Raw genomic sequence first — 55,080 nt, 5'->3', positions numbered from 1 at the left:
GACCACTGGCATATGCGGCAGCGGGTAGATTTTGACGTCGCCCTTCACCTCATCCAGCCCGTAAATACAGGCCAGCGTGTTGATGCCGCCGATATTCATCGCACAGGACCCGCAAATCCCCTCGCGGCAAGACCGACGGAAGGTCAGCGTCGGATCGATCTCGTTCTTGATCTTGATCAGCGCGTCCAGAACCATCGGACCGCATTTGTCCATGTCTAGGAAATAGGTATCCAGACGCGGGTTTTCCCCGGTATCGGGGTCCCAGCGATAAATCTGGAATTTGCGGATAGTCTTGCCATCCGGCTTCGGCCAAGTCTTGCCGACGCGGATTTTAGAATTCTTCGGAAGCGTGAACTGAACCATTTCGGTCCCCCTTTTTCCGTCAATACGAATAGAGCGGCCGCGTGGGCATACGGCCGGATTTGCGATAGACACAGGCGTCATAGGCGGCCGAGGCATCGCCCTGAACCGTCGCGCCAAGATTGAGCTGAAGTTTCATCTTCGTGTAGGCACCGTCAGTGGTGGCCCCCATGCGCCCCTCGCCGCTGATCGGCGCCGAAGAAGCATATTGCGTATAGCACTGGCGTTCTGCGGTCTCGACGGTGACAGGGGCGCAGGCCGAAACAGCCAGCGGCAAGGCCAGCACAGCCATCGCGCGCCCCAAAGGCGCCGCCGATCCGTTCTGCTGACCTGTCCACCCCATGCGCATCCCCTAGTTCAGCCCGAGCTTGTTCTTGGCGATGCAAGTCACGGTATCGGGGCGTTTGGCGACATCCATCACGGTGGACACCGTGCTGTCGTCAATTCCCGTCACCGCAGCCTTGGCGATCGTAAAGACCTCGTTCATCGAGGCATTGTCGATGATGCAATCGGTCACCGGGGCGGCATTCAGCCCCGGCATTTTGCTTTCGACAACCGTGTTGACCACCGTCTTGGCCTGCCCGCGTGCAACCTCTTCAGCAGATTGCTGAAGCGGCGCGCTCATCTGGCAGGCGCAAAGCCCGGTCAGGGCCCCGAGGAACGCAAGCGAGCGCATCAATAGACCCGCTTCTTGGGCGCGATCTTTTTGAGATTGATGCCGCCCTGATCTTCGGGCGTCAGCGGGTCCATATGGACGGGGCGGAAGGTCAGATCGACCTTGTTGCCATCCACATGCATGATCGAGTGCTTGCGCCAAGTCGTATCGTCGCGATCGGGATAGTCCTCATGGGCATGTGCCCCGCGGGATTCCTTGCGCGCCTCGGCCCCGACGATGGTCGCCAGAGCGTTGGGCATCAGGTTCTCCAGCTCGAGCGTTTCCATCAGGTCCGAGTTCCAGACCAGCGAGCGGTCGGTGACCTTGATATCGTCAAGCTTGGCCGCCACGGCCGTCATCTTCTCGACGCCTTCGGCCAGCGTCTTGTCGGTGCGGAAGACGGCGGCATCCGATTGCATCGTCCGTTGCATCTCAAGGCGCAACTCGGCGGTGGGGGTGCCACCATCGGCGTAGCGGATCTTGTCGAACCGCTCGAACACGGCGTCGATCTTGGCTTTCGGGATCGCACGGTTCTCGGTCTCGGGGTCAATGATCTGACCGGCGCGGATAGCGGCGGCACGACCAAACACCACAAGGTCGATCAGCGAGTTCGAGCCCAGACGGTTCGCCCCATGCACCGAGGCAGAGCCGGCCTCACCCACGGCCATCAGGCCGGGAACGATCGCATCCGGGTTATCAGCGGCGGGGTTAATCACCTCGCCATGATAGTTCGTCGGGATACCGCCCATGTTGTAGTGCACCGTCGGCAGCACCGGGATCGGTTCTTTGGTGACGTCAACGCCTGCAAAAATCTTGGCGCTTTCCGAGATACCGGGCAGGCGCTCGTGCAGCGCTTCGGGCGGCAGGTGGCTGAGGTTGAGGAAGATGTGATCTTTGTGCTCACCCACACCGCGGCCTTCGCGGATTTCCATCGTCATGCAACGCGACACGACATCGCGCGAGGCTAGGTCTTTGTAGGTCGGTGCGTAACGCTCCATGAAACGCTCGCCTTCGGAGTTGGTCAGATAGCCCCCCTCGCCGCGCGCGCCTTCGGTGATCAGGCAGCCCGACCCGTAGATGCCGGTGGGGTGGAACTGCACGAACTCCATATCCTGCAGCGCAAGACCCGCCCGCGCCACCATGCCACCGCCATCGCCGGTGCAGGTATGCGCCGAGGTGGCCGAGAAGAACGCACGCCCGTAGCCACCCGTGGCCAGAACGACCATCTTGGCGTTGAAGACATGCATCGTGCCATCGTCGAGCTTCCAGCAAACGACGCCCTGGCATTGCCCGTCATCGGACATGATCAGGTCGATCGCAAAATACTCGATGTAAAATTCGGCATTATGCTTGAGCGATTGACCATAAAGCGTGTGCAAGATCGCGTGGCCGGTGCGGTCAGCCGCCGCACAGGTGCGCTGCACGGGCGGGCCTTCGCCGTATTCGGTGGTGTGGCCGCCGAAGGGACGCTGGTAGATTTTGCCCTCTTCGGTGCGCGAGAACGGCACGCCGTAATGCTCCAACTCGTAAACCGCTTTGGGGGCTTCCCGCGCGAGATATTCCATCGCGTCGTTATCGCCCAGCCAGTCAGAGCCCTTGATCGTGTCATACATATGCCACTGCCAGCTATCGGGGCCCATATTGCCCAGAGAAGCGGCGATGCCCCCCTGCGCGGCCACGGTATGCGAGCGCGTCGGGAACACTTTGGTCACGCAGGCTGTGCGCAGGCCTTGTTCGGCCATGCCGAGGGTCGCACGCAGGCCAGAGCCACCAGCGCCCACCACAACGACATCGTAATTATGCGTTTCGTATTCGTAAGCTGCCATTGTCTCGTCCTGACTTATCCGTTCGCGCCCAGCAGAAGGCCGATGAAGACCATCTTGCCGAGGGCATAGAGTGCTGTCGCCATGATGACATAGGCCAGCGAATGCATTGCGATCTTGAGCGCCTTGCCCGTGGTGCCGCGCGCGTAATCTTCGATCCAGATTTCGGTGCCCTTAGCGAAGTGGCGCATGCCGACGATCACGACCAGCGCGGTCAGAATTGCCGGGAAGGGCTGCGAGAAGGTGGCGATCACCGCTTGCTGGGGCAACCCAAGGGTCGTGCCCACGATATACAGCCAGGTCGGGATCATGAAGGCCAGCGCCACGGCAGAGGCCGACATCCACCAGTGATGCTCAGTCCCGGTGCCCGAAGCGCCTTTGCCAACGGCGCGTTTGCGATCAGTGAGGTAACGCATCTCGAGCCTCCGTTACAGATGAATGATGATAAGGGTCAGCGCGGTCAGCACGACCGAACCGATGATGCAGATCCAGCCAAGCAGTTCGGCTGTTTTGATATCCATCATCTTGGCACTGTCCCAGATGAGGTGCCGGATGCCCGCAAGGTAGTGATACCACACCCCCAGCAGCGACAACGTAAACACCAGATCGCCGAACCATGAGGTCGCAATCGCGTTCACGAAGTTAAAATAGCCCGGGCTCGTCGCAGCGGCGAGCAGCCACCAGACAAGCAGCAGCACCCCGACGATAATCCCGTTACCCGTGATCCGCGTCAGGATCGAGGACATCGAGGTCATTTGCGGGCGATAGATTTGGAGGTGGGGGGAAAGCGGGCGTTCAACCGGTTTCGCTTCAGCCATGTTCGGTCCCTTCGTGCTATGCCAATGAGCCGCGTGCGAGGGCACAAATGCGGCGAGGCTGGCCGGAATTGACTTTGGTGTAGCGTAATTTTCGCCGGAGTCACGAGGGCAGAGACAGGAATCCGACGGAAATTCGTCAAACAAGGGCGAAAAATCCGCTTTGTGATCACAAATTTTCAGAGCGTGATCACATGTTACCGCTCGAAGTCCTGCGCGCGGTCTCAGTCAGCACAAACTGCGGATCAAACCGGCATCAAGGCCCAATAGTCGAGATCAAGCAGCACTTCGGGGGCGTATTTCCCGTCTTCACCCTTATAGGTGAACTCTATCGCGCCCTGCTTGGTGGCCACCAAGCGCAGCCGGATCGCACCGACGCCGGGCGCAACTGTCTCGACCTTATCGAGCACCTCGGACCATGCCTTGACGGTGTCGCCCGCGAAACACGGGTTGGCATGGGCGCCGCCGTTCAGCGCCACAATCATCTGCGCATTGGCCAGCCCGTTGAAGGACAGCGCGCGCGCCATGCTGATGATATGCCCGCCATAGATCAGCCGCTTGCCATCCTCGCGGAAAGTTGCATCGAAATGCACCTTGGCGGTGTTCTGCCACAGTCGCGTGGCGATCATATGCTCGGCTTCTTCGATCGTGACGCCATCCACATGGTCGATCTTTTCGCCGATCTCGTAATCGCCCAGCCGATGCGGCTCGCCTGCCAGCTCGAAATCGTAATCGTCGAAACTTAACCCCTCGGGGATCACCAGATCAGCCGGGTCCACAACGCTCGCAAGATCGGGGATCACCGTTTCGGGCGCAGGCGCGTCAAAGTCGCGTTTGCGCACCATCACCCAGCGCACATATTCCAGAACGATCTCATTCACCTGATTGAATCCGCGCGTGCGCACATAGACCACGCCCGATTTTCCATTCGAGTTCTGTTTGACGCCGATCACCTGCGATTCCGAGCGCAGCGTATCGCCGGGATAGACCGGTTTGAGCCAGCGCCCCTGCGCATAGCCCAAATTCGCCACGGCATTGAGCGAAACATCCGGCACCGTTTTGCCAAACACGACGTGAAAGGCGATCAGATCATCCAGCGGCGACCCTTCCAGCCCGCAATTGGCAGCAAACTCGTCACTGGAATACAGCGCATGGCGCGCCGGATAGAGCGCATGATAAAGTGCGCGCTCGCCCTCTGCCACGGTGCGCGGCACGGCATGACGGATCACATCACCGACCGCGTAGTCCTCAAAGAAGCGACCCGGATTGGTTTTGCCCATCATTGCTCTCCCAGCTTCATGTCGGGGTGATAGTCCCCGTCGATTTCCTTGGTCACCGCCTGCGCGCAACGCATCACGCCGCGCGCGCCGTCAAAGGCATATTGCGGATCGCCATAAATCTCCCAGCCCTTCGACAGCGCCAGCGAGATCTTGTGACAAAAGGCAGACGTGTCGTCTTCGGTGAGCAGACGGTAGATTTTCATGTCAGGCCCCGAACGGGTTGTAGCCAAACCAGATATGGATCGCAGCGATCAGCCCATAAAGCACCAGCGTGCCCACGATCCCACCGATTTCCTTGCCGATATTGACCTGCGGATGGGGTATGGCCGGTTTGCTCTGCTTGTTGATCAAGATCACCTCGATCACCGCCCAAGCCAGCAGCCCGCCAAACAGGATAATGCCCGGCAGCGTCGGATTGACGAGCAGGTGGGCCAGCGCCCAGGTCTTCACGCCGGTCAGTTGCGGATGGCGGATCTTGCCGCTCAGCCACAGTTTCATGCCCGAAACCGCGAACAGATACACCGCGAACAGCATCAGCAGGTTGTTGATGCCCTTCAGCGCGGCATTGGGCGTCCAGAGGTAAAAGACCGGATCGCTCATCCGCCAGCCAAGGAACATCAGCACAAGGCTCAGCAGCACCAGCGCGGTCACCATCGGGCGCTCGGCCCCTTTCATCGCGCGCCGGAACCCCGGAAACAGCCGTTTCGCGAGATGTGCAAGCGACCACATGAGGACGCCGAGAATAAGTAATGCCATTGCGTAAGTCCCTTAGCTGCCAAGCGCGGCAATCGCCTGCGCTTTCGCCAAGACCTGCCGCGCGGTCACGATATGCAGATTTTCTACGATCTTACCATCCACAACCGCCACGCCCTGCCCTGCGGCCTTGGCCGCCTCAAAGGCAGTGATCTGGCGCTCGGCAAGGTTAATCTCGGCCTCGGACGGTGCGAAGGCGGCGTTGCAAACCTCAAGCTGCGCGGGATGGATCAGCGTTTTGCCATCAAAGCCCATGTCGCGGCCCTGATCGCATTCAAACTTGAGCCCCTCGTCATCCTTGAACGCATTATAAACGCCATCGACGATAATCTTACCATGCGCCTTGGCGGCCAGAAGACATAGGCCCAGCCCGGCTTGCATCGGCAAACGGTCAGCGCGGAAACGGCTACCCAGTTCCTTGGCCAGATCGTTGGTGCCCATCACCATACCCTCAAGACGCGGATAGGCGGCGATTGCGCCCGCATTGAGCATGCCCAGCGCCGTTTCCATCATCGCCCAAAGCGGCACGCCTTGGATGAGATCGGCCACGGCATCCAGATCCGCAGGGGTCGAGACCTTGGGGATCAGGATCGCATCAACCTTGGCGCCCGCGCGGATCGCATCGGCAAAAGCCAGCACATCTTCGCGCCCCCATTCGGTATCCAGCCCGTTCACGCGCACGATTTTCAGCCGCGCGCCGTAATCGGCCTCGCTCAGGGTTTTCGCCAAAAGCGTACGCGCATTGGCTTTCTCATCAATCGCCACCGCGTCTTCGAGGTCAAAGATAATCGCATCGCAGGCCAGCCCGGTCGCCTTTTCCAGCGCACGCTCCTTGGAGCCGGGAATGTAAAGGACGGAACGCGTCGGGTGAGCCATTTGATTCTCCATGTCGTAATTTTCTTTCGCCAGATCGCACATTTCGGACAGAATCGGCAAGGGTAGATTTGCCGCATCGCAGAAATGCGCTGCGTCGCGTCATCGTGGCGCGCTCGGTTAACCGTATTTTCGGACCTTCGCAGCAGGCTGGTGCCATTGTGTTCCGAGAGGGTTCGCCATGCTGCACAAGATGATCGCCTTGTCCTTTGGCTTTGTCGCGCTGATTCTACTCAGCGGGCGCAGCTTTGCCCAAGAGGCCACCTGCGCCCCACGCGATGATCTTATCGCACAGCTGCAATCGCGCTATCTGGAAACCCGGCGCGCCGTTGCGCTGGCGGCGAACAATTCGGTGGTTGAGGTGTTCGCCGCAGAGTCGGGCAGTTGGACGATTCTTGTGACCCAAGCTTCGGGGATGAGCTGTCTGATCGCCTCAGGCGAGGCGTTTGAGGCGGTGCGTGATCGCCTCCCGACGGCGGGCGCGCCGCTTTAAGGGAAGAGAGATTGCTGCACCAGCTTGAGAGAAATCAGCAAAAGCGCCCAGATCACGATCTTGTAAAAAATTGCGGTTGGCATCCGCTTCACCAGCCACACCCCCAGAAACACCGAGGCCGAGGCCGGAACCGCCAAGATCAGCGCCGTGCCAAGACTGTGCCAGTTCACCTCGCCCAGCGCGATATAGGGCCCAAGCTTGGCGAGGTTCACATAGGAAAACAGCACCGTCGCCGTGCCGGCAAAAACCTGTTTTGGCAGGTTCAGCGGGATCGTATAAGTTTGAAATGGCGGCGCGCCGGAATGGCTGACAAAGCTGGTGAACCCCGCGATTGTGCCCCAAAACAGACCCGGTGCGACCTTGGCCTCTTGCCGCGCGCCCATCTTGTGGCGCAACAACGCGTTCAGCGAGAACGCCACGCCAATCACCCCCACCATCAACGTCACCCAGCGCTCGGGCACAATTTCGGCAGTAGCCCAACCAATGCCGATGCCAATCGTTGTGGCGGGAATCATGATCAGCAAAACGCGCTTGTCGAATTCCTTGCGATAGGCCCAAAGCCCGAACATATCCGCGATGATATAGACTGGTAGCAGCAGCCCCGCCGCCTCGACCGGGTTCATCACCACCGCCAGCACCGGCACCGAGATCGAGGCCGCCATCGGGATGCCGCCCTTGGACAGGCCAACCATCACCGCCGCCAACAGCGCAATCGCCCAACCCGATGTCGTCAGTTCCAACATTGCGCCCAAACCTTGCTAGAATCGCCGCCCCTGTGCGCGCCCACAGTGCATGCCACGCAGTTAACCGTTTGGAAACCGTGCGCTTCGCAAAGGTAATGTGCATACGTCCGCCAAACCGCAAGCCCCCGCTATTTTTGCATACAATCGCATACATCCCAGCCCCGGAGGCGATGCCGCGCCGCAGAACCCTTGCCCTCGGGCTGGCAAAGCGCTAGGTGAACGGCGTCATATTTTCCCAATCCATCCACTCGGAGGACCAAATGGCCAGACCTAAAATCGCGCTTATCGGCGCAGGCCAGATCGGCGGCACGCTCGCCCATCTCGCAGCCATCAAGGAACTCGGTGACGTCGTTCTGTTCGACATCGCCGAAGGCACACCGCAGGGCAAAGCGCTCGACATCGCGGAATCCGGTCCTGCTGAGGGCTTCGACGCCTCGCTCAAGGGCACGACCGATTACGCTGATATCGCGGGCGCAGATGTGTGCATCGTGACTGCTGGCGTGCCGCGCAAGCCGGGCATGAGCCGCGATGACCTGCTGGGCATCAACCTCAAGGTGATGAAATCGGTCGGCGAAGGCATTGGGGCACATGCGCCCAACGCATTTGTGATCTGCATCACCAACCCGCTGGACGCGATGGTCTGGGCGCTGCAGCAATTCTCGGGCCTGCCGAAAGAGAAAGTCGTCGGCATGGCTGGCGTGCTCGATTCGGCGCGGTTCCGCCACTTCCTGAGCCTCGAATTCGGCGTCTCGATGCGCGATGTCACCGCATTCGTTCTTGGCGGTCACGGCGATACGATGGTGCCGCTGGCACGCTACTCGACCGTCGGTGGCGTCCCGCTGCCCGACCTGATCGAGATGGGCTGGACCACGCAAGAAAAGCTCGACGCGATCATCCAGCGCACCCGTGACGGTGGCGCCGAGATCGTTGGCCTGCTGAAAACCGGCTCGGCCTTCTACGCGCCCGCCACTTCGGCAATCGAGATGGCAGAAGCCTATCTCAAAGATCAAAAGCGCGTTCTGCCCTGCGCCGCCTATGTCAAAGGCGCGCTCGGCCTTGACGGCATGTATGTCGGCGTGCCGACCGTGATCGGCGCCGCTGGCATCGAGAAGATCATCGACATCAAGCTCAACAAAGACGAGCAGGCGATGTTTGACAAATCGGTAGGCGCCGTCAAAGGCTTGGTCGAGGCTTGCAAAGCGATCGACGGTTCGCTGGTCTGATCGATACCTGACTGTTTCGACATTAGGGCGCGCCGGATGGTGCGCCCTTTTTCATGCGCTCATCAAGGGCGCCGGATCAAAGCCGAGCATGTCATGCAACCGCGCAATCAGATCTGCCTCATGCGCGATCAACGCGCGGTCAAACGCGGCGGGGCTAAGATCGACCTTGCTGCCAAACAGCGCGTCAACCTCGGCGGCGATCGGCACATCGGGGCGCGTCAGCAACCCATGTTCTTCAAGTTCCACAGCCTCATAATCACGCAGGCCCTGCACCTGCCACCACAGATCGCGAAGCCCCTCGGGGTCGTCGGCGAAATCCGATGCGGCGGCAAACTGCGCCGTGCGCGGGGCGACATAGGGCACGGGTTGCCCCTGCACCTTCGTGGTGGCACGTCGCAGCATCTTGAGAATGTAATGCAGCGGCGTCAGCCCATCGAAATGCAGCAGGCGGGCGTTATAGCTGGGGCGATAGGGCAGATCGTTGACCTTGCTATCCCAATGCGACAGCGGGAAATGCACGCCAATTGCATAGCCATGCCCCGAGCGCACAATCGGCTTGCCCGCGATATGCCCGCCCACACCCCTGTTTAAAAATCGCTTGCGCGTGCCGTAAAACAGCAGGCCCTCTTTTTCGAACCCATCCCATTTGCGCCGAAATGCGCCCTCGAAAATTGTCGCCCCCGGTCCCTCGTCAAGATAGCAGCGCTCATCGACCTCAAAGCGAATCCAGGCTTTTTGCGGGCCGGTTTTTTCCAGCTCCCACTCCAAGGGGCGCTCAACGCGGACATATTCATCGGCATCGCAATGCACGAGCCAATCCAGCTTGGTCTCATTGAGAATACGGGTCGCGTTGTATTTCTGGCGCCCCTGATGGCGCGCGGGGCGTTTCTTGCGCCATCCCTGTTGCCAACCATCCTCGCCACTCTGATGCACATGCGCGCCCGCGACATCGGCCAAAAGCGTCTCGGCCTCGGCATTGGGGCGGTCCAGAAAGACATGCACTTCGCGCGCGCCCGCTGCCAGGTGATGGGCCACGAACGCCGCGACAAGTGGCGCAGGTTCGTCCACGGTGGAAACCACGCCCCAACTGGGCATTTGCGGGTCTTGCGTCATACGGCCGTCATACTCCGTTCGATAGATACGCGCGCAGGTGACTCGATTTTGACGAGTCGCGCCAGTGCAAGCAGGTCACAGCCGACAAATTTGCTTTTGTGATCACACCCTGATGGCGCGTGATCACAAAAGCAAGATTTTCACACGACTCTGAGCAAAGACAACCGATTTAGGTTTTTTAAACGGCGCAAACGCCCTAGAAGCCCTGCCAATCGCACCAGCAACCAGCATGGGGTATCTGAGGATGAACATCCACGAGTATCAGGCCAAACAGCTTCTCAAGAGCTATGGCGCACCGGTCTCTGACGGCCGCGTTGTGCTTCGGGCCGAAGACGCCAAAACCGCCGCCGGAGAGCTTGACGGCCCGCTTTGGGTCGTGAAGGCGCAAATCCACGCCGGCGGACGTGGCAAAGGCCATTTCAAAGAGCCCGAAGCGGGCGAAAAAGGCGGCGTGCGCCTTGCGAAATCGGTCGAAGAGGCCGAAACGCTGGCCAAGCAGATGCTTGGCAAAACACTGGTGACGCACCAGACTGGCCCGGCGGGCAAGCAGGTCAACCGTATCTATATCGAAGACGGTTCGGACATCACGCGCGAGCTGTATCTTGCACTTCTCGTGGATCGCGTGTCCTCGCGCGTTTCGATCGTGTCCTCGACCGAAGGCGGCATGGACATCGAAGAAGTCGCAGCCTCCACCCCGGAAAAAATCCTGAGCTTCTCGATTGATCCCGCCACGGGTTATCAAGCGTTCCACGGCCGTCGCGTCGCGTTCTCGCTGGGTCTGCAAGGTGTGCAGGTCAAGCAGATGGTCGCGCTGTTGGGCAATCTCTACAAAGCCTTCATCGAGAAAGACATGGAGCAGCTTGAGATCAACCCGCTGATCGTGATGACCGACGGCAATCTCAAAGTTCTCGACGCGAAAGTCGGCTTTGACGGCAACGCGATGTATCGCCAGCCCGATATCGCCAATCTGCGCGACGAAAGCGAAGAAGATTCCAAAGAGCTTGAAGCGTCGAAATACGACCTGAACTACATCGCGCTTGACGGTGAGATCGGCTGCATGGTGAACGGCGCAGGTCTGGCGATGGCCACGATGGACATCATCAAACTTTACGGCGCGGAACCGGCCAACTTCTTGGATGTCGGCGGTGGCGCGACCAAGGAAAAAGTGACCGAAGCGTTCAAAATCATCACCTCGGACAAGAACGTCAAAGGCATTCTCGTCAACATCTTCGGCGGCATCATGCGCTGCGACATCATCGCCGAGGGCGTAATTGCCGCGGTGAAAGAGGTCGGTCTGCAAGTGCCGCTCGTTGTGCGCCTTGAAGGCACCAACGTGGAACTCGGCAAAGACATCATCAAGAACTCCGGTTTGAACGTGATCGCGGCCGACAACCTGTCGGACGGTGCCGAGAAAATCGTCAAAGCGGTGAAAGGTTAATCCCATGGCAGTCCTCGTTAACGAAAACACCAAAGTCATCTGCCAGGGCTTCACCGGCTCGCAGGGCACGTTCCACTCGGAACAGGCGATTGCCTATGGCACGAAAATGGTTGGCGGCGTGACGCCGGGCAAAGGTGGTCAAGACCATCTCGGCCTGCCGGTCTTCAACTCGGTCCACGAAGCGAAAGCCAAGACCGAAGCCAACGCGACCGTGATCTACGTGCCGCCGCCCTTCGCAGCGGATTCCATCCTTGAGGCGATCGACGCCGAGATGGAGCTGATCGTGTGCATCACCGAGGGTATCCCGGTGCTCGACATGATGAAGGTCAAGCGCGCGCTGATCGATTCCAAATCGCGCCTGATCGGCCCGAACTGCCCCGGTGTCATCACGCCCGACGCCTGCAAGATCGGCATCATGCCCGGCCACATCCACAAGCGTGGCTCGGTCGGTGTTGTCTCGCGCTCGGGCACGCTGACCTATGAAGCTGTGAAACAGACCACCGATATGGGTCTGGGCCAGTCCACCGCAGTGGGCATCGGCGGCGACCCGATCAAAGGGACCGAGCATATCGACGTGCTCAACATGTTCCTCGATGATCCGGAAACCACCTCGATGATCATGATCGGTGAAATCGGCGGTTCGGCCGAAGAAGAAGCCGCCGAATTCCTCGCCGAGCAGCGCAAAAAAGGCCGCTGGAAACCCACCGCGGGCTTCATCGCGGGCCGTACGGCTCCTCCCGGCCGTCGCATGGGCCATGCCGGTGCGATCGTCGCAGGCGGCAAAGGCGATGCCGAATCCAAGATCGAAGCGATGAAATCGGCCGGTATCGTGGTTGCTGACAGCCCCGCGACGCTGGGCGAAGCGGTCATGAAGGCGATCAAAGGCTAAGGCCAATCGCGCCGCGCCTTTCGGGGCGCGGCGCGGCGAAACGGAGGGCGACCCGATGCTGCTGCACACAGCCATGCGCGCGCGCCACCCCTTTGCGGGGCTGGTGTTTTGCGCGCTGCTTGCGGGATGTGTAACGCAGCGCGACCCCTCAGTCGGGCCGGGCGGCGATCTGGCACCGGCGCGCGCAAGCTCCTCCAATCTCCCGCTTGGTCCGGCTGTCCCGGTTGATGACCGCTCACATGCGATGTTTCAGGCGCTGACCGGGATCAATGGCGACGCGGTCGCAAGCGTTCAAATTGGCACACCACTAAGTTACGTCTGGTTCGATGGGGCCGCCGCAAACCCGCAACGGGTCGCTGAGGCACCGGTTCGGATGTGCACCGCGCGTGGAAGCCTCGTGAAAAGCACCTATATCACACAGCCTAAGGACAATACGCCCGGGGTTAAGGTTTTGGTTATAGAGTGTCTGACATGAAGTTGCTTTCAAAGCCAAGGGTCGCTTCCACCACCACAGGAGCCATCGCATGACGAAACCGTTTTTCCTGCCCGTCACCGTCATTTCCGGCGCCTCTTTAGCAGCAGGATGCACCGCACCGGGTCATCGCGACCGCGCCTTTGACGCTTATGCTGCGCCTTCGGCCGTCTCGCCTGAAGACTATGTCAGCCACTATGCGATCCAGTCGGGCAAAGATGTCGTGCGCCCCTCAACTGCCGCAACCGATACCAACCTGATCAATGCCCCCACACGGCTGCGCGTGGCCGCGACAAACCCCGCAACGGGACAAAGCGCGATGATCACAAACCGACCTTTGACGCTGGGCGAGCGCGAGCGCATCAGCGCAGATAAATGCCGCTCTGTCGGCAAGATACTCGTTTCAACACGGCATGTCGGCACTTCGACTATCGCTGACTGCCGCTGATCCATCTTACCCTCCGAGGTTACAAAAATGACCGAACAATCCCCTAATGATCAGTTCAACGCCTCACAATTTCTGCAAGGCGCCAACGCGGAATATGTCGAGCAGCTTTATGCGCGCTTCGCCGAAGACCCGTCTTCTGTGGACACGGCTTGGGCTGCGTTTTTTGCCTCGCTGGGTGATCCCGAGCAAGACGTCAAGAAATCGGCCGCCGGTGCAAGCTGGGAGCGCAGCGATTGGCCGCCGGTCTCGTCAGACGATCTGACGGCGGCACTCACGGGCGAATGGCCCGCGACCGAGGGCAAGGCCGTTGCCGAGAAGATCAAGAAAAAAGCCGCTGATGCGGGCGTTGCCATTGATGAGGGCGCGATCAAACGCGCCGTGCTGGATTCGATCCGCGCGCTGATGATCATCCGCGCGTTCCGGATCCGGGGGCACCTTGCCGCTGATCTTGACCCGCTGGGGATGCGCGAAGAATTGCCCCATCCCGAACTGGACCCGAAAAGCTACGGCTTTACCGATGCCGATATGGATCGCCCGATCTTCATCGACAACGTTCTGGGGCTGGAAGTCGCCTCGATGCGTCAGATCATGGATCTTGTGAAACGCACCTATTGCGGCACCTTCGCGCTGCAATACATGCATATTTCCGACCCCGTGCAATCGTCCTGGCTCAAAGAGCGGATCGAGGGTTACGGCAAGGAAATCACCTTTACCAAGACCGGACGCCGCGCGATCCTCAACAAGCTGGTTGAGGCTGAGGGGTTCGAGAAATTCCTGCACGTCAAATACATGGGCACCAAGCGTTTCGGCCTTGATGGCGGCGAGGCGCTGATCCCCGCGATGGAGCAGATCATCAAACGCGGCGGTCAGTTGGGCCTGCAAGAGGTCGTGATCGGCATGCCCCACCGGGGCCGTCTGTCGGTGCTGGCCAATGTGCTGAGCAAACCGTTCCGCGCGATCTTCCACGAATTCCAAGGCGGCTCGTTCAAGCCCGAAGACGTGGATGGCTCGGGCGATGTGAAATATCACCTCGGCGCTTCGGCGGATCGTGAGTTTGACGGCAACAAGGTTCACCTGTCGCTGACCGCCAACCCCAGCCACCTTGAGGCCGTGAACCCGGTCGCCTTGGGCAAAGTGCGCGCCAAGCAGGACCAGCTGAACGATCAGGCCGACCGCACCAAGGTGATGTCGATCTTGCTGCATGGCGATGCGGCCTTTGCCGGTCAGGGTGTGGTTGCGGAATGTTTCCAGCTTTCGGGCATTCGCGGTCACCGCACAGGCGGCACGATCCACCTTGTCGTGAACAACCAGATCGGCTTTACCACCGCGCCGCACTTCTCGCGCACCTCGCCCTATCCGACCGATCTGGCCCTGATGGTCGAGGCCCCGATCTTCCACGTCAACGGCGATGACCCCGAGGCCGTGGTGCACGCCGCACGCGTCGCCATCGAGTTCCGCCAGAAATTCCACAAAGACGTGGTGATCGACATCTTCTGCTACCGCCGCTTTGGTCACAACGAAGGCGACGAGCCGATGTTCACCAACCCGGTGATGTACAAGGCGATCAAGACCCACAAGACCACCTTGCAGCTTTATACCGAACGTCTGATCGCAGACGGGCTGATGCCCGAAGGCGAGATCGAGGATATGAAAGCCGCGTTCCAAGCCCATCTCAACGAAGAATTCGAGGCCGGGAAGGTGTTCAAACCGAACAAGGCCGACTGGCTCGACGGTCGCTGGTCCGGCTTTGAGCAGGAAAAAAGCGAGTATGAACCCGGCTCAACCGCGATTTCTCCCGATACATTCGCTGACGTCGGCAAAGCATTGGTCACGCCGCCCGACGGGTTTGCGCTGCACAAGACCGTTGCGCGCCTGCTGGAAAACAAAAAGCAGATGTTTGAAACGGGCACCGGCTTTGACTGGGCCACTGCCGAGGCCTTGGCGTTCGGCTCGCTCGTCACTGAAGGGGTGCCGGTGCGCCTGTCAGGGCAGGACGCCACGCGCGGCACCTTCTCGCAGCGCCATTCGGCCTTTGTCAGCCAGACCGACGAGGACCGCTATTACCCGCTGAACCACATCCGCGAGGGCCAAGCCCGGTTCGAGGTCATCGACTCGATGCTTTCGGAATACGCGGTGCTAGGTTTCGAATATGGCTACTCGCTGGCTGAACCCAGCACGCTGACCCTGTGGGAGGCGCAATTCGGTGACTTCGCCAATGGCGCGCAGATCATGTTCGACCAGTTCATCAACTCGGGCGAGCGCAAATGGCTGCGCATGTCGGGGCTCGTCTGCCTGCTGCCGCACGGCTTTGAGGGTCAAGGCCCCGAGCACAGCTCGGCCCGTCTTGAGCGTTACCTGCAGAACTCGGCGGAAGATAACTGGATCGTGGCGAACTGCTCGACCCCGGCGAACTACTTCCACATTCTGCGCCGCCAAATCCATCGCGACTTCCGCAAGCCGCTGATCCTGATGACGCCGAAATCGCTGCTGCGTCACCCGAAATGCGTCTCCAAAGCCGATGAATTCACCACCGGCTCCACGTTCCACCGCGTATTGTGGGATGATGCGGAAATGGGCAATTCGGATCTCAAGCTGAAATCCGACGACAAGATCAAGCGCGTCGTGATCTCCTCGGGCAAGGTCTATTATGACCTGCTCGCTCAGCGTGATGAACGCGGCCTTGATGATGTCTACCTGCTGCGTCTCGAACAGTTCTACCCGTTCCCCGCGCAGGCGATGACCAAGGAACTCACCCGGTTCAAGAATGCCCAGATCGTCTGGTGTCAGGAAGAGCCGAAAAACCAAGGCGCGTGGAGCTTTGTCGAGCCCTATATCGAATGGGTTCTCGCCAAGATCGACGCCAAACATGCCCGTGCGCGCTATGCCGGTCGCGGTGCCTCGGCCTCGCCCGCAACGGGTCTGGCGAGCCGCCACAAAGCCGAGCAGGAAGCGCTCGTCAACGATGCATTGGAGGGTTGATTGATGTCCACTGAAGTCCGCGTCCCGACGCTTGGAGAAAGCGTCACAGAGGCCACCGTCGCCACCTGGTTCAAGAAGCCGGGCGATCCGGTCGCCGCCGATGAGATGCTGTGCGAATTGGAAACCGATAAGGTGACCGTCGAGGTGCCCGCGCCCGCCGCTGGCACTTTGGGCGAGATCGTCGCCGCCGAGGGTGAAACCGTTGGTGTCGACGCCTTGCTGGCAACAATCGAAGCCGCCGGGGCTGGCACCGCCGCTCCGAAACAACAAGATAAACCGGCGGAGAAGCCCGCTGCAGCCCAATCGAATGAGGGAAAAATGGTCGACGTAATGGTGCCCAGCCTTGGTGAATCTGTCACTGAGGCCACAGTTTCGACGTGGTTCAAAAAGGTTGGCGATGTGGTCGCGGCCGATGAGATGCTCTGCGAGCTGGAAACCGATAAGGTCTCCGTCGAAGTGCCCGCCCCTGCGGCTGGTGTGTTGCAGGAAATCGTCGCCGAAGAAGGCGCGACCGTGGATGCCTCCGCCAAACTGGCCGTGATCGCCGAGGGCGCAAGCGCCGGTGCAGCACCTGCCGCTCCCGCCGCGAAATCCGACGCCCCCGCCACGGGTGGCAAGGATGTCGAAGACGCCCCTTCGGCCAAAAAACTGATGGCTGAAAAGAACATCGACCCGTCCTCGGTTCAGGGCTCGGGCAAAGATGGCCGGATCATGAAGGAAGACGTGACCAAGGCCGCATCGGCCCCCAAAGCGGCCTCTGTTTCGGTCGCCCCTGCCCCCGCCGCCACCCCGCGCGGCCCGATCAACGCCGATGACGGCGCACGCGAAGAACGGGTGAAAATGACCCGCCTGCGCGCCACCATCGCCAAGCGCCTGAAAGACAGCCAGAACACCGCCGCGATGCTAACCACCTATAACGAGGTGGACATGTCGGGCGTCATGGACCTGCGTAACGAGTACAAGGACCTGTTCCTGAAAAAGCACGGCGTGAAACTGGGCTTCATGTCCTTCTTCGTCAAAGCCTGCTGCCATGCGCTGAAAGAAGTCCCCGAGGTCAATGCCGAGATCGACGGCAACGAAGTGGTCTACAAGAACTACGTCCATATGGGCGTGGCGGTCGGCACGCCGTCGGGTCTCGTGGTGCCGGTGGTGCGCGATGCCGATAAGATGGGCTTTGCCTCGATCGAGAAAACCATCGCCGAAATGGGCACCCGTGCGCGTGACGGCAAACTCTCGATGGCCGACATGCAGGGCGGCTCGTTCACCATCTCGAACGGTGGCGTTTACGGCTCGCTGATGTCCTCGCCGATCCTCAACCCGCCGCAATCGGGTATCCTCGGCATGCACAAGATTCAGGACCGCCCGATGGTCGTGAACGGTGAAATCGTGATCCGCCCGATGATGTATCTCGCACTCAGCTACGATCACCGCATCGTCGACGGCAAAGGCGCCGTGACCTTCCTCGTGCGTGTCAAAGAAGCACTCGAAGACCCGCGCCGGTTGCTGATGGATCTGTGATCCCTCTGGAAGGTGCCGCCCTCAGCCCTTCCTCTTGATCGAAATATCCCCGGGGGGTCCGGGGGGCAGGCAGCCCCCCGGTCCGCCCTCTCAACCGGGAGCGACCCATGACCCCCGAACTCACCACCCTTGCACTCGCAATTCTGCTGCATATGGCCCTGATGGCTGCCTATTCAGTGAAGGCCAATCGCGAGCTGGGCCCGAAATACCCGCTCTCTCCGCGTGATGCTGCGCCGCCCAAGCCACTTTCGCCCGGCTGCGCGCGGATGCAGCGTTCGGTGAACAATTCCTTTGAAAGTCTGATCCTGTTTGCGCCCGTCGCGCTGATGGTGGGGCTGACGGGGCAATCCACCGAGGCCACGGCCACGTTTTCCGCGATCTTCCTGATCGCGCGCCTGCTGTATATCCCGGCCTATGTGGCGGGACTGGTGCCTTGGCGCTCGCTGATCTGGGGCGTTGGATTTTTCGCAACTCTGGCGCTGGCGATTGCCGCGCTGATCTGAACACCGGCGCGCCCTTTGTGCGCCCTCGAATGAACCGTAAGGAGCAAGAAAATGGCTGATTATGATGTGATCGTTATCGGCGCTGGCCCGGGCGGCTATGTCTGCGCCATCCGCTGCGCCCAGTTGGGGCTGAAAACCGCTGTGGTCGAAGGCCGTGAGACGCTGGGTGGCACCTGCCTGAATGTCGGCTGTATCCCCTCCAAGGCGCTTTTGCACGCCACCCACCAGCTGCACGAAGCCGAGCATAACTTCGCCAAGATGGGCCTGAAGGGCAAATCCCCTTCGGTCGACTGGAAACAGATGCAGGCCTATAAGCAAGACGTGATTGACGGCAACACCAAGGGCATCGAGTTCCTGTTCAAGAAGAACAAAGTCGACTGGCTCAAGGGGTGGGGCTCGATCCCCGAGGCGGGCAAGGTCAAGGTCGGCGATGAGGTTCACACCGCCAAATCCATCGTGGTTGCGACCGGCTCCGAGCCCTCCTCGCTGCCCGGTATCGAGATCGACGAGAAGACCGTTGTGACCTCGACTGGCGCGCTGTCGCTTGGCAAGATCCCGAAATCGATGGTCGTGATCGGCGCAGGCGTGATCGGGCTTGAGATGGGTTCGGTCTATGCGCGTCTGGGCGCCGAGGTGACGGTGGTCGAATATCTCGACGCGATCACGCCCGGCATGGATGGTGAAGTGGCGCGCTCCTTCCAAAAGATCCTGACCAAGCAGGGGCTGAAATTCGTCCTTGGCGCGGCGGTTCAGGCTGTGGATGTAAAGAACGGCAAGGCCACGGTGAAATACCAGCTGCGCAAGGATGATAGCCAAGCCACGATCGACGCAGAGACCGTACTTGTCGCCACCGGGCGCAAACCCTACACGGATGGTTTGGGTCTTGAGGGTGCGGGCGTCGAACTGCTGCCGCGCGGTCAGATCAAGATCGACGATCATTGGAAAACCTCGATCCCCGGCATCTACGCCATCGGCGATGCGGTTGTTGGCCCGATGCTGGCCCACAAGGCCGAAGACGAGGGCATGGCTGTCGCCGAGGTCATCGCAGGCAAGCATGGCCATGTGAATTACGCCGTGATCCCCGGCGTGATCTACACCACCCCCGAGGTCGCCTCCGTGGGCCTGACCGAAGAGGCGCTCAAGCAAGAGGGGCGCGCCTATAAGGTCGGCAAGTTCTCGTTCATGGGCAATGCGCGCGCCAAGGCAGTGTTTCAGGGCGAAGGCTTTGTAAAGCTGATCGCTGACAAGGAAACCGACCGCGTGCTCGGCTGCCACATCATCGGCCCCGGCGCGGGCGATTTGATCCACGAGATCTGCGTCGCGATGGAATTCGGCGCCTCGGCACAGGATGTAGCGCTGACCTGCCACGCCCACCCGACCTTCTCGGAAGCCGTGCGCGAGGCCGCGCTGGCCTGCGGCGACGGCGCGATTCACGCGTAAGCAGCACGGCTCCAGCGATGACAAAGGGCGGCCCAGTGGCCGCCCTTTTTTTATTCCGGCACTGATGCTAGCATCAAAGCGAAACAGATCGGACCAATTTCCAAAGATGCATTTCAGACGCCTCGCCTATCTGGCGCTGACAATTGCCCTAGGCTTGCCAGCGGGGTATCTGCTGCACGAAAGCTATCACCATAGCCGCCGCGATCCAGCTCGCGAGATATTTTCGATGTTCGAAGAGCGCTGTCTGCCAAAGCTGTATGGTGCCCCCGAAGACCACCAAGGTTTGATCGAAGCACCGATGTCGCTCCACTATACGGATTTCATCGACCCGCTCAGCCGCTTCTCATTGGCAGAAAATAGCAATGACTACAGCGTGGAAGACCTCTTTTCCCCGATCGACGCCAAGCAGGCGCGGGAACTGGCGGCCCTTGCTAGAGCGCGTATCCCTGAACTCATTGGACTTGCTGAAAGCCACGACATCGACCCCATCGGCGACATGGCGATTGGCTGGATGCAGGGTGAACCTGGATCGCCTGAACGCTGGGGCGTCACCTTGTTTCGCTTCGGACCTGGGATGCTTTCACTGTCGTTGCACCTACCCGCAGAGTTGCGCCCTCAATCCTCACTATGATCCGCTGCAGCCTGCATTTTATCGGCGAATTCCCGGCGCAATTCGCGGCGTAGTTCCGCCGCGCGCCAGCGGTGTTTTTCCTCGCGCGTCTCGGGAGCCAGCTTGGGCACGGCGACGGGCTTGCCGTTCGCATCCACCGCGACCATCGTGAAATAGCAGCTATTGGTGTGGCGGCGCGTGCCTGCGGTGATATTCTCGGCCTCAACGCGAATGCCGATCTCCATCGAGGTGCGCCCCGTATGGTTGACGCTGGCGCGAAACGTCACCAGTTCGCCCACGTTGATCGGTTGCTGAAAGGTCACCTGATCAACGCTCAGCGTCACCGCATATTGGCGCGAGTAGCGCGAGGCGAGCGAGAAGGCCACGCGATCAAGCCATGCCAGCAACGCCCCGCCATGCACTTTGCCCGAAAAATTCGCCTGATCGGGCGTCATCAGCACCGACATTTCCAGCTGTTTGCGTTCTTCCGGGCTTAGCGGGGTCGTCATGGCATTCCTTTCAGATCAAACCGCGATATTGTCGATCAAGCGCACATCGGCCAGCCAAAGCGCAACCAGCATGCGCACGGGCTGTGACAAATCGGACGCGGGGCGAAGGCCATCCACGGTGCGCAATTCCAGATATTCGATATCGCGAAACCCGGCCTCAAGCAGCGCGGCCTGCGCATCCATCAGCGCCGCTTGCACCGCCTTGCCCTCGCGCATGTCACTCGCGGCCGCTTGCATCACCGCATGCAAAACGGGTGCGACGGCACGCTCCGCCGCGCTGAGGCGCACATTGCGCGACGACATCGCCAGCCCGTCTTCCTCGCGGATTGTGGGGCAGCCGATGATGCGCACGGGAATGTTAAGATCGCGCACGAAACGCTGCACGACCTGCAATTGCTGCCAGTCCTTTTCGCCAAAAAACGCGCGCCCTGCCTGCGTCATGCCAAACAGTTTTGAACAGACCGTGGCGACCCCGTCGAAGTGACCGGGGCGAAACGTGCCCTCCAGCGGTTCGGTGATGCCGCTGACCGTGACGGTGGTGGCGAAGCCGTCCGGGTAAACCTCATCAACGCCGGGCGCGAACAGCACATCGACGCCCTCGCTATCGAGCAGCGCCAGATCATGCGCCTCATCGCGGGGGTATTTTTCCAGATCCGAGGCATTGTTGAACTGCATCGGATTGACGAAAACCGTCACGATCACGCGGTCGGACTGTTCGCGTGCGGCCCGTGCAAGGCTTAGGTGCCCCTCATGCAGCGCGCCCATCGTCGGCACCACGCCCACCAGCATCCCCGAGCGTTTCCACCCCGCCACCTTCTCGCGCAGCTCATCGGCACTGCGGATGACTTCGGTCATTTTTTCACCTCATCGGCAAAGACATGTTCCGGACCGGGGAAGCTGCGCGCACGCACCTCGGCGGCATAATCAGAAACGGCCTGATCGGCAGCCTCGCCCAGCGCGCCAAAGCGTTTGACGAATTTCGGTTTGAACTCGGTGAACAGCCCCAGCATGTCGTCAACCACAAGCACCTGTCCGTCACAGCCTGCCCCAGCACCGATGCCCACGGTGGGAATGGCAATCTCGGCAGTGATCTGATCGGCCAAGCCTTGGGGCACCTTTTCCAGCACGACCGAGAACGCCCCGGCATCCGCCACCGCGCGCGCATCTGCGATCAGGCGCGCACGATCTTCGCCCCGCCCCTGCACCTTGTAGCCGCCCAGCGTGTTCACCGATTGCGGCGTCAGCCCGATATGCGCCATCACCGGAATGCCACGCGCGACCAGAAAGGCGATGGTTTCGGCCATATGCTGACCGCCTTCCAGCTTGACCGCGCCGGCCCCAGTCTCGGCCATCAGGATTGCGGCATTGGCGAAGGCCTGCTGCGGGCTTTCCTCGTAGCTGCCAAAGGGCATGTCGATCACCATCAGCGCGTTTTGCAGACCTCGCGCCACTGCCTGCCCGTGCATCACCATCATCTCCATCGTGACGCCAAGGGTCGAGGGCAGCCCGTGCAGCACCATGCCCACGGAATCGCCCACCAGCACCAGATCGCAATGTGGATCGACCACCTTGGCAATCGGCGTGGTATAAGCGGTCAGGCACACGATAGGGGCCCCGCCCTTCATCGCGACGATATCTGCGGGCATTTTCTGCCGCGTGTTTGAGCTGGCACTCATGGTCGATCCTCCCTTGCCTTTGGGTCAAATATCTAGCGGTTCAGACCCCGTGAGGGAAGATAACATTGCTGCAACGCGGCGTTACAGGGCAAAGCGGCGTGAAAATTCCCCCCGAGCTATCGCGATTGATTGCCCCGCCGTGATGCCACTTGATCACGAGGCAAAACCCGCCGATCATCTGGAGATTCAATGCTATCGGAGTGAGCCTCATGAAGATGCGCCTTTTTACTGCCCTTGCCGTGCTTGCGCTATCGGCCACCACAGCTTGGGCCGCGAAGGATACGATCACGCTGGGCATGGTGCTGGAGCCGCCAAACCTTGACCCGACCGCCGGGGCCGCTGCCGCGATCGACGAGGTGGTTTATGCCAATGTGTTTCAGGGTCTGACACGGTTTGGCCCTGACGGTTCAATCCGACCAGACCTGGCCAAAAGCTGGGATATTTCCGGCGATGGGCTGAGCTATACCTTTCATTTACAAGATGGCGTGACCTTTCAAGACGGGTCGCGTTTTGACGCTGAGGATGTGAAATTCTCGCTTGATCGTGCCCGCGCGGAGGATAGCGCGAATGCGCAAAAGGCGCTGTTTACCGGGATCGAAAGCGTCGATGCGCTTGATCCGCTGACGGTCAAGCTGACGCTCAAGGCCCCCGATGGTGCGCTGCCGTTCAAGCTGGCTTGGGGCGATGCCGTGATGGTCGCGCCTGAAAGTGCCGATCAAAACGCCACCCATCCCATCGGCACCGGCCCGTTCATGTTCAAGGATTGGGCGCAGGGCGATCATATTACGCTAAGCGCCTATGAGGGCTATTGGGGCCCCCAGCCGAAACTGCGCGAGGCGACGTTTCGCTTTATTTCCGACCCGACGGCGGCATTCGCGGCGATGATGGCAGGCGATGTCGATGCCTTCCCGAACTATCCCGCGCCCGAAACGGCAGCGCAATTCAAATCCGATCCGCGCTTTAAGCTGATCATCGGCTCGACCGAGGGCGAGACGATTTTGGCGATGAACGAGCGCAACGCACCGCTCAACGATATTCGTGTGCGTGAGGCTATCGCCCATGCAATCAACCGCAAAGACCTGATTGATGGTGCGATGTTTGGCTATGGCACGCCGATTGGCACCCATTTCGCGCCGCATAACCCGGCCTATGTCGATCTGACCGCATTATCGAATTACGACCCCGAAAAATCCAAAGCGCTGCTGAAAGAGGCGGGCGTAAGCAATCTGAAGCTGCGCCTCGCGCTACCGCCGCCCTCTTACGCGCGCCGCTCGGGCGAGATCATTCAAGCGGAACTGGCCGCCGTGGGTATTCAGACCGAGATCACCAACATGGAATGGGCCGATTGGCTCGAACGGGTGTTCAAGGGCCATGATTACGACCTTTCCATCGTCAGCCATACCGAGCCGATGGATATCGGCATCTACGCCCGGCCCGACTACTATTTCGGCTATCACAGCGAGAAATTCGATGCGGTGATGGCGGAGTTGGAGAAAACCTCGGACGCGGCCAAGCGCACCGAATTGTTGCAAGACGCCCAGCGCATTTTGGCGCAGGATTACGCCAATGGGTTCTTGTTCCAACTGCCCAAGATCGGCGTGGCGAATGCCAAGATCGAAGGCTTGTGGGAAAACGCGCCCACGCAGGCGAATGATCTGACGGCGGTTTATTGGGAGGAGTAATCGACACGCCGCCGTCATCCATGACGGCTAGTGAAATGCTTGCCAGATTTTTCAGTCTGGCGTCTGATCAAGTCACAGCCCCAACCAAGCGGGCTAACCAACAAATATCAATTTCAAGGAGTCCAATATGACCCGAACCAAGCGCCACCTCGCCAGCCTGATGCTGGGGGCCGCCACCCTTTGCCTGATGGGCACCGCACCCGCGCGCGCCGAAACCGTCAAGCTGACCATCCTTGGCGTCGGTGACATCTATAATTTCGACGGGGATGGCCAGCGCGGCGGTTTCGCACGCCTCAACGCAGTGGCCAAGAAAGAGCGCGCCGACAATCCAAACACGCTTTACGTTTTTGACGGTGACATGCTGTCGCCTTCGCTGCTTTCCGGCATCGACGAGGGGCAAAATACGATTGATCTGACCAATCTCGTGCCCTTCGATATCGCGGTGCCGGGCAACCACGAGTTTGATTTCGGACCGGCCAATTTCGAACAGAAGATGGCGGGATCGAAATATCCTTGGGCCGCGATCAATATCACGCAGGCCGATGGCTCGCCGATCAAGGGGCTTGGCGGGGTGATGACCAAAGAGATCGGCGGCCTGAAAGTCGCGCTGATCCCGGTCGCGCAAGACACCACCCCCGAGGTCGCCAATTCCGGCGATCTGGTCTTTGAACCCACCGTCGACACCGCCATTGCGGCTGCCAAGAAAGCCCGCGAGGACGGGGCGGATCTGGTGATCGGCGTGGTTCAGACCGATCAGAGCAATGACCGCAAACTGATCGCGAGCCAGGATTTCGATGTCATCATGTCGGGCGACGATCACCTCAACGCGATGTTTTATGACGGGATCACCGCCTATGTCGAAACTTCGATTGACGCACGCTACCTGCAGCCGCTCGATCTGACGGTTGATGTGTCTGAGAAAGACGGCAAACGTAAAATCAGCTGGACGCCCTCCTTCCGCTGGATCGACACTGCCGATGTGACGCCCGACCCGGAGTCGATGCAACTTGTTGACGGGTTCAAGAAGCAGCTTGATGACAATCTGGGACAGGTGATCGGCACGTCTGAGGGACCGCTGGATTCGCGGCGCAACGTCGTGCGCTCGCAAGAAAGCGCGATGGGCGATCTGATTGCCGATGCGTTGCGCGATGCGACCAAGGCCGATGTGACGCTGATCAATGGCGGCGGCATTCGCGGCGACACAACCTATGACGCGGGCCACAAGCTGACGCGCAAAGATGTGATGACCGAGCTGCCCTTTGGCAACAAAACCGTCGTGACCGAGATTCCGGGCTCGCAGTTGCTTTCTGCGCTTGAGAATGGCTTCAGCCAGGTCGAAAAGGGCGCAGGCCGCTTCCCGCAAGTCGCGGGCATGGATGTGGTCTATGACCCGAGTGCACCTGCGGGGTCGCGTGTGGCCTCGGTGACGATCGGCGGTCAAGCGCTTGATCCGAACAAGGTCTATAAGGTCGCGACCAACGATTACATGCTGGGTGGCGGCGATGGCTACACCGCACTTGGCGGTGGCAAGGTGATCGTGAATGCGGGCAATGGCAATCTGATGGCCAATGACGTGATGACCTATATCGAGAAGAACGGCACCGTGACGACCAAGCTGGACGGTCGCATTAAAAAGGTCGGCGAGTAAAACCGAACCGACGCTGAAACGATTCGCATCGCCCTTGGCCGCAGCCTTGGGCGATGCTTTTTTGTGCGGATCGACTTAGGCGTTTTCAGCCATTTTTTTCGTCCAACCAAATTTCTGCATCGGCGCATCCACCGGCGTTTGCGCCAGATGGTTGGTGTAGTTCGACATCACCTTTTGCGCGACACCGAGGACCACTTCAAGGATCTGACGCTTGGTATAGCCCGCATCCAGGAACGCTTGCACTTGTGCGTCCGAAACATCGCCACGCTGGCGCACGACCTGCAACGTAAAGGTCCGCAGCGCTTCAAGATGGGCGTTCGGCAGCGGTGTCTCATCGCGCAGCGCGTCGGAAATCGCGTCATCCACCTTCATCATTTTCGCGATGCCGGTATGGGCGGGCACACAGTAATGGCAGGCATGTTCGACATTGATGGCCTGCCAAACGACAGTCAGCTCGTCTTTGTCAAAGCTGGTTTCCTGCGCGAACAAACGGTGCAATTGCTTGTAGCCTTCCAGCAAAGCGGGGGCTTCGGCCATCGTGGCATGCAAACCGGGCAGCCGCCCGAACGCCTTGTTGGAGTCTTCCAAAAGCGCGCGGCTTGCTTGCGGGGCACTTTCGAGCGTGTGGATCGGAAAATCGGTCATGCTTGTCTCCAAGGGAAATTTTTGAGCGATCACTCAAGTTCATTTCTCATCCCTAACTTTACTTGAGCGATCATTCAATATATATTTTGAGTGATCGCTCAAGTATCATCGAACCGGGACCGAAACACATGGCAAGACAGGCCAGCTACGACAGAGAAGCCGTGCTGAAACGCGCGCTCGAACTCTTTTGGGCCAAGGGGTATCACGCGACCTCGCTCAAGGATTTAGAGGTCGCGCTTGATATGCGCCCCGGCTCGATCTACGCGGCCTTCGGGTCCAAAGAGGCGCTCTATGGCGAGACGCTGCGTCTTTATTCGCAGATGTCACAAACCCAATTCGAGGAACTGCTGGCCAAGGCACCGACCCGGTTGGCTGGGCTGGCCGCGCATGTGCGCGCTTTGGGATGCGTCGCGCCCAACAGCGTGCCCTCGCGCGCCTGCATGTTGGTCAAAACCCTGCTAGAAACGCCCGATGATGACCCGGTCTTGCGCCAGTTGACCGAAGACATGATGCGCAAGGTCGAGGTCGCGTTCGCCAATATCTATCGCGCTGCCCGCGACGCCGGAGAAATTCCCGAAACCGCTGACCCCGAGCGACTGGCCAGCCGGTTACAGATCGAGATTTTTGGTCTACGCGCCTATGCGCAGCGCACCGATTCGGGGGCGCGTGTTGCTGCCTTGGCGGATGATATCGCCCGCGACATCGAAGCTTTGGCCATATCCAAGCCCACCACAGCGAACGCCCCCGCACATTAAAAGCGGCGCCGCTTTTACAAACGACGCCGCCAGATCAATGTCACACGCTCTGTCTTAGTTGCTGGCGCTGCAGGGAGCTGTCCCCGGGTAGCCGCAATCAGGAGACTTGGCGGTCTCACCCGACGACCCGACCTGTTCAGCCATTTGCACCGAAGCCTGATGCTGTTCCTGCTCGACCTTATTGGGGTCGGGGATCATCCCGGCTTTCCAAGCCTCTTCATCGGCATTGATCGCAATCTGATTATAGGCCGACACGACATAGCCCGAATGCAGCTGCACCACCGGGCCCTCCATCTGGAGGCTTTCCTCGCGGTTGCGCACCTTCACCTCGGTCCCTTTCGGGATTTTCGAGAACAGGTCGATGATGTCTTGGTTGAACAACCGGATACAACCTGCCGAGGTCGCCCGCCCGATCGAAGACGGGTCCATCGTGCCGTGAATCCGGTAATAGGTGTCCTTGCCGTTTTTATACAAATACAGCGCGCGCGCCCCAAGCGGATTGTCCAGCCCACCGGGCAGACCATCCTTGAGCGGGCCATACAGATCAGGATCTTCCTTGATCATGTTCTGCGTCGGCGTCCAGCTGGGATATTGTTGCTTGCGATCAATCGTCGCGTCTCCGGCAAAGCCCTTGCCCTCACGACCGACGGCCACGCCATAGCGTTCCGCCTCGCCCGGCGCGGTGATGTAATACAAGAACCGCGCAAAAGGATCGACGACGATCGTGCCGACGGCCTCGGGGCCATGATAGGGCACCATCTGGCGGCGGTTCCGCTCGACCAGATAGCGCGGGTTCACAGCCGCAATTTCCTTGCCGTCATCTTCGCGCGCCTGATATTCCGAGGGCACGGCTTTGCTTGACTGCGTGGGCTGGGCATATTGATGCGGCTCGCTTGCACAAGCGGCCAAAGCCCCAAGCGTGGCGAGCATCAATACGGGGCGGGTCACTCGTTTGAATAGCATAGAACTCGCGATCACTTAATTCTTCCTGTCTGTCTGCGGGGCGTACGCAACATCCCCTCGGCCGAGGATCAATGCCTCAGATAGTGCAAAGTTCCCCTAGCTCACATTAACATGAATGTGAACGGGGTATGTCGGCGGGAATCTGCCCCTTGACTGTGCGCAGGCGGCGTCAGACCTTGGCGCTCATGCGCCGCTACCTGATCCGCCGCCTGATTGTGCTATTGGCCAGCCTCTGGGTGGCGAGCGCGGTGATTTTCACCCTTGTCGAAGGCGTGCCCGGCGATCCTGCGAGCTTCATGCTGGGCGTCAACGCCGCACCCGATACGTTGGCAGCATTGCGTGCACAAATGGGGCTCGATCAACCTTTCGTTTGGCGCTACCTGCATTGGCTGGGCGGCTTGCTTAGTGGTGATTTTGGCACGTCGTTTACCTATAAGGTGCCCGTGGCGGGGCTGATTGGCGCGCGGCTGGCGGTCTCGCTGCCGCTGGCGGGGATCGCGCTGTGCCTGTCGGTGGCGCTGGCCTTGCCGATGGGGCTGCTCGCGGCGGCGCGGCGTGCACGGCTTAGCGATGGGGCGGTGATGGCGGGCACGCAGCTCGGCATCGCTGTGCCCAATTTCTGGTTCGCGATGTTGCTGGTGCTGTTGCTGGCGGTGCGCTGGCAATGGTTTCCGGCGGGGGGCTTTCCGGGCTGGTCCGATCCGCTGATGGCTTTGCGTGCGCTGACACTGCCCGCGATCGCGCTGGCACTGCCGCAGGCGGCGATCCTGACACGGGTGCTGCGCTCGGCCCTGATCGAGACCTTGGGCCAAGACTATATCCGCACCGCCCGCGCCAAAGGCCTGAGCCGCGCGCGCGCCCTCACCCGGCACGCCTTGCGCAACGCGCTGATCCCGGTTCTGACGATCTTGGGGCTGCAATTCTCGTTCCTACTGGCGGGCGCGATCATCATCGAAAACGTGTTTTACCTGCCCGGCCTTGGGCGGTTGATCTTTCAGGCGATCACCCAACGCGATCTGATCGTCGTGGAATCGGTGGTGATGATTTTGGTCTTTGCCGTGATCGTGGTGAATTTCCTCACTGATCTGGCCTATGCGGCGGTCGATCCGCGATTGCGCAGGCGCACATGAAGCTGTCGCTGATCATCGGAGGCGTTCTGAGCGGGGCGGCGCTGCTGGCGGCGCTGATCTCGCTGGTCTGGACGCCCTATGATGTGACCGCGCTCGACATTGCGCATAAGCTGCAAGCGCCAAGCGCCGCGCATTGGCTGGGCACCGATCATTTCGGGCGCGATATTGCCTCGATGTTGATGGCGGGCGCACGCACCTCGTTGGCCGTGGCGCTGGTGGCGGTCACGATTGGCATGGGGCTGGGCGTGCCGCTGGGGCTGTGGGCGGCGGCGCGGCGCGGGTCGTGGCTGGATGAGGGGATCATGCGCGCCAATGATCTGATCTTCGCCTTTCCCTCGCTGGTGATCGCGATCCTGATCACCGCGACCTTCGGCCCTTCGGCCACCAATGCGATCATCGCTATCGGCATCTTCAACATCCCCGTTTTCGCACGGGTCACGCGGGCGGGAGCACTGTCGCTTTGGCAGCTGGACTACATCCGCGCCGCGCAAGTCGCAGGCAAGGGGCGCGCGCGGATCTCGGGCGAACATATCCTGCCCAATATCGCCAATCTGCTGATCGTTCAGGGAACGATCCAGTTCAGCCTTGGCATTCTGGCCGAGGCGGGGCTGTCCTATGTCGGGCTTGGCGCGCAGCCGCCCACACCCAGTTGGGGCCGGATGCTGGCCGAGGCGCAGACGATGGTCACCCTCGCCCCGCATGTCGCGATCATGCCGGGACTGGCGATCGTGCTGACGGTATTGGGGCTGAACCTGCTGGGCGACGGGCTACGCGATGCGCTGGATCCACGGTTGCGGGGGCGACTGGCATGACGCTGTTGGCCCTTGATCATCTGAATGTGCAGATCGGCAAACCCGCGATCCTGCGCGATGTCAGCCTGACGCTGTCGCGCGGCGAGATCCTTGGGCTTGTCGGCGAAAGCGGATCGGGCAAGTCTATGACCGCGCTGGCGATCATGGGCCTGCTGCCCGATCGCGCGCGGATTTCGGGCGACATCATGCTGGGTGGTTTGAACCTGCGTCACCGATCAGAACGCGAGATGTGCCAATTGCGCGGCAACGCCATCTCGATGATCTTTCAGGAACCGATGAGCGCGCTCAACCCGATGATGACCATCGGCGATCAGGTCGCGGAAACGCTCATGCTGCACCGCAGAATGCTGCGCAGCGAAGCCCGCAGCATCGCGCGCAAAAAACTGGACCGGGTAGGCCTGCGCGCCCCGCGTTTTCCGCTGACATTATACCCCCATGAACTGTCGGGCGGGCAGCGCCAGCGCGTGGCCATCGCGATGGCGATTGCGCTGCATCCCAAGCTGCTGATTGCGGATGAGCCGACCACTGCGCTCGATGTCACGACCCAGGCCGAAGTCCTCAATCTGCTGCGCGATCTGGCACGCGAAGAGGGCATGGCGCTGATCCTGATCACCCATGATCTGGCGGTCGTCGCGGGCATGGCCGACCGGGTGGCCGTGATGCAAGCGGGCCAAATCGTGGAAACTGCGCCCACCCGGACGCTGTTTCAAAGGCCAGTCGCGCCCTACACCCAAGCGCTGCTTGCCGCCTCGACCCATCAGCCGCCGCTAGCGACGCGCCCAGGAGCCAAGCCGTTGTTACAGGTCGATAACGCCACGCGCATCTACCGTTTGCCGCGCCCCTCGGCCCTTTCGCCCCATCCTGAATTGCGCGCGGTTAATGACGTGTCCTTCACCATCCATGCCGGGGAATCGCTGGGGCTGGTCGGCGAAAGCGGCTGTGGCAAATCCACCCTGACCCGCGCGATCCTTGGCCTTGATGCGCTGCAAGGCGGCGCGATTCATCTGAATGGCCACCCTATCAACCCCGCGATGCCCAGCCCGCAGCGCGCCGATATGCAGATCGTGTTTCAGGACCCTTACGGCTCGTTCAACCCGCGCCAAAAGGTCGAACGGCTGGTGGCCGAACCGTTTCACCTGACGGGGCGGCCCGCCGATTGGCGCGACCGCGTGGCCGAAGCTCTGCGCGAGGTCGGGCTGTCGCCGGACGACAAAAACCGCTTCATCCATGAATTTTCCGGCGGTCAGCGCCAGCGTATCGCGATTGCGCGCGCGTTGATTATCCGCCCGAAGCTGATCGTGCTGGACGAGGCGGTGTCGGCGCTGGATGTGCAGGTGCGCGCGCAGGTGCTGGATCTGCTGAGCGCGCTGCAAGCCACGCATGATCTGGCCTATCTGTTCATCTCGCATGACCTGTCGGTGGTGCGCGCAGTGACCTCGCGCTGCTTGGTGATGAGCGCCGGGCGGATCGTCGAAGAAGGGCCAACCGAGGCGCTCTTCACCGCCCCGCAAAACGCCTATACACAATCTTTGATCGCCGCCACACCGCGCATTCCGCAACATTGGAAGGAGCCTGCATGACCTTGCCGCTTTGGTTCGAGCCGACCGAAATTCTGATCGGCGGGGAATGGTACATGACGCCGGAGACCTTGGCCGTCGAAAACCCCTCGGACGGGGCCGAGATCGCACGGATCGCGCGGGGCCGCGCCGCAGATATCGACGCCGCAGTGGGGGCCGCGCACGCAGCGCTTGAGGGGGACTGGGGGCAGCTCAGCGCCGCCGAGCGCGGACGCCTGTTGCTGGCCATGTCCGCCCGCGTGCTGGAGCGCGCCGAGGCGCTGGCCATTCTGGAGGCAATGGATGTCGGCAAGCCGCTGACACAGGCGCGCGCCGACGTTGTGGCGCTGGCGCGCTACTTGGAATTTTATGGCGGTGCTGCGGATAAGATCATGGGCGAGACGATCCCGTTCCAGCAGGGCTATACCGCGTATACCCTGCGCGAGCCCCATGGTGTGACCGCCCATATCGTGCCGTGGAACTACCCGATGCAGATCATCGGACGCTCGGTCGGGGCGGCGCTGGCGATGGGCAATGCGGCGGTGCTCAAACCCGCCGAGGAAGCCTCGCTTACGGCGCTGGCCTTTGCGCGGATCGCCCATGAGGTGGGCTTGCCCGCGGGTGCGCTCAACATCGTGCCGGGCTTGGGCGAAGAGGCGGGTGCAGCGCTGTCGGCCCATCCCGGCGTAAACCACATTTCTTTCACCGGATCAGTCGCGGTCGGGCAGATGATACAGGGCGCAGCCGCCGCCAATGTCGTGCCCGTGACGTTGGAACTGGGCGGGAAATCCCCGCAGCTTGTGTTTGCCGATGCCGATCTGGATCGCGCGCTGCCGTTCTTGGTGAATGCCGGCATCCAGAATGCCGGCCAGACCTGTTCAGCAAGCTCGCGCATCCTTGTGCAGCGCTCGATTTACGACGCGGTTTTGGATAAGATGGCCGCGCGCTATCGCGATCTTGTGGCCGGGCCCGCAATGTCAGATCGCAATCTTGGGCCGCTGATTTCGGCGCGCCAGAAAGAGACCGTCGAGGGCTATCTGCACCTTGCCGCCGATCTGCCGATCGCCGCGCGCGGTCAGATCGCCCCCGACGCCCCTGAAGGCGGTCATTACGTCGCGCCCACGCTGATCGGCGGTGGCTTTGGTGCGCATCGCTTGGCGCAAGAGGAAATCTTTGGCCCCGCGCAGATCGTGATCCCGTTCGAGGATGAGGAAGAAGCCATCGCGATTGCCAATGGCACCGAATACGGGCTCGTCGCCTCGGTATGGTCCGAGAATGGCGGGCGCACGATGCGGCTGGCGAAACGGTTGCGCGTGGGGCAAGTGTTCTTGAACAATTACGGCGCTGGCGGGGGCGTTGAACTGCCCTTTGGCGGGGTGGGCAAATCCGGCCATGGGCGCGAAAAGGGATTCGAGGCACTTTACGGCTTCTCGAGCCTCAAGACGGTTGCGGCGTGGCACGGATAGGGATTTGATCGCGCAAGAATTTGGGGGGGAGCCCGCGATGAGACTAGAGGGAAAAACCGCGATCGTGACCGGTGCCGCGTCAGGCTTTGGCGCAGGGATTGCGCGACGCTTTGCGGCAGAAGGCGCACGCGTGATGGTGGCCGATCTGAACGGCGCGACCGCGCAATCGGTGGCGGATGAGATTGGTGGGATCGCTTGTGAGGTCGATGTCAGCCGCGATGCCTCGGTCCAAGCGATGGCTCAGGCCGCGCAGAAAGCTTGGGGCCGGATCGACATTTTGGTCAATAATGCAGGCACCACCCATCTGCCCAAGCCGATGGATGAGGTGAGCGAAGAGGAATTCGACCGCGTGCTCGCAGTGAACGCGAAATCGGTTTATCTGAGCGCGCGTCATATCGTGCCGCTGATGAAGGCTGCCGGGACTGGCGCGATCCTGAATGTCGCCTCGACCGCCGGGGTCAGCCCGCGCCCCAACCTGAGCTGGTATAACGCCTCCAAGGGCTGGATGATTACGGCGACCCGCGCGATGGCGGTGGAACTGGCCCCGATGGGCATCCGCGTGAACGCGATCAACCCTGTGGCGGGCGAGACGCCCTTGCTGAAAAGCTTCATGGGCGAGGATACGCCCGAAATTCGCGCGAAATTCTTGGCGACGATCCCGCTGGGGCGCTTCTCGACACCCGAGGACATGGCCAATGCGGCGTTGTTTTTGTGTTCAGATGAGGCCAGCATGATCACGGGCGTTGCATTGGAAGTGGATGGCGGACGCTGCATTTGACCTCGTGCCGGGGGCGCAGCCCCCGGACCCCCGGAGTATTGAGGGCTAGATGAAACAAGGGCCAAGAAACCTGATTACCGATGTCGAGGGGTTGCTTGTGGGCAATGCCCAAGATGCGGTTTTGCGTTCGGGTGTGAGCGTGTTGACCGGCGCGCGCCCGTTCACGGCGGGGCTGCATGTGATGGGCGGAGCGCCGGGCACACGCGAGAGCGATTTGCTGGCGCCCGACCGGCTGGTGCAGGAGGTTGACGCGCTGGTTCTCTCGGGCGGCTCGGCCTTTGGGCTGGCGGCTTGCGATGGGGTGATGGCGGGGCTGCGCGCACAGGGGCGCGGGTTCGCGGTGGGCGATCAGCGCGTGCCGATTGTGCCCGGTGCGATCCTGTTTGATTTGCTCAATGGCGGGAATAAGGATTGGCAGAACACCCCTTATCCTGCGCTGGGACTGGAGGCGTTGCAGGCGGCAAGCGACAGGTTTGCGCTTGGCACAGCGGGTGCGGGGTTTGGCGCGATGACGGGCACGCTGAAGGGCGGGTTGGGATCAGCCTCGGCAGTGCTGGACAGCGGGCTGACGGTCGGCGCGCTGGTGGCGGTGAATGCCTTGGGGGCGGTGAACGTGGGCGGGAACGCGCAGTTCTGGGCCGCGCCGTGGGAGATCGGCGCGGAGTTTGGCGGGCTTGGCGCCGCGCACGCCCATGATCCGCATTTCGAGCCCGAACCCGCCAAGCGCGCGGGCGAGGCCACAACGATTGCAATTATCGCCACTGACGCGGCACTGGATCAGGCGCAAGTGACGCGGATGGCCACGGCGGCACATGACGGGATGGCGCGCGCGATCCATCCCTCGCACAGCCTGCTGGATGGCGATCTGGTCTTTGGCGCCGCGACCGGAGCGAAACCGCTGGCCGATCCGCTGCGCGACATGTTCCAGCTAGGTCATGCCGCCGCTTGCGTGCTTGCCCGCGCGATTGCGCGCGCCATTTATGAAGCCAAGGCGATGCCGGGCGATCTGCAGCCCTGCTGGCAGGATGTTTATGGAACACAAATGCGGGCCACTCATTGAGCCTGCAAAGACGCACCGAAACCTTAGGAGGCCCCCATGCTTGACGACAAAACCGATCTGAAATCGATCCTCAAAGACCCCACGCTGCTGGCAAGCAAGGCGTTTGTAGCAGGCGACTGGGTGGATGCCGATGATGGTGCGACCTTTGATGTCACCAATCCCGCGCGCGGCGATGTGATCTGCACCGTGCCCGATCTGGGGCGCGCAGAGACCGCGCGCGCCATTGAAGCCGCGCGGATCGCGATGAAGGCTTGGGCTGCGCGCACCGGCAAGGAGCGCGCGCAGGTGCTACGCAAATGGTTCGATCTGATGATGGAGAACCAAGACGATCTGGGCGCGATCCTGACCGCCGAGATGGGAAAGCCGCTGGCCGAGGCCAAGGGCGAGGTGGCCTATGGCGCAGGCTTCATCGAGTGGTTCGGCGAAGAGGCCAAGCGCGTTTACGGCGAGACCATCCCCGGCCACATGCCTGACAAGCGCATCACCGTTATCAAGCAACCGATTGGCGTTGTCGGCTCGATCACGCCGTGGAACTTTCCCAATGCGATGATTGCGCGCAAGGCGGGGCCTGCGCTGGCCGTGGGCTGTGGGTTTGTGTGCCGTCCGGCATCCGAAACCCCGCTTTCTGCGCTGGCGATGGCGGTGCTGGGTGAACGCGCGGGCCTGCCCAAGGGGATCTTGTCGGTCGTGACCTCAAGCAAAGCGTCTGATATCGGCAAGGAGTTCTGCGAGAACCCGACCGTGCGCAAGCTGACCTTTACCGGCTCGACCGAGGTGGGGCGCATCTTGCTGCGGCAAGCTGCCGATCAGGTGATGAAATGCTCGATGGAGCTGGGCGGCAACGCACCGTTTATCGTGTTTGATGATGCCGATCTGGATGCGGCTGTGCAGGGCGCGATGGCCTCGAAGTTCCGCAACAATGGCCAGACCTGCGTCTGCGCCAACCGGATTTATGTGCAGGCGGGGGTGTATGACGCCTTCGCCCAAAAGCTTGCCGATGCGGTCAATGCCCTGAAGGTGGGCGACGGGCTGGAAGAGGGCACCGATGCCGGGCCGCTGATCAACGAGAAGGCCGTCGTGAAGGTGCAAGAGCACATCAAGGATGTGGTCGATCACGGCGGCAAGGTCGTCACCGGCGGCGCGCGTCATTCCAAGGGTGGCACCTTCTTTGAGCCGACGGTTCTCACGGGGGTGACGCAGGATATGAAGGTCTCGACCGAAGAGACATTCGGCCCCGTCGCACCGCTGTTCAAATTCGAGACGGAGCAAGAGGCAATCGACAAGGCCAATGCCACGATCTTCGGACTGGCGAGCTATTTCTACGCCCGCGATGTTGGGCGCATCACGCGCGTGCAAGAAGGGCTAGAATACGGGATTGTCGGCGTGAATACCGGCATCATCTCGACCGAGGTCGCGCCCTTTGGCGGGGTCAAGCAATCGGGTCTTGGGCGCGAAGGCTCCCATCACGGGATCGAGGATTATCTCGAGATGAAATATATCTGCCTGTCGGTTTGATCCCTTAGAATCAGGCGTTGTCCCCGTTTGCACCGACTAGGATCGGTGCGGGGGCTGCGCCGCTCAGGCTGGGCGACGGATCTCTGGCAAGGCGGCTGTAACCAGCGGATGCAGCGCCTGTTCAGGCGCGCCATCGAGGAATTGCGCGCGCATCGCAGGGGCCCAGTTGGCGTTGATATGATCGGCCACGGCGCGCGCCTGATCCCCCGGCTGGCTTTCAAAAAACATCGCGATCTGATTGGCCATATGGCCGAGTTTCTCGGGGCTCATGATATAGCCTCCTGCGGCTGGGTGAATATGGCAAGCCTGCGCCCGGCCCGTGCGATCAGGGTCAGGCCAGCGGCCTCGGCCTCGGTCACCGCAAGGGCCGTGGGGGCAGACGGGCCAGCAATCACCGGGATGCCGTAAATCGCGGCCTTTTGCACCAGATCGACCGACAGCCGCGAGGTCATCACCAGCGCGCCGCTTGCGCCAGCGATGCCAGCACGCGCGAGCGCCCCGATCAGCTTGTCCAGCGCATTGTGGCGACCCACATCCTCGCGCAACGCCACGATCCCGCGACCGGGCTGCCAGAACGCGCTGGCATGGGCGGCGCGGGTTTCGTCTTGCAGGGGTTGTTGGTCGCGCAGGGCGTCAATCGCCTCATGAGCCTGCTGAGGTGTGATCTGCCAAGCTGGCGGGCGCGCGCGCGGCAGGCTGCGCCGCGCCTGTTCGAGCTGCTCGATCCCGCAGAGCCCACAACCGACCGGACCGATCGTCGCCCGCCGACGTTCGGCAAAACGCGCACCAGCGGGGGCGGCAAGCCAGCTGCGCAACTCGACCCCGGCCTCTTGCCGGACGATCTCGTGGCGGGTGATCTCGGCGGGTGCTTCGATCAGCCCCTCGCTCAGCGCAAAGCCCAAGGCGAAATCCTCAAGATCGCCCGGCGAGGCCATCATCACCGCCTGCGCGACCCCGTCATAAACCAGCGCTACCGGCACTTCCTGTGCCAGTTGCACGCGCCCGCCACCGGGCAAAGTCCAATTGCTTACGCTCATTGTGCGGGCTCGATCTGGCGCGTCAAAACGCTTTGCGCCTCGTAAAGTTCTTGCCAGCTCGACGGGCCATTGGACAGCGCCACCTGCACCGCCGTGACCTTGTACTCCGGGCAGTTCGTGGCCCAATCGGAATTGTCGGTGGTCACCACATTGGCCTGCGTGTCGGGGTGGTGGAAGGTGGTATAAACCACGCCGGGCGAGACCCGATCCGTCAGCGTCACACGCAAGGACGTCTCCCCCGCGCGTGAGGCCAGACGCACCCAATTCCCATCCGAAATGCCACGCGTTTCCGCGTCATGGGGGTGCATTTCCAGCAGATCCTCGCCATGCCAAACCGAGTTTTCGGTCCGCCGGGTCTGCGCGCCCACGTTATATTGCGACAGGATACGCCCGGTCGTCAGCAGCAGCGGGAAACGCGGACCGGTGCGTTCCTCTGTTGCGATATAGGCGGTGCGGATGAAGCGCCCCTTGCCGCGCACGAACCCGTCGATATGCATCACCGGCGAGCCCTCGGGATGGGCCGCGTTGCAGGGCCATTGGATCGAGCCTTGCGCATCGAGCAGCTCATAGGTGACGCCTGCGAAACTTGGCGTGGTACGCGCAATTTCATCCATGATTTGCGAGGGATGCGTATAGTTCCAATCCGCGCCCAGCGCATTGGCAAGCGCCTGCGTGACCTCCCAATCGGCCAGCCCGGCCTTGGGGGCCATTACGCGGCGCACCGGGTTGATCCGGCGCTCGGCATTGGTGAAGGTGCCGTCCTTTTCAAGGAATGTCGAGCCGGGCAAGAACACATGCGCATAGCGCGCAGTCTCGTTGAGAAACAGGTCGTGCACGATCACGCAATCCATCGCCTCGAGCCCGGCCGCGACATGGCGCGTATCGGGATCGGATTGCAAGATATCCTCGCCCTGAATGTAGAGCGCCTTGAAATCGCCCGACACGGCAGCATCCAGCATATTGGGGATGCGCAGGCCCGGCTCGGGGTCCAGCGTGGTGTTCCACTCAGCCTCGAACATTGCGCGCGCGCCGTCATCGGAGACATGGCGATACCCCGGCAATTCATGCGGGAAGCTGCCCATATCGCAACTGCCCTGCACGTTGTTCTGGCCACGCAGAGGGTTCACGCCCACACCGGGACGCCCGATATTGCCGGTCATCATCGCGAGATTCGCAATCGCGATCACGGTGGTTGAGCCTTGGGAATGTTCGGTCACGCCCAGCCCGTAATAGATCGCCCCATTCGGCGCGCGGGCATAGGTGCGCGCGGCTTGGCGCAGCGTCTCGGCGGGCACGCCAGTCAACTCGGTCACCGCCTCGGGGGAGTGGGCGGGATCTGCGGCGAATTCGGCGTAATCGGCCCATTCGTCCCAGTCGCAACGCGCGCGGATAAAGGCCTCATCAAACAGCCCCTCGGTCACGATCACATGGGCCAGCGCGGTCAGCACCGCCACGTTCGTGCCCGGGCGCAGCGGCAGGTGCAGCCCCTCGCCCATATGCGGGGTTTCCAGCAGGTCGATCCGGCGCGGGTCCACCACGATCAGCGAGGCCCCCTGACGCATGCGCTTGCGCAAACGCGAGGCAAAGACCGGGTGGCCATCGGTCGGGTTCGCCCCGATCACCACGGCGCAATCCACCTGCTCGACAGAGTCGAAATCCTGCGTGCCCGCCGAGGTGCCAAAGGTCTGCTTCAGCCCGTAGCCGGTGGGCGAGTGACAGACCCGCGCGCAGGTATCGGTGTTGTTCGTGCCCATCACGGCGCGCGCGAGTTTCTGCACGAGGAAGGTTTCCTCATTGGTGCAGCGTGACGAGGTGATGACGCCGACGGAATCCTTGCCGTGTTCGGCTTGCGCGCGCTTGATGCCTTTTGCGGAGAATTCCAGCGCCTCGTCCCAGCTTACCTCGCGCCAGGGATCGGTGATGGCGTCGCGGATCATCGGCTGCAAGATCCGGTCTTCGTGATTGGCATAGCCCCAGGCAAAGCGCCCCTTCACGCAGGAATGACCCCGGTTCGCCTTGCCCTCTTTCCATGGCACCATGCGCACCAGCTGATCGCCGCGCATCTGCGCCTCAAAGCTACAGCCCACACCGCAATAGGCGCAGGTGGTCACCACAGCGCGCTCGGGCGTGCCGATTTCCTCGACGGTTTTCTCCTGCAAGGTCGCGGTCGGGCAGGCCTGCACGCAAGCCCCACAACTGACGCAATCGGAGTTCAGGAAATCACCCGTGCCCGTCGAGATACGCGCGTCAAAGCCGCGCCCCTCGACCGTCAGCGCGAAGGTGCCTTGCACCTCTTCACAGGCGCGCACGCAGCGCATGCAGACGATGCATTTTGCCGGGTCATATGAGAAATACGGGTTGGAGCCGTCCTTGGCGATGTAGCGCGGGTTTTCGCCCTCAGCAGCACGGGTTTCGAAATGGTTTTCGCCCGCCGCATAACGCACATCGCGCAAGCCCACCGCGCCCGCCATATCCTGCAATTCACAATCGCCATTGGCCGCACAGGTAAGACAATCGAGCGGATGATCCGAGATATAGAGCTCCATCACGCCACGGCGCAGACGGCCCAACTGCTCGGTCTGGGTCTTGACCACCATACCTTCGCGCACCGGGGTCGTGCAGGAGGCCGGCGTGCCGCGCATGCCCTCGATCTCGACCACGCAGAGCCGGCAGGACCCGTAGGCGTCCAGCATGTCGGTGGCGCACAGCTTGGGCACGCTGATCCCGGCCTCAGCAGCGGCGCGCATCACGCTGGTGCCTTCCGGGACGGTGATCGTCATGCCGTCGATGGTCAGACAAACGGGCGCGCCCGATTTCGCAGGCGTGCCCTTGTCCTTTACGGGGATAATGAAGTCTTTCATTCCGCAGCCTCCCGCAAAGGGGTGAATTCGTTAGGGAACAGTCGGATCGCCGAGCGCACCGGGTAGGGCGTGAAGCCCCCCATCGCGCATAGCGATCCCTTTTCCATAATCTCGCACAGATCCTGCAACAAAGCGATTGCCTGCGCGTCCCCCGCCGCGATCCGGTCCAGCGTTTCCATGCCCCGCACCGCGCCGATCCGACAGGGCGTGCATTTCCCGCAGCTTTCAATTGCGCAGAATTCCATCGCGTAGCGCGCAAGCGCCAACATGTCCGCCGTTTCGTCATGCACGACGAACCCGGCATGACCAACCAGACCGCCCTGCTCGGCGAAGGCCTCGTAGCAGATCGGCAGATCGAAATCCTCAGCCCCGTGATAGGCCCCCAAGGGCCCGCCCACCTGCACCGCCTTGAAGGGCCGCCCCGAGGCCGTGCCGCCGCCGATATCGTTGACCAGCTCACCCAAAGTCAGGCCAAAGCCGGTTTCAAACAGACCGCCATGAGCAACATTGCCCGCGATCTGGATCGGGATCGTGCCGCGCGAACGCCCAAGGCCGAACGCGGCATAGGCCGCCCCGCCATGCGCCATGATCCACGGCACAGCCGCGAGCGACAGGACGTTATTCATCACCGTGGGCTTGCCAAATGCCCCTTCGAGCGCGGGCAGAGGCGGCTTGGCGCGCACCATGCCGCGCTTGCCCTCCAGTGAGTTCAACAGCGAGGTCTCCTCGCCGCAGATATAGGCCCCCGCGCCTACGCGGACCTCAAGGTCAAAGCGCGGCCCCTGCCCCAGCAGCGCAGGACCGATGATCCCGGCATCACGGGCGCTGACAATCGCGGTCTCGAACACGCGGATCGCGTCCGGGTATTCCGAGCGGATATAGACAAAGCCCTTGGTTGCCCCCACAGCCAGCGCAGCAATCGCCATGCCTTCGATCAGGCAGAACGGGTCGCCCTCCATCAACATGCGATCGGCAAACGAGCCGCTATCGCCCTCATCGGCGTTGCACACGATGTATTTCTGCGCGGCATTTGCGTCTGCGACCGTCTTCCATTTGGTCCCGGTCGGAAAGCCAGCCCCGCCGCGACCGCGCAGGCCCGACGCCGTGATTTCCTCAATCGTAGCACCGGCACCGATCTCTAGCGCGCGCCGCAGCCCCAGCCAGCCCTCAGCGGCCTCGTAATCGGCCAGAGACAACGGGTCATTGCGCCCACAACGCGCGAAGGTCAGCCGCGACTGGCGCGCGAAGAAAGGGATATCCTCGACCGGGCCAAGCGCCTTGGGATGGGGGCCATCCTCGAACAGGGCGGGCACGTCTTCGGGGGTCATCGGGCCAAAGCCATGACGCAGACCGTCGATCTCGATCTCGACCAGCGGCTCAAGCCAGACCATGCCGCGTGTGCCGTTGCGAATGATCGTGACCTCGCGTCCCCGCAGCCCCGCCGCCGAAGCAATCGCGGCGACGACGTCATCTGCCCCACAGGCTTTCGCTGCTGCATCGCCGGGAACCCAGATCTTCATGCCGCAACCTCCGCAACCAAGGCCTCAAGACGTGCCACGCTAGCGCGCCCAACCAACTGCCCATCAACCTGCGCGGCAGGCGCACAGGCGCAGAGGCCAAGGCAATAGACCGCCTCTAAAGTGACATCGCCTTTGGTCTGCCCCAGCTTCACGCCCAAGGCCGTTTCCAACCGCGCGATCAGATCGGCGCCCCCCATCGACTGGCAGGCCTCGGCCCGGCAGACCTTGATGACATGACGCCCCGCAGGGGCATCGCGGAAATCATGGTAAAACGATACCACGCCCGCCACCTCGGCCCGGCTCAGGCGCAACGCATCAGCAATCGGCTGATACGAAGCCTCGGGCACATGGCCGAACGCCGCCTGCACGTCATGCAAAATCGGCAGCAGCGCCCCCTCGCGCCCGCGATGAACCGCAAGGATTTCGGCCAGCCTGTCATTGATTTCCATAGCATCCTCCAGGCCCCATATTGTGACCAGCTTGCACCGACTGACAAGTCACGGATCTGACAATCGCGCACAGGCGCGGTTCGGATACGTCATTTGCCGCGCCTGCGCTTGCACGGGCGGGGGGGAGCCTCTACATCCCTAGGCATGAAATTGATCCAACGCCTCCCCTTCGTCAAGAAACCGCCCTTTGTTGCCGTGCTGCGGCTGCAAGGCGCGATTGGTATGTCCCGCCCCGGATCTCCGGGCCTGTCCGATGCCGCGATGGCACCGCTGATCGAGCGGGCTTTCGCGCGGGGCAAGCCTGCGGCGGTGGCGCTGCTGATCAATTCCCCCGGCGGATCGCCGGTGCAATCCTCGCTGATCGCGGGGCGCATTCGTCGCCTCGCGGATGAGAAAAAGATCCCCGTGCATGCCTTTGTCGAGGATGTGGCCGCCTCGGGGGGCTATTGGCTGGCCTGTGCCGCCGATAACATCTGGGCCGATACGACCTCGGTTGTCGGGTCAATCGGGGTGATTTCGGCCAGTTTCGGGCTTGATCAATTCATTGGCAAATACGGGATCGAGCGGCGCGTACACACTGCGGGTGGCTCAAAAAGTTTCATGGACCCGTTCCGCCCCGAAAAGGACGAGGATGTGGCCCGCCTGAAGCGGCTGCTTGAGGACATGCATATCAGCTTCAAAGAGCACGTCACCGCGCGGCGCGGCACGAAACTGGCCAGCGATCGGGATATGTTCACCGGCGATATCTGGACCGGGCGGCAGGCTTTGGCAGAAAATACCGGGCTGATCGACGGGATCGGCCATGTCGTGCCCAAGCTCAAAGAGCTGTATGGCGATGACATCCGCATGCTCGATTACGCGCCCAAACGCTCGTTCTTCCGCCGCTTTGGCGTGCAGCTTGGGACCGAGATCGCGACCGGGGCAACGGGTGCGATGTTTGCCTCCGCTGAGGAGCGCGCGATGTGGGCGCGCTACGGGCTGTAGCGGCATGTTGATCAAAGGCATGACCCTGTTTCTCGTCGTGATGGCGGTGATGGCAATGTTTGGCAAGCTGCGCATTCCGGGCACCAAAGGCAGCAAGCTGTCTGGGCGCTGTCCGGATTGCGGCCGCCCCAAGATTGGCCGCGCCCCCTGCCCGTGCAAAAAAGGGCGGCGTGGATGATCTGGGATGTTGGGTATATCGCGGTCGGGCTGGTTTTTCTGGTTCTGGCCGGAGACCTGCTTGTCAAAGGCGCAGTGGCGCTGTCGCTGCGTTTCGGCATTCCGGCGCTGATCGTGGGCCTGACGGTTGTGGCCTTTGGCACCTCGGCCCCCGAGCTGATGGTGTCGGTCGCCGCCGTGCTGGATCACGCGCCCACGCTGGCACTGGGCAATGTCGTGGGTTCGAACATTGCCAATATCTTGTTGGTTCTGGGCTTGCCGGCCATCATCTCGGCCATTCGCACCGACGAGCAGGACATGCGCGAAAGCTTTGTTCTAATGATCGGGGCGACCGTGCTGTTCATCATCGTGGCCTATCTTGGCCCGATCGGATGGCCGCACGCGCTGGTGCTGCTTTCGGGCTTGGGCGTGATCCTGTTTCGCCAAATCCGCGAGGCCTTGGCCCACCGCGCCAATCGCGAGCCCGATGATGAGATCGCTTCGGTCGACCCTCACACACCGGGCTGGCGGATTTCGCTGCTGTTGCTGGCCGGGCTTGTCGGGCTGCCGATTGGCGCAGATCTGCTGGTGGAGGGTGCCAGCAATATCGCCTCGGCAATGGGGGTTTCGGATGCGGTCATCGGCCTGACACTGGTGGCGCTGGGCACGTCCTTGCCGGAATTGGCGACGTCGGTCACAGCCGCTATCAAAGGGCGCTCTGATGTGGCGCTGGGCAATGTCGTCGGCTCTAACATCTTCAATTTGCTGTGCATTATCGGTGTAGCAGGAATGTTTGGCAAAATCCCGGTACCCGCCCAAATGCTGCATTTCGACTTGTGGGTGATGTTGGGCGCCTCGGTCGTGCTGGCCCCCTTCATCTTTGGTAACCGTAAGATCGGGCGCTGGGTTGGCGTGGCATTTACGCTCGCCTATCTGGTCTATATCGTCGCGCTATTGCTTGGAGGTCGGGTATGAAGCGGGCTTTGATCACAGGCGGGGCAAAGCGGCTGGGCCGCGCGATGGCGCTGTATCTGGCGGGGCGCGGTGTTGACGTGGCGATCCATTATTACGGCTCAGAAGCGGAGGCCGAGGCCACTGCCGCCGAGGCGCGCGCCAAGGGTGTGCGGGCCGAAATTTTGCAGGCCGATCTGCTGGATGAGGGCGCAACCGCCGATCTGGTCGCACGCGCGGCACAAGCACTGGATGGGCCGCTTGATGTGCTCATCAACAACGCCTCGATCTTTGAATATGACACGCTGAAATCCGCAAGCCGCGAAAGCTGGGATCGTCACTTTGAGTCCAATCTGCGCGCGCCTTTCGTGCTGATGCAACATTTCGCCGCGCAGGCCCCCAAGGCCGAAACGGTCGAAGGCGAGCCGCGCGCGCGCGCGATGGTGCTCAATATGCTCGATCAGCGGGTGCGCAAACTCACGCCCGAATTCATGACCTATACGCTGGCCAAAATGGGGCTGTGGACGCTGACCCAGACTGGGGCGCAAGCGTTGGCACCCGATATTCGCGTCAATGCGATCGGCCCCGGCCCGACCCTGCAAGGCGCCCGCCAATCTACAGAGCATTTCACCAAGCAACGCGCAGCCACGATCCTGCAGCGGGGCGCAAACCCCGATGAAATCTGTGCCGCTTTGGGCTATTTTTTGGATGCGCCCGCAGTGACGGGGCAGTTGTTATGCGTGGATGGCGGGCAGCATCTGGGCTGGAAAACACCCGATGTTCTGGGCCCCGAGTAAGATGCTTTCTAGAGTCTCAGCGACAAGTTGTGCACTTTCACTGCGGCCTTTACGTATCTGTTACAAAAGTCTTAAATTTTTCAATAGCTTGGGTGATGTTGAAAAAGTTTCCATTTCTTTTCAACCGCTTATCTATGTGCCCATTTTTTGGGCAAACCAGCTTTTGATCAAGGTTCCAAGGGGAATTCCATGATCTTGGGAATTTGCCAACAGTGTTATCCACAGAATTGGTGGACATATTTCCACTTGAACCGATTGGCGTAAGGTTGCAGCCACAGCAGAGAATCAAGACCGCGATATGACCGAGACGAACCACGACCCCGAGAGCACTCAGCCACCCGCCGCGACCCGTCCCGCGCATGGGATGACGGGGCATGCGCTGATCGCGGATTACCTCAAGCGGCTGGATGGCTCGCCCGGTGTGTATCGCATGCTCAACGCCAAGGGTGAGGTGTTGTATGTTGGCAAGGCGCGCAATCTGAAGGCGCGGGTGTCGAACTATGCGCGCCCCTCGGGACATAGCGCGCGGATCGCGCGGATGATCCGCGAAACCGCATCGATGATGTTTCTTACGACGCGCACCGAGACCGAGGCGCTGCTGCTGGAGCAGAACCTCATCAAGCAGCTCAAGCCGCGCTACAACGTGCTGGCGCGCGATGACAAAAGCTTTCCCAATATCCTGATCGCGACGGATCACCCCTATCCAATGATCAAAAAACATCGTGGTGCGCGCAAGGAGAAGGGCCATTACTTTGGCCCCTTCGCGAGTGCCAGCGCGGTGAACCGCACGCTCAACCATCTGGAGCGGGTGTTTTTGCTGCGCAACTGTTCAGATTCGATGTTTGAAAGCCGCACGCGGCCCTGTCTGCAATACCAGATCAAGCGCTGCTCGGGCCCCTGCGTGGGCAAAATCTCCGAGGCCGATTACGCGGATCTGGTGGCCGATGCAAAGCGCTTTCTTGAGGGACGCTCAACCACGATCCAACGCGAATTGGCGGCCCAGATGCAAACCGCCTCCGAGGAGATGGAGTTCGAGCGCGCCGCCGCTCTGCGCGACCGGATCAAGGCGCTGACCAATGTGCAGCAAAGTCAGGGGATCAACCCGCGCACCGTGCCCGAGGCCGATGTGATTGCGCTACATAGTGAGGGCGGGCAGGCCTGTGTGCAGGTGTTTTTCATCCGCGCCAATCAAAGCTGGGGCAATCACGATTTCTACCCGCGCACCGGGTCGGGCGCCGAGGCCCCCGAAATCCTGCAAGCCTTTATCGCGCAGTTTTACACGCATCGCCCGCCGCCGGCCCTGCTGTTGCTGTCACACCCGGTCGAGGATGAAGAGCTGCTGGCCGAGTTCCTGTCCGAGCGCGCCGAGCGCCGCGTCGAGATCGCCGTGCCGCAGCGGGGCGAAAAGGCCGAGCTGGTGGAAAACGCCGCGCGCAATGCCCGCGAAAGTCTGGGTCGAAAGATGTCGGAATCTGCGGCGCAGGCGAAACTGCTGGCCGGCGTGGCCGAGGCCTTTGCCCTGCCCGCCCCGCCCGCGCGTATCGAGGTCTATGACAACTCGCATATTCAGGGCGCGCATGCGGTGGGCGGCATGATTGTGGCCGGTCCTGAAGGCTTCATCAAAAGCCAGTATCGCAAGTTCAACATCAAGGGCACCGAGATCACGCCGGGCGATGACTTCGGCATGATGAAAGAGGTGCTGAAACGGCGTTTCTCGCGGCTCCTCAAAGAGGACCCCGAGCGCAAATCCGATGCATGGCCCGAGCTGTTGCTGATTGATGGCGGTGCGGGGCAGGTCTCGGCGGTGCATGAGATCATGGTGGAGATGGGCGTGACCGATATCGCGATGGTGGGCGTTGCCAAGGGGATCGACCGCGATCACGGCAAGGAAGAATTCCACCGCATCGGCCAGCGCCCCTTTGCACTGCCGCGTCAAAGTCCGGTTTTATATTACATCCAACGTCTGCGCGACGAGGCGCACCGCTGGGCGATTGGCACGCATCGCGCGAAACGCGCCAAGGCGACGATGGCCAATCCGCTGGATGAAATTCCCGGCATCGGCACGGCACGCAAACGCGCGCTGCTGCAGCATTTCGGATCGGCCAAGGCGGTTAGCCGGGCGGCGCCGATTGATCTGATGGAGGTCGAGGGAATTTCCGAGGCGATGGCCGAAACGATCCATAATTTCTTCAACGAAAAGGGCTGAGACAATGACCGATCACAGCCCACGCCCGCGTGCCCTTTCGCGCCTTGACGAGCTTGAAACCGAGGGGCTGACCTCGCCCGAAGCACGCCCCGATTTGCAGGCCGTAGCGCAGGCGTTCCGCATCCGCCTCACACCCGAGATGCGCGCGGCCATCGCAACACCCGCCGACCCGGTAGGTGCACAATTCGTGCCCAGCGCCGCCGAATTGGTGACCCGCCCCGAGGAACTGGCCGATCCGATTGGCGATGACGCGCACTCCCCGGTGCCCGGGCTGACGCATCGCTACCCCGACAGGGTGATCTTGCACATCACCAAAACTTGCGACGTTTACTGCCGCTTTTGTTTTCGCCGCGAGACGGTGGGCGAGACCGGGCCCTTGCCGCAAGGTCAACTAGACGCGGCGCTGACATATATCGCCGCGACCCCGGCAGTGCGCGAGGTGATCTTGACGGGGGGCGATCCGCTGACGCTGTCGCAGCGCCGGCTGGCCGAGGTTCTGACGCGGCTGGGTACAATTGCACATGTCGATCAGATCCGGCTGCACACCCGCGTGCCCGTCGTCGCCCCCGAACGCATCACGCCCGCGCTGTGCCACGCCTTGCGCGCCGCGCGCCCTGCCATTTGGATCGTACTGCACACGAACCATGCCCAAGAACTGTCACCCAATGCGCGCGCCGCGATCACGCGACTGGTGGATCACGGCATCCCGTTACTGTCGCAAACCGTGTTGCTGGCAGGCGTGAATGACGATGTCGACAGCCTTGACGCGTTGATGCGCGCGCTGACCGCGCTGCGCGTCAAACCCTATTATCTGCATCACTGCGATCTGGCGCGGGGCACGTCGCATTTCCGCACGACACTCACGGCGGGCCGCACGCTGATGGCCGAGCTGCGCCGACGCGTTTCCGGGACAATGGTGCCGACATATGTGCTCGACATCCCCGGCGGGCATGGCAAAGTGGCGATCAATGCCGATCACGTTGCCCCCGGTCCTGCGCCCGGTCACTGGCGCATCACAGACCGCCTTGGCCGGGTGCATGATTACGCAGACCCGCTACCCAGCCCTGAGACGCGGTGACGCGCCCTCTTCCGCTTTGCTCGCCGCCCCGCTAGGTTGCCTGACATGAAATGGAACATCCCTAATATTCTGACTGTGCTCAGACTTCTGGCGGCCCCGGGTGTGGCTGTCATGTTCTTGTATTTCCATCGCCCTTGGGCGGATTGGTTTGCGCTGGCGCTGTTCGTTGGGGCTGCGGTCACCGATTGGTTTGACGGCTATCTGGCGCGGCTATGGAAGCAGGAAAGCAAGTTTGGCGCGATGCTGGACCCGATTGCCGACAAGGTGATGGTGGTGATCGCCTTGGTGGTGCTGACGGGCTATTCGGGCATGAACCCATGGCTGATCTTGCCCGCCACGGTGATTTTGTTTCGCGAGGTGTTCGTTTCGGGACTGCGCGAGTTTCTGGGCGCAGATTCGGGTCGATTGCGCGTAACCAAGCTGGCCAAGTGGAAAACCACCGCGCAGATGGTGGCAATCGCGGTGCTGTTTCTGGGCACCGGGCTGGCCTATCTGGAACAGGGCCGCGCGCCTCGCGCGGGCGAAGGTGACATTCCGATGGGGGCCAGTCTGGCCGATATCGCAACCCATATCGGGCTTGCGCTGATCTGGATTGCGGCGATTTTGACCGCGATCACGGGCTGGGATTATTTCCGCAAGGCGCTGCCCTATCTCAAGGATTCGGACGATGATTGATGTGCTGTATTTCGCTTGGGTGCGCGAACGCATCGGCCTGCCGCGCGAACAGCTCGAAACGCAGGCCGCTACTGTCAACGATCTGGTTGCAGAACTGCGCGCGCGCGAACCGCGCTATGAGGCGGCTTTTGGCGATCTGAGCGCGCTGCGGGTGGCGCTTGATCAAGACCTGTCGGACTTTGATGCAAGCCTTGAAGGCGTGCGCGAGGTGGCCTTTTTCCCGCCCATGACCGGGGGGTGAGGTGAAGGTCGCGGTTCAAAGCGCCCCCTTTGATCTGGGCGCAGAGCTCGCAGGCTTTGGCGCGGGCCGCTCTGATGTTGGCGCAGTGGTCAGCTTTACCGGCGTTGTGCGCGATGACAGCGGCGCTATGGAGACGCTGGAGCTGGAACATTACCCCGGCATGACGCAGCGCGCGATTGCCCAGATCGTCGATCAGGCCGTGACCCGCTGGGATCTGGCGGATGTGATCGTGATCCACCGCCACGGGCGGCTGGGGATTGGCGAGCAGATCATGATGGTCGCCACCGCCGCACGCCATCGCGCTGCGGCCTTCGAGGCGGCCGAGTTTCTGATGGATTACCTGAAATCGCGCGCCCCTTTCTGGAAGAAAGAGCATGGGCGCGACGGCACATCTTGGGTGGCGGCGAAAGACGCGGATGAGGATGCGTTGAAGCGCTGGTGATCAGCGCATCAGCAACATTGGCCCCAATGGACGACCGGCCAGAATATGCAGGTGGTAATGGGGCACTTCCTGCACACCATCTTCGCCCGCATTGGAGATCACGCGAAATCCCTCGCCCCCGGCCCCCGGCTCGGCACCGATCATTTTGCAGATCTGACCAGCGGCGCGGGTGAAATCGACGATCTCGGCCTCGCTCGCGGTATTGCAGAAATGATCGAAGGTTACATAGGGCCCCTTCGGGATCACCAACACATGATCGGGCGCTTTGGGCGCGATATCGCGAAAGGCCAACGTGTGTTCGGTCTCAAGCACGGTGTTGTTGGGAATCTCGCCCCGTAAGATCTTGGCGAAGATATTCTGGTCGTCATACGCGTAACTCATCGCGCCGCTCCTCAGTCTTTGAACAGATAGTCAAGCTGCGCCAACTCTTGCGCCAGCTCGGTCGGGATGTCGAGCGTCTGAGCCAATGCGCGGGCATTGTCCTCAAGCGAGCCACCCTCGCGCATCAATGCGAAATGCTCGAAATCGGCGTCGCGCAACCGTTCGCGTTCGAACACCATATCAGCGCGGATCGTAGGCAACACCTGCGCCAGAACCTGAGGCGGTGTCGTCTCTCCGGCCAAGCCGACGCGGCGCGCATGGCCCGCAAGATAGTCGTCGCTGAACGAGCATTCGATCTCAAGCAAGCGGGTTTCGCATTTGTCGGCCGCGAAATCGCGGATCACATCGAAAGCGGCCGGATCGAGGCAAATCAGCATCCGGTCGGTGCCCGCATGTTCAAACAACATCCGCATCAATGCACGGCGATGGCGATTGCGTTTCTCTTTGGTCTTTTCGATGCCTCCAAGATCGGGCAAATCGCCCATCTCATCAAAGACATATTCCATCGCCGTGACGTCGTGCCGACGGCGCAGCTCGGCCACGAGACGCTTGGCGACATGCCATTTCTTGCACATCACAATGATCAGCGTGCGTTCGCGCCCAAGCGTCGATTCCGCCTCCCAGAAACGCGGGGCAAACCGCCGCCCGACACGCCCGCGCCCGGTCAGAAACCTGTGCAGTGCGCGCCCTTCATTCGAGATCGCGAATTCGGTCTCTGCTTGCGTCCATAGAGCCCCGAGACGGGCCTTGAGATCTGTCGCCTCGGGACTAATTTTGCGCGCAAACAGATAGTCCTGACTGAGCAGCAAGTCATAGTGATCATTGTAGAAATACGCTGGCAGCCCGTAATCGGTGAACATCAGGAACGTCAATGTACGGTCGCGGATCTCGGATTCGGGAACGACATGGCGCACGATGGTTTGAAAAAACGTTTCATCGGGAATCCAGCTGGTGCGGAAAAACCGCATCACATCGGGGCGGGTGCGTGCGAAATCCAGCACCCATTCGATCGTACGCCGACGCAAACACCACCATTGCGAGCCGATCATCATCTGAATATCGGCAGGCATCTCGCGCGTCAGGCCAAACCGCTTTTGCAGATTATAGCTGGCATAGAACCGCTTGGGTTGCGTGCGCTCATTGAACATATGGCGGTAGATCAGCCGGTCTTCCTTCATCCCGGTCTTGATCCAACCCGAGGTGAAGAAATCAAAGCTCTCGATGTAATCCGCCTCTTCGGCATCCAGAAAATCATGGGCATATTTTGCCGTCTTGATCTGCATGCAATCGCCCGAGAGCATGTAGAAATGGGTGGCGCGCGGGAAATCCTCCACGGCGGCTTTCACCGCCTCCAAAGTGGCGGCCACAAGGCTCCACTCGCCCCACCCACATTTCTGCCGTTTGCGCGCAAATGTGACGTTGGGATTGGGGTCAAGAGCCGCATGCAGCTTGCGAAAATCAGCCGGGTCGGCGCTGGCGTCAAAGTGGATCGACACGAAATCACCCGCCGCCGTCAACCGCTCGGCTTGCGCAATAATGCCTTCGGGGTCCTTATGGGTCAGCAAAATGAAGGCGATTCGAGCCATGCGGGAAACGACGCCGTAATTGTTTCGGTCACTATCTGCCTTGTTAGCGTCAATTGACGTTGAAAAGACAGTGTTTCTTTGCTCTGTAAGGCATATTTGTTGCGTCAATGCTAACACACCCCCAGCAGGCGCGTTCGGAGGATTGTGAATGGGATTTCCGGGAACTTGGATGACAGAAAGCGAAAGCATGGTGTACCGCGTGGTGCCCAAATGCGCGTGCTCATCCATTGGGCAGATCATGTTCTACACCGATCACGGGCGCTTCTTTGACGGCGATATCCACGACTCGACCGAGGGGCTGCATAAGTGGTCTCAGGAAGAAAGCCAGAAGCCGATCACGTCGAATGTGCAGGCGCATAAAAGCTATGCCTTCACCTGCGTGCGTAACCCCTATGCGCGCATCCTGTCCTCGTTCTTTGACAAGATCGCGGGCATTCAGCGCAACGGCAAACGCTATCGCGGCAATCTGGTGCCCAAGCTGGTGCAGAATTACGGGATCGATGTGGGCTCGCCCGAGGATGAGTTCGACTTTGATCAGGTCGCCTCGTTCCGCCGTTTCCTGCTATTTGCGCGCGACACAATCCGCTGGCGCCGCCCGATGGAGCCCGACATTCACTGGTCGGCGATGTCGGGCCATATCTCGACATTCATCGTCAATGGCGGGCGCTACAACAACATCTTTTTCACCGAAAAATTCGATGAAGGCATGCAAAGCGTGCTGGATGATATCGAGACGCCGGTCGAAATTGATCTGAAAAAAGTGCCTCGATTCAATGAATCAGAGGGGCACGGCCCCAAGCGCGCCCATAAGGTCAGCGATTATTTCGATGATCTGTCGCGCCATTTGATCTGGGAAATCTACAAGAAAGATTTCCAGCTGTTCCAATACGACTTCGACGATCCCGACAACAAGATGCCGATCGGTGAAGTCGATCTTGATGAAGTTCACGCCAAGCTAAGCGACTGATCTGCGTCTTGGCTCTTGCCCCGGCACGGGGCGGCTCTACCTAGCGCAGGTCTTTCCCTTCTGTCTGCGGAGCCCTCCCCCATGACGCTCAGCCCCCGCGACGCGCGGGCCGCGATTTTTTCGCTGGCCCTTGGCACCTTTGGTATCGGCGTGATCGAGTTCGCCTCGATGGGGCTGCTGCCCTTTTACGCCTCCGATTTCGGCATCACCGAGGCGCGCGCAGGGCATGCGATCTCGGCCTACGCGCTGGGTGTGGTGATTGGCGCGCCGCTGTTGGCGGTGGCTGGAGCACGGCTGCCGCGCAAGGGTTTTCTGATCGGGCTGATGACGTTTTACGCGCTGGCCAATCTAATTGCAGGCGCTGCGCCCAACATGACCAGTTTCACCATCGCGCGGTTCTTTTCCGGCCTGCCCCATGGTGCGTATTTCGGCATGGCGATGCTGTTTGCCGCCGATTTGATGCCCAAGGGCAAGCGCGGACAGGCGATTGCCTGGGTCATTACCGGGCTGACGATCGCCAATATCATCGGTGTGCCACTCGCGGGGGCGATTGGGCAATATTTCGGCTGGCGCTGGGGCTTTGTGATTGTGGCCCTGATCTGCGCCGCCTCATCGGCGATGATCGCGCGCACCGCACCCGCCGTGCCGCCTGATCCCAATGCAAGCCCGCTGCGAGAGTTGGGCGCGCTGACAAATCCTGCGGTCTGGCTGACACTTTCGGTCGGAGCAATCGGGTTTGGCGGTGTGTTTGCGGTCTATTCCTACCTGTCAGCCGCAATGATCGCGACCCATGCGGGGCCGGAATGGACGATCCCGATTGCGCTGTCGGCCTTTGGAATCGGGGGCACCTTTGGCAACATGATCGCAGGCAAGCTGTCAAACTGGTCGCATTTCGGCGCGGCGCTGATCTTGCTGTGCGGGATGATTGTGGTGCCGCTGCTGTACACCCTCACCATTGGTCAATGGCAGGCAATGGCGCTTGCGATGGTGGCGCTTGGGCTCACCGCTGGCATGGTCATTCCGATGCAGATGCGCCTGATGGAGGTCGCGGGCGACGCCCAGACTCTGGCCGCCGCGCTTAATCATGCCGCGTTCAACTTTGCCAATGCGCTTGGGCCGTTCTTCGCCGGGCTTGCGCTCAGCGCTGGATACGGCTGGCAGGCCACCGGTTATGTCGGAGCGGCGCTGGCAATGGCAGGCATGGCCTGTCTCGGTCTGGCCTTCCTGCAATCGCGCCGCCCAAAGCGCCTCGCGTTCTAAGCTTTTTCGATTCGAACCGGCACCCCTTTGGACCCCGGCGTCTTGGACAGTTGATCGTGCAGCCCCACCGGCACCAGCACGTTGCATTCGGGGTAATAGCCCCCCACCGTGCCACGCGGCAGCTCAAAACGCACCACTTTGAGCCCAGTAAGCTGTCGCGCGACCCCATCGCCCATATCGCCGCGCACCACCACCGGATCACCATGTTCAAGCCCCAGATCGGCCATGTCGAGCTTGTTCATCAACAAGACATCGCGGGTGCCCTCAATCCCACGGAAGCGATCAGAATAGCCATAAACCGTGGTGTTGAACTGATCGTTTGAGCGCATCGTGATCATCACGAACCGCCCCGGCGCGTGCTCAAACCCCAGCGCGTTCAACTTGTCCGGCGTGGTAAATTCCAGCTTGCCGCTTTCGGTTTTCCAGACCCGTTCATGCGCCGGGTTTCCGCGCCAAAACCCGCCCGGCTCGTTCATGCGGGCGTTGAAATCTCGGAAGTCTTCTGGATAGGTGGCCTCGATCAGATCCCGCACGACAGCGTAATCCTTGACCCATTCATCCCATTTCAACTTGGGGTTTGGCGTGGTGGCCGCTTTTGCAATGCCACAGGTGATCGCGAGTTCGGATTTCAGTAAATCCGAGGCGGGCGTGCTTTTGCCAAGCGATCCGTGGATCATCGAGAAACTATCCTCAACGCTCACATATTGATTGCCCGTCTCCTGCTCATCGATCTCAGAGCGGCTGAGACAAGGCAGAATGAACGCCGCCTGCCCCGGATAAAGATGCGAGCGGTTGAGCTTGGTCGAAATCATCACCGTCAGTTTTTGACTTGGCCATGCGGTCTCGACGCGCGAGGTGTCGGGCAG

57 protein-coding genes (2 of these 57 running past the window's edge) are annotated in these 55,080 nt (G+C 61.2%); 32 read left to right on the top strand and 25 right to left on the bottom strand.

The features are described from left to right. The 10 genes from AB4874_RS10305 to AB4874_RS10260 all read right to left on the bottom strand — a co-directional run. Positions 1 to 363, bottom strand: partial view of a succinate dehydrogenase iron-sulfur subunit gene (locus AB4874_RS10305; protein WP_295535097.1) — the beginning only. The gene continues 414 nt to the left of window position 1, outside the view; 363 of the gene's 777 nt are visible here — the first part of the coding sequence; the start codon lies at positions 361 to 363; its stop codon lies off the left edge, out of view. Positions 364 to 382: 19 nt separating this feature from the next. Continuing rightward, on the bottom strand, positions 383 to 703 hold the full coding sequence (locus AB4874_RS10300) for a hypothetical protein (protein WP_295535100.1): 321 nt from the start codon (positions 701 to 703) through the stop codon (positions 383 to 385). Positions 704 to 712: 9 nt separating this feature from the next. Beyond that, on the bottom strand, positions 713 to 1,036 hold the full coding sequence (locus AB4874_RS10295; RefSeq protein WP_368391920.1) for a succinate dehydrogenase: 324 nt from the start codon (positions 1,034 to 1,036) through the stop codon (positions 713 to 715). Beyond that, positions 1,036 to 2,841 carry a succinate dehydrogenase flavoprotein subunit gene (gene sdhA / locus AB4874_RS10290; RefSeq protein ID WP_368391919.1) on the bottom strand — a complete coding sequence of 602 codons (1,806 nt, stop codon included), beginning with the start codon at positions 2,839 to 2,841 and terminating at the stop codon, positions 1,036 to 1,038. Before sdhA ends, AB4874_RS10295 begins: the two co-directional genes overlap by 1 nt. Positions 2,842 to 2,855: 14 nt before the next feature. Continuing rightward, positions 2,856 to 3,254, bottom strand: coding sequence for a succinate dehydrogenase, hydrophobic membrane anchor protein (locus AB4874_RS10285; RefSeq protein ID WP_295535109.1), 399 nt, complete (start codon positions 3,252 to 3,254; stop codon positions 2,856 to 2,858). Positions 3,255 to 3,266: 12 nt separating this feature from the next. Next, positions 3,267 to 3,656 carry a succinate dehydrogenase, cytochrome b556 subunit gene (gene sdhC / locus AB4874_RS10280; protein WP_295535112.1) on the bottom strand — a complete coding sequence of 130 codons (390 nt, stop codon included), beginning with the start codon at positions 3,654 to 3,656 and terminating at the stop codon, positions 3,267 to 3,269. Between the two features lie 242 nt (positions 3,657 to 3,898). After that, positions 3,899 to 4,933 (bottom strand): MaoC family dehydratase, encoded by a 1,035-nt coding sequence (locus AB4874_RS10275; protein WP_368391918.1) that lies wholly within the window; start codon positions 4,931 to 4,933, stop codon positions 3,899 to 3,901. Then, positions 4,933 to 5,136 carry a DUF1737 domain-containing protein gene (locus AB4874_RS10270; protein ID WP_038132598.1) on the bottom strand — a complete coding sequence of 68 codons (204 nt, stop codon included), beginning with the start codon at positions 5,134 to 5,136 and terminating at the stop codon, positions 4,933 to 4,935. Before AB4874_RS10270 ends, AB4874_RS10275 begins: the two co-directional genes overlap by 1 nt. A gap of 1 nt (position 5,137) precedes the next feature. Further along, positions 5,138 to 5,689 (bottom strand): NnrU family protein, encoded by a 552-nt coding sequence (locus tag AB4874_RS10265; protein ID WP_368391917.1) that lies wholly within the window; start codon positions 5,687 to 5,689, stop codon positions 5,138 to 5,140. Between the two features lie 12 nt (positions 5,690 to 5,701). Continuing rightward, positions 5,702 to 6,562, bottom strand: a complete 861-nt coding sequence (locus tag AB4874_RS10260; RefSeq protein ID WP_438273465.1) for an HpcH/HpaI aldolase/citrate lyase family protein — start codon at positions 6,560 to 6,562, stop codon at positions 5,702 to 5,704. A 178-nt stretch (positions 6,563 to 6,740) separates the two neighbouring features. Here AB4874_RS10260 and AB4874_RS10255 point away from each other — a divergent pair, with 178 nt between their 5' ends. Beyond that, entirely contained in the window at positions 6,741 to 7,052 is a 312-nt protein-coding gene (locus AB4874_RS10255; protein ID WP_295535124.1) for a hypothetical protein, read from the top strand. Here the strand turns inward: AB4874_RS10255 and AB4874_RS10250 are convergent. Further along, positions 7,049 to 7,792, bottom strand: a complete 744-nt coding sequence (locus tag AB4874_RS10250) for a sulfite exporter TauE/SafE family protein (RefSeq protein WP_368391915.1) — start codon at positions 7,790 to 7,792, stop codon at positions 7,049 to 7,051. The genes AB4874_RS10255 and AB4874_RS10250 overlap by 4 nt on opposite strands. Before the next feature lie 263 nt (positions 7,793 to 8,055). Here AB4874_RS10250 and mdh point away from each other — a divergent pair, with 263 nt between their 5' ends. Further along, positions 8,056 to 9,018, top strand: coding sequence for a malate dehydrogenase (mdh, locus tag AB4874_RS10245; protein WP_295535130.1), 963 nt, complete (start codon positions 8,056 to 8,058; stop codon positions 9,016 to 9,018). Between the two features lie 51 nt (positions 9,019 to 9,069). Here mdh and AB4874_RS10240 read toward each other — a convergent pair whose 3' ends face one another. Continuing rightward, a complete protein-coding gene (locus AB4874_RS10240; protein ID WP_368391914.1) occupies positions 9,070 to 10,131 on the bottom strand; it encodes a glycosyltransferase family protein in 1,062 nt (353 codons plus the stop codon). Between the two features lie 244 nt (positions 10,132 to 10,375). Between AB4874_RS10240 and sucC the strand changes: the two genes are divergently transcribed. The 9 genes from sucC to AB4874_RS10195 all read left to right on the top strand — a co-directional run bounded on the left by sucC (position 10,376) and on the right by AB4874_RS10195 (position 20,449). Further along, positions 10,376 to 11,569: an ADP-forming succinate--CoA ligase subunit beta gene (sucC, locus tag AB4874_RS10235; RefSeq protein ID WP_295535135.1), complete on the top strand. Its 1,194-nt coding sequence runs from the start codon at positions 10,376 to 10,378 to the stop codon at positions 11,567 to 11,569. 4 nt (positions 11,570 to 11,573) lie between these two features. Then, a complete protein-coding gene (sucD, locus tag AB4874_RS10230) occupies positions 11,574 to 12,458 on the top strand; it encodes a succinate--CoA ligase subunit alpha (RefSeq protein ID WP_295535139.1) in 885 nt (294 codons plus the stop codon). A gap of 55 nt (positions 12,459 to 12,513) precedes the next feature. Beyond that, positions 12,514 to 12,933, top strand: a complete 420-nt coding sequence (locus tag AB4874_RS10225; RefSeq protein WP_368391913.1) for a hypothetical protein — start codon at positions 12,514 to 12,516, stop codon at positions 12,931 to 12,933. Positions 12,934 to 12,982: 49 nt separating this feature from the next. Next, on the top strand, positions 12,983 to 13,378 hold the full coding sequence (locus AB4874_RS10220; RefSeq protein WP_368391912.1) for a hypothetical protein: 396 nt from the start codon (positions 12,983 to 12,985) through the stop codon (positions 13,376 to 13,378). A gap of 27 nt (positions 13,379 to 13,405) precedes the next feature. Next, complete coding sequence (locus tag AB4874_RS10215) at positions 13,406 to 16,357, top strand: 2-oxoglutarate dehydrogenase E1 component (RefSeq protein ID WP_295535147.1); 2,952 nt, start codon at positions 13,406 to 13,408, stop codon at positions 16,355 to 16,357. Positions 16,358 to 16,360: 3 nt separating this feature from the next. Then, positions 16,361 to 17,875 carry a 2-oxoglutarate dehydrogenase complex dihydrolipoyllysine-residue succinyltransferase gene (gene odhB / locus AB4874_RS10210; protein WP_368391911.1) on the top strand — a complete coding sequence of 505 codons (1,515 nt, stop codon included), beginning with the start codon at positions 16,361 to 16,363 and terminating at the stop codon, positions 17,873 to 17,875. Between the two features lie 107 nt (positions 17,876 to 17,982). Next, a complete protein-coding gene (locus AB4874_RS10205; protein ID WP_368391910.1) occupies positions 17,983 to 18,378 on the top strand; it encodes an MAPEG family protein in 396 nt (131 codons plus the stop codon). Between the two features lie 51 nt (positions 18,379 to 18,429). Then, on the top strand, positions 18,430 to 19,818 hold the full coding sequence (gene lpdA, locus AB4874_RS10200; protein ID WP_295535154.1) for a dihydrolipoyl dehydrogenase: 1,389 nt from the start codon (positions 18,430 to 18,432) through the stop codon (positions 19,816 to 19,818). A 106-nt stretch (positions 19,819 to 19,924) separates the two neighbouring features. Then, the gene (locus tag AB4874_RS10195) at positions 19,925 to 20,449 is read left to right on the top strand and encodes a hypothetical protein (RefSeq protein WP_368391909.1); all 525 of its coding nucleotides are present in this window, start codon (positions 19,925 to 19,927) and stop codon (positions 20,447 to 20,449) included. Here the strand turns inward: AB4874_RS10195 and AB4874_RS10190 are convergent. The 3 genes from AB4874_RS10190 to panB are packed head-to-tail and all read right to left on the bottom strand — an operon-like array spanning position 20,434 to position 22,613. Next, on the bottom strand, positions 20,434 to 20,937 hold the full coding sequence (locus AB4874_RS10190; RefSeq protein WP_368391908.1) for an acyl-CoA thioesterase: 504 nt from the start codon (positions 20,935 to 20,937) through the stop codon (positions 20,434 to 20,436). The genes AB4874_RS10195 and AB4874_RS10190 overlap by 16 nt on opposite strands. 15 nt (positions 20,938 to 20,952) lie before the next feature. Beyond that, entirely contained in the window at positions 20,953 to 21,792 is an 840-nt protein-coding gene (panC, locus tag AB4874_RS10185; RefSeq protein WP_368391907.1) for a pantoate--beta-alanine ligase, read from the bottom strand. Further along, a complete protein-coding gene (gene panB / locus AB4874_RS10180; RefSeq protein WP_368391906.1) occupies positions 21,789 to 22,613 on the bottom strand; it encodes a 3-methyl-2-oxobutanoate hydroxymethyltransferase in 825 nt (274 codons plus the stop codon). The genes panC and panB overlap by 4 nt, the downstream gene beginning before the upstream one ends. Before the next feature lie 209 nt (positions 22,614 to 22,822). Between panB and AB4874_RS10175 the strand changes: the two genes are divergently transcribed. Together AB4874_RS10175 and AB4874_RS10170 are read left to right on the top strand one after the other, a co-directional pair. Continuing rightward, a complete protein-coding gene (locus tag AB4874_RS10175) occupies positions 22,823 to 24,295 on the top strand; it encodes an ABC transporter substrate-binding protein (RefSeq protein ID WP_368391905.1) in 1,473 nt (490 codons plus the stop codon). Between the two features lie 127 nt (positions 24,296 to 24,422). Beyond that, positions 24,423 to 25,943, top strand: a complete 1,521-nt coding sequence (locus AB4874_RS10170; RefSeq protein WP_368391904.1) for a bifunctional metallophosphatase/5'-nucleotidase — start codon at positions 24,423 to 24,425, stop codon at positions 25,941 to 25,943. A 75-nt stretch (positions 25,944 to 26,018) separates the two neighbouring features. Here the strand turns inward: AB4874_RS10170 and AB4874_RS10165 are convergent, their stop codons facing one another. Continuing rightward, the gene (locus tag AB4874_RS10165; protein WP_368391903.1) at positions 26,019 to 26,588 is read right to left on the bottom strand and encodes a carboxymuconolactone decarboxylase family protein; all 570 of its coding nucleotides are present in this window, start codon (positions 26,586 to 26,588) and stop codon (positions 26,019 to 26,021) included. Positions 26,589 to 26,716: 128 nt separating this feature from the next. Here AB4874_RS10165 and AB4874_RS10160 point away from each other — a divergent pair, with 128 nt between their 5' ends. Beyond that, the gene (locus AB4874_RS10160; protein ID WP_295535177.1) at positions 26,717 to 27,343 is read left to right on the top strand and encodes a TetR/AcrR family transcriptional regulator; all 627 of its coding nucleotides are present in this window, start codon (positions 26,717 to 26,719) and stop codon (positions 27,341 to 27,343) included. Between the two features lie 54 nt (positions 27,344 to 27,397). Here AB4874_RS10160 and AB4874_RS10155 read toward each other — a convergent pair whose 3' ends face one another. Beyond that, complete coding sequence (locus AB4874_RS10155; protein ID WP_368391902.1) at positions 27,398 to 28,321, bottom strand: L,D-transpeptidase; 924 nt, start codon at positions 28,319 to 28,321, stop codon at positions 27,398 to 27,400. A 170-nt stretch (positions 28,322 to 28,491) separates the two neighbouring features. Between AB4874_RS10155 and AB4874_RS10150 the strand changes: the two genes are divergently transcribed. From AB4874_RS10150 to AB4874_RS10120, 7 genes are read left to right on the top strand one after another with little or no spacing between them, the layout of a single operon-like run. Continuing rightward, entirely contained in the window at positions 28,492 to 29,436 is a 945-nt protein-coding gene (locus tag AB4874_RS10150; protein WP_368392042.1) for an ABC transporter permease, read from the top strand. After that, positions 29,433 to 30,248: an ABC transporter permease gene (locus AB4874_RS10145; protein ID WP_368391901.1), complete on the top strand. Its 816-nt coding sequence runs from the start codon at positions 29,433 to 29,435 to the stop codon at positions 30,246 to 30,248. Before AB4874_RS10150 ends, AB4874_RS10145 begins: the two co-directional genes overlap by 4 nt. Continuing rightward, positions 30,245 to 31,828: an ABC transporter ATP-binding protein gene (locus tag AB4874_RS10140; RefSeq protein WP_368391900.1), complete on the top strand. Its 1,584-nt coding sequence runs from the start codon at positions 30,245 to 30,247 to the stop codon at positions 31,826 to 31,828. The genes AB4874_RS10145 and AB4874_RS10140 overlap by 4 nt, the downstream gene beginning before the upstream one ends. After that, positions 31,825 to 33,270, top strand: a complete 1,446-nt coding sequence (locus tag AB4874_RS10135) for an aldehyde dehydrogenase family protein (protein ID WP_368391899.1) — start codon at positions 31,825 to 31,827, stop codon at positions 33,268 to 33,270. The genes AB4874_RS10140 and AB4874_RS10135 overlap by 4 nt, the downstream gene beginning before the upstream one ends. A gap of 37 nt (positions 33,271 to 33,307) precedes the next feature. Then, complete coding sequence (locus tag AB4874_RS10130) at positions 33,308 to 34,048, top strand: SDR family oxidoreductase (protein ID WP_368391898.1); 741 nt, start codon at positions 33,308 to 33,310, stop codon at positions 34,046 to 34,048. A 49-nt stretch (positions 34,049 to 34,097) separates the two neighbouring features. Then, a complete protein-coding gene (locus tag AB4874_RS10125; RefSeq protein WP_368391897.1) occupies positions 34,098 to 35,108 on the top strand; it encodes a P1 family peptidase in 1,011 nt (336 codons plus the stop codon). 36 nt (positions 35,109 to 35,144) lie between these two features. Further along, positions 35,145 to 36,623 (top strand): NAD-dependent succinate-semialdehyde dehydrogenase, encoded by a 1,479-nt coding sequence (locus AB4874_RS10120; protein ID WP_295534643.1) that lies wholly within the window; start codon positions 35,145 to 35,147, stop codon positions 36,621 to 36,623. Between the two features lie 63 nt (positions 36,624 to 36,686). Here the strand turns inward: AB4874_RS10120 and AB4874_RS10115 are convergent, their stop codons facing one another. Genes AB4874_RS10115 through AB4874_RS10095 form a run of 5 tightly spaced genes read right to left on the bottom strand, consistent with a single transcriptional unit; the run spans position 36,687 to position 42,490 of the window. Continuing rightward, positions 36,687 to 36,893, bottom strand: coding sequence for a formate dehydrogenase subunit delta (locus AB4874_RS10115; RefSeq protein WP_038132645.1), 207 nt, complete (start codon positions 36,891 to 36,893; stop codon positions 36,687 to 36,689). Beyond that, positions 36,890 to 37,660 (bottom strand): formate dehydrogenase accessory sulfurtransferase FdhD, encoded by a 771-nt coding sequence (gene fdhD, locus AB4874_RS10110; RefSeq protein WP_368391896.1) that lies wholly within the window; start codon positions 37,658 to 37,660, stop codon positions 36,890 to 36,892. Before fdhD ends, AB4874_RS10115 begins: the two co-directional genes overlap by 4 nt. Continuing rightward, positions 37,657 to 40,521, bottom strand: coding sequence for a formate dehydrogenase subunit alpha (gene fdhF, locus AB4874_RS10105; protein WP_368391895.1), 2,865 nt, complete (start codon positions 40,519 to 40,521; stop codon positions 37,657 to 37,659). Before fdhF ends, fdhD begins: the two co-directional genes overlap by 4 nt. Beyond that, complete coding sequence (locus AB4874_RS10100; RefSeq protein ID WP_368391894.1) at positions 40,518 to 42,041, bottom strand: formate dehydrogenase beta subunit; 1,524 nt, start codon at positions 42,039 to 42,041, stop codon at positions 40,518 to 40,520. The genes fdhF and AB4874_RS10100 overlap by 4 nt, the downstream gene beginning before the upstream one ends. After that, on the bottom strand, positions 42,038 to 42,490 hold the full coding sequence (locus AB4874_RS10095; RefSeq protein ID WP_368391893.1) for a formate dehydrogenase subunit gamma: 453 nt from the start codon (positions 42,488 to 42,490) through the stop codon (positions 42,038 to 42,040). Before AB4874_RS10095 ends, AB4874_RS10100 begins: the two co-directional genes overlap by 4 nt. A 144-nt stretch (positions 42,491 to 42,634) precedes the next feature. On the opposite strand from AB4874_RS10095, the gene AB4874_RS10090 reads away from it, so the two are divergent. From AB4874_RS10090 to AB4874_RS10050, 9 genes are all read left to right on the top strand, one after another. Continuing rightward, a complete protein-coding gene (locus tag AB4874_RS10090) occupies positions 42,635 to 43,474 on the top strand; it encodes a S49 family peptidase (protein ID WP_368391892.1) in 840 nt (279 codons plus the stop codon). Positions 43,475 to 43,493: 19 nt separating this feature from the next. Further along, on the top strand, positions 43,494 to 43,652 hold the full coding sequence (locus AB4874_RS10085; protein WP_368392046.1) for a hypothetical protein: 159 nt from the start codon (positions 43,494 to 43,496) through the stop codon (positions 43,650 to 43,652). Continuing rightward, a complete protein-coding gene (locus AB4874_RS10080; protein WP_295534662.1) occupies positions 43,649 to 44,605 on the top strand; it encodes a calcium/sodium antiporter in 957 nt (318 codons plus the stop codon). The genes AB4874_RS10085 and AB4874_RS10080 overlap by 4 nt, the downstream gene beginning before the upstream one ends. Beyond that, positions 44,602 to 45,378 carry an SDR family oxidoreductase gene (locus tag AB4874_RS10075; protein WP_368391891.1) on the top strand — a complete coding sequence of 259 codons (777 nt, stop codon included), beginning with the start codon at positions 44,602 to 44,604 and terminating at the stop codon, positions 45,376 to 45,378. Before AB4874_RS10080 ends, AB4874_RS10075 begins: the two co-directional genes overlap by 4 nt. A 364-nt stretch (positions 45,379 to 45,742) precedes the next feature. Further along, a complete protein-coding gene (uvrC, locus tag AB4874_RS10070; RefSeq protein WP_368392041.1) occupies positions 45,743 to 47,584 on the top strand; it encodes an excinuclease ABC subunit UvrC in 1,842 nt (613 codons plus the stop codon). Between the two features lie 4 nt (positions 47,585 to 47,588). Beyond that, entirely contained in the window at positions 47,589 to 48,662 is a 1,074-nt protein-coding gene (locus tag AB4874_RS10065) for a lysine-2,3-aminomutase-like protein (RefSeq protein ID WP_368391890.1), read from the top strand. Positions 48,663 to 48,707: 45 nt separating this feature from the next. Further along, positions 48,708 to 49,337 (top strand): CDP-diacylglycerol--glycerol-3-phosphate 3-phosphatidyltransferase, encoded by a 630-nt coding sequence (gene pgsA / locus AB4874_RS10060; RefSeq protein ID WP_295534670.1) that lies wholly within the window; start codon positions 48,708 to 48,710, stop codon positions 49,335 to 49,337. Next, positions 49,330 to 49,578, top strand: coding sequence for a molybdopterin converting factor subunit 1 (gene moaD, locus AB4874_RS10055; RefSeq protein WP_295534673.1), 249 nt, complete (start codon positions 49,330 to 49,332; stop codon positions 49,576 to 49,578). The genes pgsA and moaD overlap by 8 nt, the downstream gene beginning before the upstream one ends. Before the next feature lies 1 nt (position 49,579). Continuing rightward, positions 49,580 to 50,020 carry a molybdenum cofactor biosynthesis protein MoaE gene (locus AB4874_RS10050; RefSeq protein ID WP_368391889.1) on the top strand — a complete coding sequence of 147 codons (441 nt, stop codon included), beginning with the start codon at positions 49,580 to 49,582 and terminating at the stop codon, positions 50,018 to 50,020. Here the strand turns inward: AB4874_RS10050 and AB4874_RS10045 are convergent, their stop codons facing one another. Together AB4874_RS10045 and AB4874_RS10040 are read right to left on the bottom strand one after the other, a co-directional pair. Further along, on the bottom strand, positions 50,021 to 50,401 hold the full coding sequence (locus AB4874_RS10045) for an HIT domain-containing protein (protein WP_295534679.1): 381 nt from the start codon (positions 50,399 to 50,401) through the stop codon (positions 50,021 to 50,023). An 11-nt stretch (positions 50,402 to 50,412) separates the two neighbouring features. Continuing rightward, positions 50,413 to 51,987 (bottom strand): DUF5928 domain-containing protein, encoded by a 1,575-nt coding sequence (locus AB4874_RS10040; RefSeq protein WP_368391888.1) that lies wholly within the window; start codon positions 51,985 to 51,987, stop codon positions 50,413 to 50,415. A gap of 148 nt (positions 51,988 to 52,135) precedes the next feature. Between AB4874_RS10040 and AB4874_RS10035 the strand changes: the two genes are divergently transcribed. Then, positions 52,136 to 52,954, top strand: a complete 819-nt coding sequence (locus tag AB4874_RS10035; RefSeq protein WP_295534684.1) for a sulfotransferase family protein — start codon at positions 52,136 to 52,138, stop codon at positions 52,952 to 52,954. Between the two features lie 81 nt (positions 52,955 to 53,035). Then, positions 53,036 to 54,214, top strand: a complete 1,179-nt coding sequence (locus tag AB4874_RS10030; protein ID WP_368391887.1) for an MFS transporter — start codon at positions 53,036 to 53,038, stop codon at positions 54,212 to 54,214. Here AB4874_RS10030 and AB4874_RS10025 read toward each other — a convergent pair. Next, positions 54,211 to 55,080 carry the 3' end of an FdhF/YdeP family oxidoreductase gene (locus AB4874_RS10025; RefSeq protein WP_368391886.1) on the bottom strand. Its footprint extends 1,410 nt past the window's final position, so the window shows 870 of its 2,280 coding nt (coding positions 1,411-2,280); its start codon lies beyond the right edge, outside the window; it ends in the stop codon at positions 54,211 to 54,213. The two genes, AB4874_RS10030 and AB4874_RS10025, sit on opposite strands and share 4 nt — an antisense overlap.

The sequence above is a fragment of the Thioclava arctica genome (genome assembly GCF_040892615.1).
Classification (GTDB): domain Bacteria; phylum Pseudomonadota; class Alphaproteobacteria; order Rhodobacterales; family Rhodobacteraceae; genus Thioclava; species Thioclava arctica.
This window is presented reverse-complemented; position numbering and strand designations above follow the sequence as displayed.

What these genes read in the sequence shown, in the direction of transcription:
- AB4874_RS10150 (WP_368392042.1), top strand. Translation starts at nt 28,492, where the DNA reads ATGCGCCGCTACCTGATCCGCCGCCTGATTGTGCTATTGGCCAGCCTC.
- AB4874_RS10065 (WP_368391890.1), top strand. Translation starts at nt 47,589, where the DNA reads ATGACCGATCACAGCCCACGCCCGCGTGCCCTTTCGCGCCTTGACGAG.
- AB4874_RS10035 (WP_295534684.1), top strand. Translation starts at nt 52,136, where the DNA reads ATGGGATTTCCGGGAACTTGGATGACAGAAAGCGAAAGCATGGTGTAC.
- AB4874_RS10170 (WP_368391904.1), top strand. Translation starts at nt 24,423, where the DNA reads ATGACCCGAACCAAGCGCCACCTCGCCAGCCTGATGCTGGGGGCCGCC.
- AB4874_RS10205 (WP_368391910.1), top strand. Translation starts at nt 17,983, where the DNA reads ATGACCCCCGAACTCACCACCCTTGCACTCGCAATTCTGCTGCATATG.
- sdhC (WP_295535112.1), bottom strand. Translation starts at nt 3,656, where the DNA reads ATGGCTGAAGCGAAACCGGTTGAACGCCCGCTTTCCCCCCACCTCCAA.
- AB4874_RS10130 (WP_368391898.1), top strand. Translation starts at nt 33,308, where the DNA reads ATGAGACTAGAGGGAAAAACCGCGATCGTGACCGGTGCCGCGTCAGGC.
- AB4874_RS10295 (WP_368391920.1), bottom strand. Translation starts at nt 1,036, where the DNA reads ATGCGCTCGCTTGCGTTCCTCGGGGCCCTGACCGGGCTTTGCGCCTGC.
- AB4874_RS10145 (WP_368391901.1), top strand. Translation starts at nt 29,433, where the DNA reads ATGAAGCTGTCGCTGATCATCGGAGGCGTTCTGAGCGGGGCGGCGCTG.
- fdhF (WP_368391895.1), bottom strand. Translation starts at nt 40,521, where the DNA reads ATGAAAGACTTCATTATCCCCGTAAAGGACAAGGGCACGCCTGCGAAA.
- AB4874_RS10100 (WP_368391894.1), bottom strand. Translation starts at nt 42,041, where the DNA reads ATGAAGATCTGGGTTCCCGGCGATGCAGCAGCGAAAGCCTGTGGGGCA.
- AB4874_RS10115 (WP_038132645.1), bottom strand. Translation starts at nt 36,893, where the DNA reads ATGAGCCCCGAGAAACTCGGCCATATGGCCAATCAGATCGCGATGTTT.
- AB4874_RS10265 (WP_368391917.1), bottom strand. Translation starts at nt 5,689, where the DNA reads ATGGCATTACTTATTCTCGGCGTCCTCATGTGGTCGCTTGCACATCTC.
- AB4874_RS10095 (WP_368391893.1), bottom strand. Translation starts at nt 42,490, where the DNA reads ATGGAAATCAATGACAGGCTGGCCGAAATCCTTGCGGTTCATCGCGGG.
- AB4874_RS10085 (WP_368392046.1), top strand. Translation starts at nt 43,494, where the DNA reads ATGACCCTGTTTCTCGTCGTGATGGCGGTGATGGCAATGTTTGGCAAG.
- AB4874_RS10270 (WP_038132598.1), bottom strand. Translation starts at nt 5,136, where the DNA reads ATGAAAATCTACCGTCTGCTCACCGAAGACGACACGTCTGCCTTTTGT.
- AB4874_RS10125 (WP_368391897.1), top strand. Translation starts at nt 34,098, where the DNA reads ATGAAACAAGGGCCAAGAAACCTGATTACCGATGTCGAGGGGTTGCTT.
- AB4874_RS10135 (WP_368391899.1), top strand. Translation starts at nt 31,825, where the DNA reads ATGACCTTGCCGCTTTGGTTCGAGCCGACCGAAATTCTGATCGGCGGG.
- AB4874_RS10195 (WP_368391909.1), top strand. Translation starts at nt 19,925, where the DNA reads ATGCATTTCAGACGCCTCGCCTATCTGGCGCTGACAATTGCCCTAGGC.
- AB4874_RS10165 (WP_368391903.1), bottom strand. Translation starts at nt 26,588, where the DNA reads ATGACCGATTTTCCGATCCACACGCTCGAAAGTGCCCCGCAAGCAAGC.
- AB4874_RS10190 (WP_368391908.1), bottom strand. Translation starts at nt 20,937, where the DNA reads ATGACGACCCCGCTAAGCCCGGAAGAACGCAAACAGCTGGAAATGTCG.
- sucD (WP_295535139.1), top strand. Translation starts at nt 11,574, where the DNA reads ATGGCAGTCCTCGTTAACGAAAACACCAAAGTCATCTGCCAGGGCTTC.
- AB4874_RS10030 (WP_368391887.1), top strand. Translation starts at nt 53,036, where the DNA reads ATGACGCTCAGCCCCCGCGACGCGCGGGCCGCGATTTTTTCGCTGGCC.
- AB4874_RS10240 (WP_368391914.1), bottom strand. Translation starts at nt 10,131, where the DNA reads ATGACGCAAGACCCGCAAATGCCCAGTTGGGGCGTGGTTTCCACCGTG.
- panC (WP_368391907.1), bottom strand. Translation starts at nt 21,792, where the DNA reads ATGACCGAAGTCATCCGCAGTGCCGATGAGCTGCGCGAGAAGGTGGCG.
- AB4874_RS10220 (WP_368391912.1), top strand. Translation starts at nt 12,983, where the DNA reads ATGACGAAACCGTTTTTCCTGCCCGTCACCGTCATTTCCGGCGCCTCT.
- AB4874_RS10160 (WP_295535177.1), top strand. Translation starts at nt 26,717, where the DNA reads ATGGCAAGACAGGCCAGCTACGACAGAGAAGCCGTGCTGAAACGCGCG.
- AB4874_RS10300 (WP_295535100.1), bottom strand. Translation starts at nt 703, where the DNA reads ATGGGGTGGACAGGTCAGCAGAACGGATCGGCGGCGCCTTTGGGGCGC.
- fdhD (WP_368391896.1), bottom strand. Translation starts at nt 37,660, where the DNA reads ATGAGCGTAAGCAATTGGACTTTGCCCGGTGGCGGGCGCGTGCAACTG.
- moaD (WP_295534673.1), top strand. Translation starts at nt 49,330, where the DNA reads ATGATTGATGTGCTGTATTTCGCTTGGGTGCGCGAACGCATCGGCCTG.
- pgsA (WP_295534670.1), top strand. Translation starts at nt 48,708, where the DNA reads ATGAAATGGAACATCCCTAATATTCTGACTGTGCTCAGACTTCTGGCG.
- AB4874_RS10075 (WP_368391891.1), top strand. Translation starts at nt 44,602, where the DNA reads ATGAAGCGGGCTTTGATCACAGGCGGGGCAAAGCGGCTGGGCCGCGCG.
- AB4874_RS10225 (WP_368391913.1), top strand. Translation starts at nt 12,514, where the DNA reads ATGCTGCTGCACACAGCCATGCGCGCGCGCCACCCCTTTGCGGGGCTG.
- panB (WP_368391906.1), bottom strand. Translation starts at nt 22,613, where the DNA reads ATGAGTGCCAGCTCAAACACGCGGCAGAAAATGCCCGCAGATATCGTC.
- AB4874_RS10260 (WP_438273465.1), bottom strand. Translation starts at nt 6,562, where the DNA reads ATGGCTCACCCGACGCGTTCCGTCCTTTACATTCCCGGCTCCAAGGAG.
- mdh (WP_295535130.1), top strand. Translation starts at nt 8,056, where the DNA reads ATGGCCAGACCTAAAATCGCGCTTATCGGCGCAGGCCAGATCGGCGGC.
- AB4874_RS10140 (WP_368391900.1), top strand. Translation starts at nt 30,245, where the DNA reads ATGACGCTGTTGGCCCTTGATCATCTGAATGTGCAGATCGGCAAACCC.
- sdhA (WP_368391919.1), bottom strand. Translation starts at nt 2,841, where the DNA reads ATGGCAGCTTACGAATACGAAACGCATAATTACGATGTCGTTGTGGTG.
- AB4874_RS10285 (WP_295535109.1), bottom strand. Translation starts at nt 3,254, where the DNA reads ATGCGTTACCTCACTGATCGCAAACGCGCCGTTGGCAAAGGCGCTTCG.
- AB4874_RS10080 (WP_295534662.1), top strand. Translation starts at nt 43,649, where the DNA reads ATGATCTGGGATGTTGGGTATATCGCGGTCGGGCTGGTTTTTCTGGTT.
- sucC (WP_295535135.1), top strand. Translation starts at nt 10,376, where the DNA reads ATGAACATCCACGAGTATCAGGCCAAACAGCTTCTCAAGAGCTATGGC.
- AB4874_RS10045 (WP_295534679.1), bottom strand. Translation starts at nt 50,401, where the DNA reads ATGAGTTACGCGTATGACGACCAGAATATCTTCGCCAAGATCTTACGG.
- lpdA (WP_295535154.1), top strand. Translation starts at nt 18,430, where the DNA reads ATGGCTGATTATGATGTGATCGTTATCGGCGCTGGCCCGGGCGGCTAT.
- AB4874_RS10275 (WP_368391918.1), bottom strand. Translation starts at nt 4,933, where the DNA reads ATGGGCAAAACCAATCCGGGTCGCTTCTTTGAGGACTACGCGGTCGGT.
- AB4874_RS10040 (WP_368391888.1), bottom strand. Translation starts at nt 51,987, where the DNA reads ATGGCTCGAATCGCCTTCATTTTGCTGACCCATAAGGACCCCGAAGGC.
- AB4874_RS10175 (WP_368391905.1), top strand. Translation starts at nt 22,823, where the DNA reads ATGAAGATGCGCCTTTTTACTGCCCTTGCCGTGCTTGCGCTATCGGCC.
- uvrC (WP_368392041.1), top strand. Translation starts at nt 45,743, where the DNA reads ATGACGGGGCATGCGCTGATCGCGGATTACCTCAAGCGGCTGGATGGC.
- odhB (WP_368391911.1), top strand. Translation starts at nt 16,361, where the DNA reads ATGTCCACTGAAGTCCGCGTCCCGACGCTTGGAGAAAGCGTCACAGAG.
- AB4874_RS10215 (WP_295535147.1), top strand. Translation starts at nt 13,406, where the DNA reads ATGACCGAACAATCCCCTAATGATCAGTTCAACGCCTCACAATTTCTG.
- AB4874_RS10255 (WP_295535124.1), top strand. Translation starts at nt 6,741, where the DNA reads ATGCTGCACAAGATGATCGCCTTGTCCTTTGGCTTTGTCGCGCTGATT.
- AB4874_RS10120 (WP_295534643.1), top strand. Translation starts at nt 35,145, where the DNA reads ATGCTTGACGACAAAACCGATCTGAAATCGATCCTCAAAGACCCCACG.
- AB4874_RS10090 (WP_368391892.1), top strand. Translation starts at nt 42,635, where the DNA reads ATGAAATTGATCCAACGCCTCCCCTTCGTCAAGAAACCGCCCTTTGTT.